The sequence below is a fragment of the Accumulibacter sp. genome (genome assembly GCF_029255125.1).
Lineage (GTDB): Bacteria > Pseudomonadota > Gammaproteobacteria > Burkholderiales > Rhodocyclaceae > Accumulibacter.
The window spans coordinates 1-42,708 of sequence record NZ_JAPUVR010000145.1; the positions used below are offsets into that span (position 1 = coordinate 1).

At 65.8% G+C, this 42,708-nt stretch carries 31 protein-coding genes, 1 tRNA gene and 1 rRNA gene; 21 read left to right on the plus strand and 12 right to left on the minus strand.

The annotated features are described in order from the left end of the window. Positions 1–241: 241 nt before the first annotated feature. Together lolD and Q1L59_RS16070 are read right to left on the minus strand one after the other, a co-directional pair. Entirely contained in the window at positions 242–925 is a 684-nt protein-coding gene (lolD, locus tag Q1L59_RS16065) for a lipoprotein-releasing ABC transporter ATP-binding protein LolD (protein ID WP_300334146.1), read from the minus strand. Next, on the minus strand, positions 918–2,165 hold the full coding sequence (locus Q1L59_RS16070) for a lipoprotein-releasing ABC transporter permease subunit (protein WP_300334148.1): 1,248 nt from the start codon (positions 2,163–2,165) through the stop codon (positions 918–920). The genes lolD and Q1L59_RS16070 overlap by 8 nt, the downstream gene beginning before the upstream one ends. A gap of 157 nt (positions 2,166–2,322) precedes the next feature. On the opposite strand from Q1L59_RS16070, the gene Q1L59_RS16075 reads away from it, so the two are divergent. From Q1L59_RS16075 to Q1L59_RS16095, 5 genes are all read left to right on the plus strand, one after another. Further along, positions 2,323–3,378 (plus strand): hypothetical protein, encoded by a 1,056-nt coding sequence (locus Q1L59_RS16075; RefSeq protein WP_300334150.1) that lies wholly within the window; start codon positions 2,323–2,325, stop codon positions 3,376–3,378. Continuing rightward, positions 3,375–5,087 carry a single-stranded-DNA-specific exonuclease RecJ gene (recJ, locus tag Q1L59_RS16080; protein WP_300334152.1) on the plus strand — a complete coding sequence of 571 codons (1,713 nt, stop codon included), beginning with the start codon at positions 3,375–3,377 and terminating at the stop codon, positions 5,085–5,087. The genes Q1L59_RS16075 and recJ overlap by 4 nt, the downstream gene beginning before the upstream one ends. Positions 5,088–5,129: 42 nt before the next feature. Then, entirely contained in the window at positions 5,130–6,074 is a 945-nt protein-coding gene (locus Q1L59_RS16085) for an AEC family transporter (protein WP_300334154.1), read from the plus strand. 65 nt (positions 6,075–6,139) lie between these two features. Next, positions 6,140–6,856: a pirin family protein gene (locus tag Q1L59_RS16090; RefSeq protein WP_300334157.1), complete on the plus strand. Its 717-nt coding sequence runs from the start codon at positions 6,140–6,142 to the stop codon at positions 6,854–6,856. A gap of 578 nt (positions 6,857–7,434) precedes the next feature. After that, positions 7,435–8,133, plus strand: a complete 699-nt coding sequence (locus tag Q1L59_RS16095) for a PEP-CTERM sorting domain-containing protein (RefSeq protein ID WP_300334159.1) — start codon at positions 7,435–7,437, stop codon at positions 8,131–8,133. 126 nt (positions 8,134–8,259) lie between these two features. Here Q1L59_RS16095 and Q1L59_RS16100 read toward each other — a convergent pair whose 3' ends face one another. The 3 genes from Q1L59_RS16100 to Q1L59_RS16110 all read right to left on the minus strand — a co-directional run bounded on the left by Q1L59_RS16100 (position 8,260) and on the right by Q1L59_RS16110 (position 16,115). Then, positions 8,260–10,623, minus strand: coding sequence for an isoprenylcysteine carboxylmethyltransferase family protein (locus Q1L59_RS16100; RefSeq protein ID WP_300334162.1), 2,364 nt, complete (start codon positions 10,621–10,623; stop codon positions 8,260–8,262). Beyond that, positions 10,610–13,372: a hypothetical protein gene (locus Q1L59_RS16105; RefSeq protein ID WP_300334165.1), complete on the minus strand. Its 2,763-nt coding sequence runs from the start codon at positions 13,370–13,372 to the stop codon at positions 10,610–10,612. Before Q1L59_RS16105 ends, Q1L59_RS16100 begins: the two co-directional genes overlap by 14 nt. A gap of 61 nt (positions 13,373–13,433) precedes the next feature. Next, the gene (locus tag Q1L59_RS16110) at positions 13,434–16,115 is read right to left on the minus strand and encodes an HAD-IC family P-type ATPase (protein WP_300334213.1); all 2,682 of its coding nucleotides are present in this window, start codon (positions 16,113–16,115) and stop codon (positions 13,434–13,436) included. A 327-nt stretch (positions 16,116–16,442) separates the two neighbouring features. On the opposite strand from Q1L59_RS16110, the gene Q1L59_RS16115 reads away from it, so the two are divergent. Beyond that, positions 16,443–17,390 (plus strand): hypothetical protein, encoded by a 948-nt coding sequence (locus tag Q1L59_RS16115; RefSeq protein WP_300334167.1) that lies wholly within the window; start codon positions 16,443–16,445, stop codon positions 17,388–17,390. A gap of 43 nt (positions 17,391–17,433) precedes the next feature. Here the strand turns inward: Q1L59_RS16115 and Q1L59_RS16120 are convergent, their stop codons facing one another. Continuing rightward, on the minus strand, positions 17,434–18,897 hold the full coding sequence (locus Q1L59_RS16120; protein WP_300334170.1) for a carbohydrate porin: 1,464 nt from the start codon (positions 18,895–18,897) through the stop codon (positions 17,434–17,436). Between the two features lie 253 nt (positions 18,898–19,150). Here Q1L59_RS16120 and gpmI point away from each other — a divergent pair, with 253 nt between their 5' ends. Then, complete coding sequence (gpmI, locus tag Q1L59_RS16125) at positions 19,151–20,791, plus strand: 2,3-bisphosphoglycerate-independent phosphoglycerate mutase (RefSeq protein WP_300334173.1); 1,641 nt, start codon at positions 19,151–19,153, stop codon at positions 20,789–20,791. A 60-nt stretch (positions 20,792–20,851) separates the two neighbouring features. Here gpmI and lysA read toward each other — a convergent pair whose 3' ends face one another. Next, positions 20,852–22,096 (minus strand): diaminopimelate decarboxylase, encoded by a 1,245-nt coding sequence (gene lysA, locus Q1L59_RS16130; RefSeq protein ID WP_300334176.1) that lies wholly within the window; start codon positions 22,094–22,096, stop codon positions 20,852–20,854. Next, positions 22,093–22,281: a lipoprotein gene (locus Q1L59_RS16135; protein ID WP_300334178.1), complete on the minus strand. Its 189-nt coding sequence runs from the start codon at positions 22,279–22,281 to the stop codon at positions 22,093–22,095. Before Q1L59_RS16135 ends, lysA begins: the two co-directional genes overlap by 4 nt. A 48-nt stretch (positions 22,282–22,329) precedes the next feature. Here Q1L59_RS16135 and cyaY point away from each other — a divergent pair, with 48 nt between their 5' ends. The 3 genes from cyaY to Q1L59_RS16150 all read left to right on the plus strand — a co-directional run bounded on the left by cyaY (position 22,330) and on the right by Q1L59_RS16150 (position 24,754). After that, the gene (gene cyaY, locus Q1L59_RS16140) at positions 22,330–22,620 is read left to right on the plus strand and encodes an iron donor protein CyaY (protein WP_300334180.1); all 291 of its coding nucleotides are present in this window, start codon (positions 22,330–22,332) and stop codon (positions 22,618–22,620) included. A 147-nt stretch (positions 22,621–22,767) separates the two neighbouring features. Further along, positions 22,768–24,195: an ATP-binding protein gene (locus tag Q1L59_RS16145; RefSeq protein WP_300334182.1), complete on the plus strand. Its 1,428-nt coding sequence runs from the start codon at positions 22,768–22,770 to the stop codon at positions 24,193–24,195. Next, on the plus strand, positions 24,188–24,754 hold the full coding sequence (locus Q1L59_RS16150; RefSeq protein WP_300334184.1) for a response regulator transcription factor: 567 nt from the start codon (positions 24,188–24,190) through the stop codon (positions 24,752–24,754). The genes Q1L59_RS16145 and Q1L59_RS16150 overlap by 8 nt, the downstream gene beginning before the upstream one ends. 45 nt (positions 24,755–24,799) lie before the next feature. Here the strand turns inward: Q1L59_RS16150 and Q1L59_RS16155 are convergent, their stop codons facing one another. Genes Q1L59_RS16155 through recC form a run of 4 tightly spaced genes read right to left on the minus strand, consistent with a single transcriptional unit; the run spans position 24,800 to position 34,077 of the window. Continuing rightward, entirely contained in the window at positions 24,800–24,967 is a 168-nt protein-coding gene (locus Q1L59_RS16155) for a hypothetical protein (RefSeq protein ID WP_300334185.1), read from the minus strand. Between the two features lie 37 nt (positions 24,968–25,004). Next, positions 25,005–26,885 carry an exodeoxyribonuclease V subunit alpha gene (gene recD, locus Q1L59_RS16160; protein WP_300334187.1) on the minus strand — a complete coding sequence of 627 codons (1,881 nt, stop codon included), beginning with the start codon at positions 26,883–26,885 and terminating at the stop codon, positions 25,005–25,007. Next, a complete protein-coding gene (gene recB, locus Q1L59_RS16165) occupies positions 26,882–30,616 on the minus strand; it encodes an exodeoxyribonuclease V subunit beta (RefSeq protein WP_300334189.1) in 3,735 nt (1,244 codons plus the stop codon). Before recB ends, recD begins: the two co-directional genes overlap by 4 nt. Continuing rightward, entirely contained in the window at positions 30,613–34,077 is a 3,465-nt protein-coding gene (gene recC / locus Q1L59_RS16170) for an exodeoxyribonuclease V subunit gamma (RefSeq protein ID WP_366145669.1), read from the minus strand. Before recC ends, recB begins: the two co-directional genes overlap by 4 nt. Positions 34,078–34,198: 121 nt before the next feature. Here recC and hfq point away from each other — a divergent pair, with 121 nt between their 5' ends. The 11 genes from hfq to Q1L59_RS16225 form a co-directional block, all read left to right on the plus strand. Continuing rightward, the gene (hfq, locus tag Q1L59_RS16175; protein ID WP_300334191.1) at positions 34,199–34,438 is read left to right on the plus strand and encodes an RNA chaperone Hfq; all 240 of its coding nucleotides are present in this window, start codon (positions 34,199–34,201) and stop codon (positions 34,436–34,438) included. A 119-nt stretch (positions 34,439–34,557) separates the two neighbouring features. Further along, the gene (gene hflX, locus Q1L59_RS16180; protein ID WP_300334194.1) at positions 34,558–35,733 is read left to right on the plus strand and encodes a GTPase HflX; all 1,176 of its coding nucleotides are present in this window, start codon (positions 34,558–34,560) and stop codon (positions 35,731–35,733) included. 20 nt (positions 35,734–35,753) lie between these two features. Next, positions 35,754–37,034: an FtsH protease activity modulator HflK gene (gene hflK, locus Q1L59_RS16185; RefSeq protein WP_300334196.1), complete on the plus strand. Its 1,281-nt coding sequence runs from the start codon at positions 35,754–35,756 to the stop codon at positions 37,032–37,034. After that, a complete protein-coding gene (gene hflC, locus Q1L59_RS16190; protein WP_300334198.1) occupies positions 37,034–37,924 on the plus strand; it encodes a protease modulator HflC in 891 nt (296 codons plus the stop codon). Before hflK ends, hflC begins: the two co-directional genes overlap by 1 nt. Next, the gene (locus Q1L59_RS16195; RefSeq protein WP_300334200.1) at positions 37,921–38,106 is read left to right on the plus strand and encodes a DUF2065 domain-containing protein; all 186 of its coding nucleotides are present in this window, start codon (positions 37,921–37,923) and stop codon (positions 38,104–38,106) included. Before hflC ends, Q1L59_RS16195 begins: the two co-directional genes overlap by 4 nt. Next, positions 38,103–39,260, plus strand: coding sequence for an ATP phosphoribosyltransferase regulatory subunit (locus tag Q1L59_RS16200; protein ID WP_300334203.1), 1,158 nt, complete (start codon positions 38,103–38,105; stop codon positions 39,258–39,260). The genes Q1L59_RS16195 and Q1L59_RS16200 overlap by 4 nt, the downstream gene beginning before the upstream one ends. A 5-nt stretch (positions 39,261–39,265) precedes the next feature. Then, positions 39,266–40,573, plus strand: coding sequence for an adenylosuccinate synthase (locus tag Q1L59_RS16205; RefSeq protein ID WP_300334206.1), 1,308 nt, complete (start codon positions 39,266–39,268; stop codon positions 40,571–40,573). 11 nt (positions 40,574–40,584) lie between these two features. After that, positions 40,585–41,613, plus strand: coding sequence for a hypothetical protein (locus tag Q1L59_RS16210; protein WP_300334208.1), 1,029 nt, complete (start codon positions 40,585–40,587; stop codon positions 41,611–41,613). 94 nt (positions 41,614–41,707) lie between these two features. Beyond that, entirely contained in the window at positions 41,708–42,196 is a 489-nt protein-coding gene (locus Q1L59_RS16215) for a hypothetical protein (RefSeq protein ID WP_300334211.1), read from the plus strand. Positions 42,197–42,363: 167 nt separating this feature from the next. Further along, positions 42,364–42,440: transfer RNA gene (locus tag Q1L59_RS16220), tRNA-Met, on the plus strand. A gap of 204 nt (positions 42,441–42,644) precedes the next feature. Beyond that, positions 42,645–42,708: ribosomal RNA gene (locus Q1L59_RS16225) — 16S ribosomal RNA — on the plus strand; the annotation flags it as partial.

Genomic DNA, 42,708 nt, shown 5'->3' on the forward strand with positions numbered 1-42,708 from the left:
GTACAGGCTGCCGAGCAGGAAGGCTACTGCGATCAGCGCGAGGACACCCATGATGGCGAACTTGCGTGTATAGCCCACGCGGTTGAGAAGCGCTATCGCCGGCGCGAAAAGGCTCTGCATCTCGATGTTCCTCGCAGTCATCAGGAGCTTTACCCGCTAACGGCAATGGCCGGCAAATCTTTAGCCGAATTAGCCGAAGTCGCGCCGGCTGACCCACCATTCGGTGCGCCGCTCGCGCTGCTCAGGCGGCGTCGCTCAGGCAGCCATCGCGCAGCGTCAGGATGCGCCCGGCGCGCGCCGCCAGGGCGGGATCGTGCGTGACGACGATGAAACTCGTGCGGCGCGAGCGGTTGAGTTCGAGCATCAAGGCGAAGACGCTTTCTGCCGTCTGCCGGTCGAGGTTGCCCGTCGGTTCGTCGGCGAGCACGCAGGCGGGTTCGCTGACCAGCGCGCGCGCGATCGCCGCGCGTTGGCGCTCGCCGCCCGAGAGTTCGCCCGGGGTGTGGCGCAGGCGGTGCGCCAGCCCGACTTCGTCGAGCACTTGCGCCGCGCGCGCTTCGGCTTCCTTCCTCGCCAGGCGGCGGATGAGCAACGGCATGGCGACGTTTTCGAGCGCGGTGAACTCGCCGAGCAGGTGGTGAAACTGGTAGACGAAGCCCAGGTGGCGGTTGCGCAGCGCGCCGCGCTGCGCGTCGTCGATCGTCGCCAGGTCGTGCCCCATCAGGTGCACGCTGCCGGCGCTTGGCGAGTCGAGTCCGCCGAGCAGGTGGAGCAGGGTGCTCTTGCCCGAACCCGAAGCGCCAACGACGGCGATGCGCTCGCCGGCGTGTACGGCGAGGTCGACACCGAGCAGGACCGGCACCTCGTCGCCGCCCTGGCGGAAGATCTTGCGCAGCCCCTGGCAGGCGAGGACGATTTCACTCATAGCGCAGCGCCGCTGCCGGATTGACCCGTGCCGCGCGCCAGCTCGGGTAGATCGTCGCGAACAGGGCGAGCACGAAAGCGACGCCGGTGATCGTCGTCACGTCGCGCCACTGCAGCTCGGACGGCAGGTTGGAGATGTAGTAGACCTCCTTGGCCAGGAACTGCGTGCCGAGCAGGCGCTCGATGAAGGGCACGACGACATCGACGTTGAGCGCCAGCGCGACGCCGCCGGCAATGCCCAGACCCAGGCCGATGAAGCCGATCAGCGCGCCCTGCACGATGAAGACGAGCATGATGCTGCTCGGCCGGGCGCCCAGGGTGCGCAGGATGGCGATGTCGGCCTGTTTGTCGGTGACCGCCATGACCAGGGTCGACACGATGTTGAACGCGGCGACGGCGACGATCAGCGAGAGGATGATGAACATCATGTTTTTCTCGATCTGCACGGCGCGGAAGAAGTTCGCGTGGCTGCGCGTCCAGTCGCTGATGAAGGCTTCGGTGTCCAGGCTGGCGGCGAGCGAACGGGCGACGCGCGGTGCCAGAAACAGGTCGTCCAGTTTCAGGCGTACGCCCGAAACCCGGTCGTCAAGGCGGTAGAGGCGTTGCGCGTCGGCCAAGTGGATCAGCGCCAGCCCGCTGTCGTACTCGTACATGCCGACTTCGAACAATGCGCTTACCGTGAACGTCTTCAGCCGCGGGACGACGCCGGCCGGTGTGACGACGCCTTGCGGCGCGATCAGCGTCACCCGGTCGCCGACCATGACGCCGAGCGCGCGCGCCAGTTCGCTGCCGAGGACGATGTTGAAACTGTCCGCGGTCAAGGTTTCCAGCCGGCCGTCCTTCATGTGCGGACGAAAGTCGGCGACGCGATCCTCCTGCTCGGGCAGCACGCCGCGCACCAGCGCGCCGCGCACTGCCTGGCTGAATGCCAGCATCCCCTGCGCCTGGACGTAGGGTGCGGCGGCGAGCACGTGTGCGTGGCGGGTCGACTGCTCGGCGACGCTCTGCCAGTTGGCCATTTCGCCGCTCGCGCCGCTGATCTGTATGTGCGAGACGACGGCCAGAATGCGCGCGCGCAACTCGGTCTGGAAGCCGTTCATCACCGAGAGGACGACGATCAGCGCGGCGACGCCGAGCGCGATGCCCAGCATCGAGATCAGCGAGATGAACGAAATGAAATGGTTGTGCTTCTTCGCCCGCGTGTAGCGCAGGCCGACGAGCAGTTCGTAGGGCAGATCCATCGGGCGAGGAATCGCGCGGGCGGGGCGGCGCGCAGCGTCGTTCGGGCAAAGGCGCTATGCTACACTCTTTCAGTCGCCGGCCAGTGCGTCATCGCCAGGCTGGTCGGAGCGACCGGCCGCGCCGGCCGTCAAGGATCGTCCGAGCCGCCGAATCCGCATGCACCTCACTCTTGTCGTTCCCGAACTCATCTGGCCCGAACCCGACGAGCAAGACACCTTTGCCGAACTCGCGTGCCCTGGGCTGTGCACGCTGCTCGCGCGCAGTCGGCGGCAGCAGTTGCCGCCGCAGTCGGTCGAAGCGACGCTCGCCGAGTTCTTCGGCTTGCCCGTGCAGCCGCCCTACGCCGCCTTGCGCCTGGCCGGCGAAAACGCCGCGCCGGCGCCTGCAGCGCGCGCCTGGCTGTGCGCCGATCCGGTCCACCTGCGTCTGCACCAGGAGCGGCTATTGCTCGCCGAGGGCGACGGTCTGGAACTCGCGCTCGACGAAGCCCAGGCGCTGCTTGACGAACTCAACCGCCATTTTGCCGAAGTCGGCCGCTTTCACCTGGCCTGTGCCGAGCGCTGGTACTTGCAGCTTACCGCCGACCATCAACCGGGCGGCGGCGATGCGCTGCCGCTGTCGGCGGTCGCCGGCCGGCGTGTTGCCCGGCAGCTTCCGGAAACCCCCGAACTGCGTTGGCTGCGCCGTCTGCTCAACGAAGCGCAGATGGTTCTGCATCGGCATCCGGTCAACGAGGCGCGCGAGGCCGCTGGTCGCTCGACGATCAACAGTCTCTGGCTGTGGGGTGCCGGTATGCTGCCGCCAAGGCTGGGCAGTGAGTTCACCGGGGTCTGGAGCGACGACGCTCTGGCGCGCGGTCTTGCCCTTTGCGCACAGGCGGCAGTGCACGCGCCACCCGGTGACGCCGCGAGCTTGCTGCGCGCGCTCGAGCAACGCGGCCGCCACCTGCTGGTGCTCGACGCGCTGCAGCGGCCGGTGCACTATCAGGATGCGGAAGCGTATCGAAGTCGTCTGCACGAACTCGACCGCGACTGGTTTGCCCCGTTGCAGCAGGCGCTGGCGGGCGGCCGGCTGGCGACCATCGAGCTCTGCGCGCCGACCGCCTACGGCCTGCTCACCTGGCGCAGCGGGCGCGCCGAGCAGTGGCGCCTGTGGCGGCGGCCGTGTGCGCTGCAGGCGACGGCGCTGGCTCTGGCGAAAGGCGCAGAATGACTCATCTGGTCGGGCGAACGGTTTCGCCGCGCGTGCAATGGGCGCTCGAGCAGCAAGGCGTGCACCCGCTGCTCGCCCGCATCTACGCCGGGCGCGGAATCACGACGCGCAGCGAGCTCGACTACCAGTTCACTTCGCTGCTGCCGCCGACGCGGCTGCGCGGCGCGGGCGAAGCCGCCGTGCTGCTCGCCGAAGCGATCGAGCGGCGTGCACGCATCCTGATCGTCGCCGATTACGATTGCGACGGCGCGACGGCTTGTGCGCTTGCCCTGCGCGCCCTGCGCGCTTTTGGTGCGCAGGTCGATTATCTGGTGCCGAATCGCTTTGCCTACGGTTACGGGTTGTCGCCCGAAGTCGTCGATCTGGCGGCGCAACGGCGGCCCGATCTGCTGCTTACCGTCGACAACGGAATTTCTGCCGTCGCCGGCGTCGAGCGCGCACGTGCGCTTGGCATCAGGACGCTGATTACCGACCATCACCTGCCGGGGGACGAACTGCCGGCGGCCGACTGCATCGTCAACCCGAATCTCGCAGACTGCGATTTTCCGAGCAAGAGCCTGGCCGGCGTCGGCGTCGTCTTCTACGTGATGCTTGCCCTGCGCGCCGAACTGCGCGCGCGCGGCTGCTTCTCGCCGGCGACTGGCCGCGCCGAGCCGCGCCTGGCCGATCTGCTCGATCTCGTCGCGCTGGGCACAGTGGCCGACGTCGTCCGCCTCGATCATAACAACCGGGTGCTGGTCAGCCAGGGTCTGCAGCGTATCCGGCAGGGGCGGGCAAGCGCCGGACTGCGTGCCATTCTGCACGTCGCCGGGCGTGCGCCGGAGCAGGTGTCGAGCGTAGACCTCGGCTTTCTCGTCGGTCCACGGCTCAACGCGGCCGGGCGCCTGGCCGACATGTCGCTCGGCATCGAATGCCTGATCACCGACGACGATGCGCGCGCGCTGAACATCGCGCAGCAGCTCGACGCGCTGAATCGCGAGCGGCGGGCGATCGAAGCGGGCATGCAGGAGCAGGCTTTGTCGCTGCTCGACGCGGCGGCGCTGGCGGATGCCGCAGCGCCGTCGGCCGCCGGCGTCGCGCTGTTCGACGCCGACTGGCATCAGGGCGTCATCGGCATCGTCGCGGCGCGCGTCAAGGAGAGAATTCATCGTCCGGTCTTTGCCTTCGCGCGCGGCGAGAACGGCGAGATCAAGGGTTCCGGCCGCTCGATTGGCGGCGTCCACCTGCGCGATGCGCTCGACCTGCTCGGCAAGCGCGCGCCCGGTTTGTTGCTGCGCTTTGGCGGGCACGCGATGGCCGCCGGTGTGACGCTGCGTGAAGCCGACTTTGCGCGTTTTCGCGATCTTTTCGCCGAGGTCGCCGACGAACTGCTGGCGCCGGCCGACCGGACACGAACGCTGCACACCGACGGTTGCCTGGAGCCGGCCTACTGGTCTTTGGCAACCGCCCGTCTGCTGGCAGCCGAAGTGTGGGGCCAGGGTTTCCCGCAACCGCTCTTCGCCGATGACTTCGCCGTGGACAGCCAGCGCATCCTGAAGGACAAGCATCTGAAGCTGCGCCTGCGGCGCGACGGGCAGACGATCGACGCCATCCAGTTCAACTTCACGCAGGCGCCGGGAGCCACCGTGCGCGCCGCCTATCGCTTGGCGATCAACGACTTCAACGGCGTGCAATCGACGCAGTTGATGATCGAGCATCTGGCCACCTGAGCCGCCGCGACGAGCACGCACGCGCCGAACACGATCCTGCCGATGAGCACCTTCCTGCACCACTTTTCGCTCGCCGCGCCGCTCTTCATCCTCGTTTTCGTCGGCTACACGCTGGTGCGCTGGGCGGGCTGGCCGAAGAGCGTCGCCGACGCGCTGTCGCGTTTCGTCTTTTCGATCGCGCTGCCGGCGATGCTGTTTCGCCTGATGAGCGACCTCTCGCGTCTGCCGCCGGTCGATACGCGTTTGCTGCTCGCCTTCTTTGGCGCCTGCCTGATCGTCTTCGCGCTCGGCCGCCTGATCGCCTGGCGCGTCTTCCGGCTGGACGGCGTGGGTCAATCGGTGTTTGCGCTCGGCGGCGTATTCTCGAACAACGTTCTGCTTGGCTTGCCGCTGGCGCGCACGGCGCTGGGCGATGCGGCAGTTCCCTCGGTTGCGCTGGTGCTCGTCTTCAACGCGCTGATTCTGTGGACGCTGGTTACCGTGTCGGTCGAGTGGTCGCGGCACGGCAGCCTCTCGCTCGAGGGCTTCGGCGCGACGACGAAGAGCGTGCTGAGCAATCCGATCGTCGCCGCCATCGTCTCCGGTTCGCTCTTCGGCCTGCTCGGCTTCGAGCTTCCCTTGCTCGTCGCTGCGCCGCTCGACATGAGCGGCCAGGCGGCAGCACCGCTGGCGCTGATCGCGCTCGGCATGAGTCTGGCCGAGTACGGACTGCGCGCAGGCTGGCGGGAGAGCTGTGCGATCGTCGCGTTGAAGCTGATCGTGCAGCCGCTGGTTGTCTGGGGTCTCGCCCTGGCGCTTGGCCTGCCGCCGCTGGAAACCCGCGTCGTCGTGCTGCTCGCCTCGCTGGCGGTCGGCGTCAACGTCTACCTGATGTCGAAACAGTTCGCGACGCAGGAAGCCGCAGTGGCGAGCAGTATGGTCCTGTCGACCGGTCTGGCGGCGATCACGACGCCGCTCTTCCTGGCGCTCACCGGTGCTCTATCGTAGCCTGCGTGGCGCGCTCAGAGGGGGGTGCGTGAATTTGGATGGTGTGATGAGAGACTGGAGGAAAAATGATTGAACGACGCCCATTGGCGAGTCTTGGTTACGCCGATCACGGTTGGCTTGAAGCCAGGCACCACTTCTCGTTTGCCGATTACCATGAGCCCGGTCGTGTGAATTGGGGCGCGCTGCGCGTCTGGAACGACGATACGATTCAAGCTGGAACCGGCTTTCCGCTGCACGCGCACGCGAATATGGAGATCATCACCTATGTGCGAGAAGGCGCCATAACCCATCAGGATAGTTTGGGCAATAGCGGCAGGACGGTTGCCGGAGATGTCCAGGTGATGAGTGCGGGTATGGGAATTCGGCATTCCGAATATAACCGCGAAGCCGGCGTGACCCGGATCTTCCAGATCTGGATCATGCCCAATCAGCGCGGGGCGCCTCCCGCGTGGGGATCGAAGCCCTTTCCAAAGGATGATCGCGCCGGGCGTTTCGTTCCCTTGGCCAGCGGTCTCGCCGGTGACCAGGGCGCTCTGCCGATACGCGCCGAGGCGCGCGTCTCGGGGGCGACGCTGCGCTGCGGCGATACGATCGAATACCAGTTTTCGGACGCCGGCCGCCTGGGCTACCTGGTTGCCGCAAGCGGTCGGGTGACCGTCAATGGCATCAGCCTGGAGGCCGGCGACGGGGCAGCGATTCGTCACGAGGCGGTGCTCAGGCTTACGGCCAGCGAAGCCGCGGAGCTTGTCCTGGTCGATGTCGCCGAACAAATGCCGATCTGAGTGCCGCTGGCGTTGCACCGCCTCGCTCGCCGGGTGACGAAGCATTCAAGCTGAACCCCCGAAACGACGGTCTTTACCTTCACCGACGCGCTGAGTCTGCGTGCGCCAGGAAATCCGCCATGCGCTGATCCAGAGGGCGCGGGCGCGCGCTGGCGGCATGCGCTGCAGCGTGCCTCGCTGGAACTGGACGCGCCTGCCTGCCTTGTCCTGCCGTCGCCAAGTGGGAAGGCGGCGCGCGGCATCGAGCACCGTTCTTTTCCCGCTGTACCAGCGTTTGGCAGGAAGCGCGGTCGGCTGGCGAGTGTCGACATTTCTTACAAGCCCTGGCTTGGCGCCGCGGCATGCCGGGTAGATTCGCCGTTAGGTCAGCGCCTCATCTTTTCAGGCACGAAATGTGCTGGGCCTGTCGCCGCAAGTGGACCAAGCTCGCGACTCCCGGTTGGGACGGCCAGCGCAAGAGCGGCGCCACGCGAAGAATGACTCGAGCACACGTCTCCTCTGACCACGGGCGCGGCTGTTCGCCGAACGCGGACAGTGCGCCTTGGCAAGCAGGAGCGACCATTTTCAAGGAACGCGTAATGACCAAAAAGCTTGTCAGCTCCCTGATCCTCGCCAGCGGTGCTTTGTTTGCCGGTGCCGCAAGTGCTTCCCTCGTGTTGAATACCGGCGTTGCGGCCGATGGAAGCGTCCTTTCTGCTGGAAGCATCGATCCCTTGTGGACGATTTCGACCGATGGCGTACAGTTCTCGGCGGCCCGGGTCGCCTATCCCGGCTCGTATCCCAACATGGCAGGTGGGCAGACGTGCTGCGGCATGGAGACGGTAGCCGGCGTGGCCGCCTGGATTACCACGCCATCGGTGGTTGCCACCAGCCCGACGACCGGCTGGGGGGTTAACAACATGGTCTACGCCAGGCGCTCATTCGACCTCTCGGGCTACGATCTGAGCACAGTGACGCTGAACGGTCGCTTGCGCGTTGCCGATTCGTCGCACGGGATCTACATCAATGGTTCGTTGGTTCCTGGCACCGGCTATGCGGGCTACACCTTCACGACCGACCACTTCTTCTCGCTGGCGGCGGGAAGCGGTCTTTTCCAGTCTGGCGCGAACCTGATCGAAATGCGCGGAGATTCGGTCAATGACGTGTGGGACGCCTTCTGGCTCGACGCGCAGGTCACTGGCCGCGCGAGTTCGGTTCCAGAACCGACGACGCTGGTGCTGCTGCTCGCCGGCTTGGCGCTGTGCGGCGTGCGCTCGGCAGGGCGCTGCGGGGAGTAGGATCGCGTTCCTGCAGCGGTCAGTGCATGTGGCCATCGATCGTAGCTGCCGATCGGAGCTCGTCGGTGCCGCCGGAGACGCTGACGCAGGGTCTGCGCAAGGCAAGCGCGCAGACCCGCTGTCAGGCTAGTAGAGGCAGGGAAGCAGTTTGCGCACGCGTTGCCGATACGCGTGGTATTCGGGGAATTTTTCTGCGAGCCAGATTTCCTCGCGGCGCGATTTGATGTCGAGAAAGATCAGGAGCAACAGAGCGTAGCCCAGCGTCAGCCAGCCGTTCAGCCATAGCGCCCAGCCAAAGGCGGCAAGGATCAGGCCGCTGTAGATCGGATGCCGGACGAGGCGGTAGATGCCGCTGACGACCAGTACGGCGTCTTTCCTCGGCTGCGGCAAGGGCGTCAGGTTCTTGCCGAGCTGGACGCAGGCGAGCAGCGCGATGGTGATGCCGATCGCCAGCAGGGCGCCGCCAAAGAGTTTCCCGAGCCAGGTGCAGGGCGCTGTCCAGGCGGCGCCGGGCCAGGAACTTGGCGCGAACACGACGAGCGCGAGCAGAATCATCTGCACGAAGACGTAGCCTTCGCCGCGGCGGCCAAACGCCGCCTCGCATGCCGTGCTCGCATTCTTCTTTCGCCGCCGGCAGCACCCGACGACGATGCCGATCAGCAGGCAGATGAGCAGGAAGACGATGAACCCGAAGAGCAGCCAGGGAAACCTCTCGGCGCCGACCTTCCTGATCAGGTCGTTGACCAGGTCGGCTTCGACGGCGCCAATTGCGCAGCTTGCCCCGCTACGCGGATTGCCGTAGAGGTCGCGTCCATCGACCAGATCGTGCGCGGCACAGATCGCCAGGCTGCCCGCATTGCGTGCGGGGCTGGACATCGTCGGGGCAAAACGGGCGTCGAGTGATGGATCGGCGACCGGGATCGTCGCGCCGCAGCCCGCATCCGGGTATTGCAGGTTGGCGCCTGCGAGCTTCAGCGTGGCCAGCGCATTCGCGCAGTTGCCCTGGTTGCCGGCGACGATCACGTTCGCCATGCTTGCTCCGACCGTGCCGCCCGGCGCCAGGTGCAAGCCCTCGCTTTGGTTGCCGATCAGCGTGCTGTTGGCAACTTCGACGTTCTGCGCGAAGAGCGCCGCACCGCCGGCGGTGCTCACGTTGCGCGCGAGCAGCGCGTTGCCCAGGCGCACGATTCCCGCGCCAGCATCGATCACGTGTTGCGTGGCGGTATTGTCGAGCACGAAGACGCGCGTCAGTTCGAGGCGCGTGGGCTGGCTGCCGGGCGCCGGCAAGTCCTTGCCGACATCTGCCGGCACTGCTTCCATGGGCGACGCGCTGGCGCTGACCAGGGCGATCGCGCCGCCCGATTCACCCGCCTTGTTGCGGCTCATCTGTACGGCGTCGCCCGCCACGTCGCCGAGCAGCAACAGCGCGCCGCCGTCCTTGGCCGCCTGGTTGTCGCGCAGCTTGACGTGCCCGAGGCGCAGGCGCAGGCGGGCGTTCAGCGGATTGCTGCCGGCCGGCGAGAGGTAGGCGAGGGCGCCGCCGGACAGCGCGTGATTGGCCTCGAAGTCCGACGACTGCAGCGTCAGCGTCGAGCGCGCGGCGAGTATTGCGCCGCCGAGCATGCCGCGGTTGTTCGTGAAGCTGCTGCGCGAAATGGTCGCGTTGGCAAAGGCGACTTCGACCGCGCCGGCGGCGCTGCGGGCGAGTTCGAGGTAGATGCGGTTGGCGTACAGCCAGCCACGCCCACCGGCGGCGAAGGGCAGCGCGTCGCCGTTGTCGGTGAAGCTCGATTGATCGATGACGAGTTCGCCGGCAGCCCAGAAAGCGGGTCGCTTGTTGCGCTCGAAGCTGCACTTGCGCACCTGCGCCGAGATCTGCCGCCCGCTGGTCACAGGATCGCTGCGCCAGAGCGCGTGGAACGGACGCGACAGGTTGTCGCGGAAAGCGACTTGCTCAAGTTCGAGTTCGCCGGCCATGACGACGCCGAAATCCGGCTGCCTGGCGTCGCCATTGCGAGCGAAGGTGCTGGCGCGCGCGACGAGCTTGCGCACGGCAAATGGCAGGCGGGTGTCGGTCACTGTCACCTTGTTCAGCTCGACGACCGCCAGGTCGTTGCGGTCATAAACGATACCGGTGAACATGTTGGGGTCGGCCGGGTTGGCCGGCGGATTGCTCAGCGTCAGGTTGCGCAGGGTCAGCCGGGCTGGCCCGGCAGGGACGAACATGACGCCGTTGCCGGTACCGCTCAGCGTCGCCCCTCCGCCGTCGATCGTCGTCGCGCCGCTCAGCACGCGCTCGCCGGTGAGCTTGATTTCGTTTGGCCCGCCGGCGCAGGCGATGCGGATGTCGCCGCCGGTAGCCAGCGCGCTGACCAGGTTGACTCCACCGGCGGCGTTGTCGGTGCCGCAGGCGGTGACGACGGTTTCCGCCTGTGCGGCGAGCGCTGCGCCGAGCAGCAGGAGGCCCTTCAGGAAGTCAAGGCAGCGCACGTTTTGGCTTCTCCTGGTCGCTGAAGTCGACGCTCATCGTTTCGCCGGTACGCGGGTTGCGGATCGTGTAGCTCGCTGTCCCGGTGCGGTTGATCACGTCGCCCTGCGCACGTGGCCAGGCGGGTAGCGCGCCGTGCGCCTGCGCGACGCCGCCCGCTTCGCTGACCCACGCGCCATGCGGTGCAAACTTGATGATGCCGTTGGTGCGCGAAGCATAGGTGAAAGTGCCCAGTCCGGACTTGCTCGCCATTTCGTCGAAGTTCGCGGCGTTGGCGGCGAGCACCTGATCATGCAGATCCTTGCTGGTCGCCGCCGGCGTGCGCGGCACTACTTCGATGAAGCCCCACTGGCTACCTGCCGCGCAGTCACTGCTGCCGGCGCACGCCTGCTCGTAGACGACGACGAAGAAGTCGTCGCCTGCGTCGCCGTTATCCCACGCCTTGCAGTTTGCTGAGTCGATCAGCGAAAACCGCCGACCGGCGGGAAGCGCGGCGGAGTCGTGGGTGACCATGCAGGCGCGCAGGAAGTCGGGAATCTGCAGGTTGATTCCGCAGGCGAACGAGCCGTGGACGCAGAAGTTGTCGTTGAACGACATCGGCTCGTCCTCCTGGTCGATCTTCCAGCGCACGACCTTGCCCTCGAAGCGGATGAAGTGGGCGAAACGATCCTGCCGGAGCGGCTGCTCGACGCGCGCCGGCGGCAGCTCGCGGCAGCTTCCGGTGGCTTCGCAGGCGGGCAGGCGCTTGCCCGAGCTGACCATCAGCGTGGTCGGCACGCCGGCGCCACGGTCGGTCCACTTGATGAAGGCGCTCGGGTAGATCGTCCCGGTCGGTGTGCGCAAGCCCTGCGCGTAGCCGCTCTCGCTGCCGCCAGCGGTGATCAGCCACGCCTTGCCGCTGCTGTAGCGCTCCCAGCCGGCGTGGCGCAGCGTCTGCGTCCACGCGCCCTTGACCAGTGCCAGGTCGAGCAGCAGGCGGTGCGGTGTGTAGGCCGAGGTCGCCTCCCAGATCATCTCGGCCAGGCTGTCCTCGCTGGCGTGGCCGTCAGGACCGTGCAAAGTCTGCCCGGCCCAGAGCTGCATTGCGGCGATCTGGTGATCGGCAAGGCCGGAAAGCTCGAACAGCGAGCGGACGGCCGCGCGCTTGCTGTGATCCTTTTCCAGCTTGCCGAGCGTGTAGTCGGTATTGGCGTGCGCCAGGCGGCGGAAGGGCACGATGCGCCTGCCCTGGTTGCTGCCCAGCGCCATCTTGGCGGCGGTGAGGTCGCCGACGACGGCAACGCCGGTGATGAGCTGCGCGTCGTCGGCAGAACACGCTGGCACGCCGGCCTGGCAGGAAAAGTCGTGCAGGTTGAGCAGTGCGGTGAAGCTGAGGCGGCCATAGGGTTTGGCGTTGAATTCCGCGAAGTCCTCGTCGGTGACGCGCTGCAGTCTTTGCATCAGCCAGGCGTGGATTTCCCGGTTGTACGCCTGATAGTCGGCGACCGCGTCGCTGTCGCCGATCGCTGCCGAGTCTTCGATGAGCATCTGGTTCTTCAGATATTTCGAGGAATTTTGCATGAACAGGTGGTTTTCCGTCTCCTCGACGCCGCCGAACAGCGCGCCCAGGGCGATCTGGGGAATTTCCGCGGCGACTGCCAGCGCGCTGAGCAGCGTGATGATGATCGCCGCGACGAGCGGGCCGACGATTGCGCCGAGCAGCGCGGCAAGCAGCGCGAGAGCGACGCCGGCGATGATCAGCGCCAGGAAGAGGAGCAGCAAGGCCAGGAAGTCGAGGAAGTCGTCGCCCGTATCCGAACCCTCGGCGTCGCCGTCCACGTCGCGGCCGAGGTCCGGGTCGTAGAAGCTGTTGTCGTCCAGGCGGTCGCGCGCGCTGCCGTACTGATTGTCCGGATTGCCGCAATGCCAGAGCGGATGCACCTCCTGCGCTTTGCCGCCGCTCAGGGTGAGCAGGCGGGTCTGCAGCTTGTCGATCGCGTCAGCGCTTTCCGCACTCGGCGGCGTCAGCGTTGCCGCCTGGCGCAGCAGGAAGGTGAGTCGGGTGAGCAGCGCAACCGCCATGTCCCAGTCGGCTTCCGGCGGCGAACCGAACAGGTGACACGGCAAGCCGCTCGAACCCGGGTTGCCCTGGCGCACGAAGCGCCGGTCGAGGATGACCGAGTTGATCTGGCGCGCGAGACAGGCGGGGCTGAGCGAGTAGCTCACCCGGTATTCGACGACTCGCTCGCCGCTGCCCCCGCGCGCGACGATGCGCGGCTCGACGCGCGTGACGACCGCCTCGCAAACGCCACCGAAGACTTGCGCGGCAAAAGCGTTCACTGTGCGTCGGATGGTCTCCGCGACTTCGCCCAGGCGCGCCGGGTCGGGCGGCAGCGGTTTGTTGAGGTCCTGGTCGAGCGCCTCGATCGCTGCCTTGAGCGCCGGCCCCTCGGGCAGCAGCTTTTCCCACTCGCTGATGGCGAAGACCTGCGTCGTCGCGCAGGGCTGCAGGTGCCGGTCGATCAGCCCGGCAAGGACCGCCGCCTTGGCGATCATGATCTCGTTTGGGCGTTCAGCGAGGCTCAGCTTGTGGCGGATGAAAGTCGCTTCGACGCCGCAGGCGAGTTCGCGGATGACGCGCTTCTGGCGATCCGGCAAGCTTGCCTGCGCCGTCGTACCGTCAATCGGGATCGGGCCGAGATCGCGCGAGCGGGCGTGCGCCAACGGTACGCAGGCCAGCAAGATCAGGAGAACGGCGACGATCCTCGGCATTTCATTCTCCCGGGCAGACGGTCAAGGCGCGGTCAGGGCGGACTGTAACAGGATCGGCCGCTCAGGCGCCAACTCGACGGCGCGTGCGCCAGCGCTTTTCGAGTCCGACGACGACGAAGGCGACGATGCCGACGGCGGCGATCTCGAGCCATTCGTTGACGCCAATCGGGGCGGTAGCGAAGAGCCGGTTCATCAGCGGAAGGTAGGTCAGGAGTCCTTGCAGGAGTGCCATGACGAGAACGCCGTACCAGATCGCCGGGTTGGAGAAGACGCCGATCCGCCAGGCCGAACGCGTCAGCGATCGGCAATTGAACAGATACATGGCTTCGACGACGACGAAGACGTTGACGGCGACCGTGCGGGCTTCGGCGAGCGAGTTTCCCTGCTCGAGTTCACGCAGGAAAAGTCCGAACGATCCGGCGAGGAGCAGCACGCTGACCAGAACGATGCGCCAGACCAGAGCCGGGTCGAGGATGGGCTGGCCGGGTGGGCGCGGCGGGCGGTGCATGACGCTGTGCTCGATCGGCTCGAACGCCAGCATCAGGCCGAGGAAGACTGCCGTCGTCATGTTGATCCAGAGGATTTGCAGCGGCGTGATCGGCAGCGTCGCGCCGGCGAGGACCGCGGCAACGATCACCAGACCCTCGCCGAAGTTGGTCGGCAAGGTCCAGGTGATGAACTTGACCAGATTGTCGAAAACGCCGCGTCCCTCCTCGATCGCCGCCTCGATGCTGGCAAAGTCATCGTCGGTGAGGACCATGTCGGCGGCGTCCTTGGCCACTTCGGTCCCCGCCTGGCCCATGGCGATGCCGATGTCGGCCTGTTTCAGGGCCGGGGCGTCGTTGACGCCGTCGCCGGTCATCGCGACGATCTCGCCGTTTGCCTGCAGCGCACGGACCAGACGCAGCTTCTGCTCGGGTTCGACGCGCGCGAAGACCGCGGTGCTCCTGACCACGGTGCGCAGAGCGTCGTCGTCGAGCGCCGCCAGTTCGCGCCCGGTCAGCGCGCTGTCGCCGGCCTGCGCGATGCCCAGATGGCGGGCAATCGACAACGCAGTGACCGCGTGGTCGCCGGTGATCATCTTGACTGCGATTCCCGCTGCATGACAAGCGCGAACCGCGCTGATCGCCTTCGCACGAGGCGGATCGATCATGCCGAACAGACCGACGAACTGCAGGCCGCCAGCCGCGCTGGCAGCGTCCAGTGTCGTCGCCTCGGCGCCAAACAGACGCGCGACGGCGAGCACACGCAAGCCTTGCGCCGCCATATTGCGCGCCGCGCCGTCGATTTCGGCACGGCGCAGCGCGACGACCGTGCCGTCCGCGTCGAGCATGCTCACTGAACGCGGCAACAACTGTTCGAGCGCGCCCTTGAAGTAGGCGATGCGCGTTCCTTCAATCTCGTGCAGCGTCGCCATATATTGGCGCGCCGAATCGAAAGGAATCTCGTCGAGGCGGGGAAACATCGTGGCCAAGGTCCGCTCGTCGAGCCCGGCCTTGCGCGCGGTGACCAGCAGGGCTCCTTCGGTCGGATCGCCGACGATCTCCCAGTGGCGGTTGCTGCGCCGCAGCGCCGCATCGTTGCAGAGGACGCCGGCGAGCAGGCATTCGCGCAAGGCACCGCTGATTTCCTGTCCGTCGCCCAGCTTGCCGTTCGGCGCGTAGCCGTTGCCGCTGACCATCGTCTGCACGCCGCCGGCATGAATCTCGCGTACCGTCATCTGATTCTCGGTCAGCGTGCCGGTCTTGTCCGAGCAGATCACCGTCGTGCTGCCCAGCGTTTCGACTGCCGGCAGCTTGCGGATGATTGCCCGCCGGCGAGCCATGCGCGAGACGCCGATCGCCAGGGTGATGGTCATCGCCGCCGGCAGACCTTCCGGAATGGCGCCAACCGCCAGCGCGACGGCAGCCATGAACATTTCGAACGCCGCTTCGCCGCGCAGCAGGCCGACGGCAAAGGTGAGCAGGGCGAGCAGGCTGATCGCGATCAACAGCCAGTTGCTGAAACCGGCCATCTTGCGCGTCAGCGGCGTCGTCAAGTCGGGCGCTTCGGCGATCAGGCGCGAGATGCGTCCGGTTTCGGTGCGGTCGCCGGTGGCCACGACGAGTCCTGCACCCTGGCCGCTGATCATGACGGTTCCCGCGTAAGCCATGTTGCAGCGATCGGCGAGCAGCGTGTCTTCGGGCAAAGCAGCGCCATGCTTGCTGACCGCGGCCGATTCGCCGGTCAGCGCCGACTCGATCGCCTGCAGGTCCTTGCTGCGGAACAGGCGCAGGTCGGCGGGAACCTTGTCGCCGGCGGCCAGAAGAACGATGTCACCGGGAACGAGCTCGGTCGACGGCAGGCGTTGCTTGCCGCCCGCGCGCAGCACGGTGACCTCGCTGGTCACCGCCAGGCTGAGCGCGGCCAGCGCATTCTCCGCCCGACCTTCCTGAATGAAACCGATGATGGCATTGATCAGGGTGACGCCGAAGATCACGCCGGCGTCGACCCATTCGCCGAGCAGTGCGGTGACCACGGCGGCGAGGAGCAGAACGACGACCAGTGGCTGGACGAACTGCAGGGAAAAACGGCGCAGCGGCCCCTTTCGAGCACGTGGGGAGATCCGGTTTTCGCCGTGGACCGCGCGTCGCCCGATGACTTCGGCTTCGCCCAAGCCGTCGGCGCAACTCGCCTCCAGGCGCAGGGCCACTTCCTCGGCAGCAAGAAAGTGCCAGGCAACCCGGGGCGGTTCGTCGCGCATCGCACGACCCGGACGAGCGGCGCGCCGTGCGTTCAACGCCGGTCACCTCCCTGCGCCTGCGTGGGCAAGGCGCGGATTGCGCGAGGGGTTGCGCGAGCATGCGTCATTTCGATCATCGTGGGGCACGCTGTCCGACAACAGATTCGGCTATCGTAGTCCAGCCCGGGCTGAGCCGCAAACCGCTTGGCGTGGAAAACCTGTCGGCAAACTTTACAGCGGGTGTGCTGCAGGTTCGCTTTTCTTGGCGCAGGGGCTTGCTTTAATGATATGGTGTGCCTATGGTGCGAGACTTGCTTTAGCTAGTGGCGATAACTTGGAATGATCTGCATGATGACGACGCGACGGGCACGTCTGTTATGGCTGGTGTTCATCCAGACGCTGGTCGTCGCGGGTAGTTCACTGGCGACACCGATTACCGGCGACGGTTGGAATGTCACGGACCACGTCGTGTTTGATCTTGGCGACGACGACGAGCCGGTTCTCGTCGGTAGCGAGGTGGATGCCACCGGGTTCGCTGCCGAGCTTCCCGAGCTTGGCTTGGCTTTTGGCGGGCGGGCGCTGGCCTTGCCCAATCCCTTCCCCGCGGGTGGAGGTGCGCCGGCGGATCGCTGGTCTGGGTCGCCGACCGACGCCGTGTCCGCACGCTCAGGCAAATTCGAGACGGAGCGGCGGTCGTTTCCCTCGGCGGCGATGGCCGGGCGCGAACGCGTGCTTCCATCCGGCGACGCGCCGGGCCAGGTGTTGGCGGTCGAGGCCGAGGAGCCAGTCGTGCAGACGGCGCGCGAGGTCGAGCGCTGGATGGTCGAAGCGGTCGCCGATGCGCTCGACATGCGACGAACCGAGCGCGCTGGCCAGGTCAGCTTTTCGTTGGCCGGCATCGAAGAGCTGCACTTGACCAGGAACGACGACGGGGTGGCCCTTGGTCACGATGGCAATACGCTGCTCGCGACTGAGCGGAGCAATGACTTGGCCCGGCAGAGATCATCGATGGCGGCGAGCACGGCCTCGTCGGCTTCGGTCCAGGCGAGCGGCGGAATTGGCCTGATCGGCCAGTTGATCGGCATGGTACGGGACGCGATCGAGTATCCCTTGTTCTGGGTCGTCTTCGCTTTGCTGCTGGCCGGCAAGATTGCCTGGCTGGTTGCTCGCCGCTTCAGCGCAAGCGAGCGGCGCCAGCAGCGGCGGTCGGCTTCCAGCCGGCGTCATGAGCGCCGTCATACGCCTGGGCGCAGCGTCCGCCTACCGGCCGAAGCAGGGCGGCCGATCGCCCAGTAACTGGCCGCCCGTCGCGCAACCGCCCGGCCACGTCCGCGCTGACTCAGAAAGCGAGCTGTAGACGGACGCCCGCGATGCTGGCGTGCGGCAGGTTCAGACCCGGGTTCAGAATACGCTGGAACAATGGCTGCAGGACGACGCCCGGGGCGGCCTGCGCCCGGTAGGCAATCTCCAGCACGCTTTCCGATTCTGCCGAGAGCGACGCGCCAAGGGCGCTGGCCAGGGCGCTTCTGCCTTGCGCTCCGACGTGTGCGCGGGTAAGGGCGATGCCAAAAGTGTCGTTGTCCCGGCCGGCGAAAGGTCCCCGCAGGCTGAGGCCGAAGCTGAGCGAGTAGTCGAGGTTGTTCGTCCGGCCGTCGGCAATGCCGTAGCGGAAAAACACGGCGACATCGCGGTTTTCTCCGGGTACACGATAAAGCGTCTGCTCGGCAAGGAGGTAGGCGCCCCAATGGCGCGCGGTAAGCGCTTCGCCCGCTTCGCTGACGGCAGCGATCTGCGCGAAGCGTGGGTTGAATCGCCACGCGCCGACAGCCAGCTTGCTGATCGGCGCAAAGTCGTCGTTCTTTTCGGCCGGGACGGCCGGCTGATCAGCGAGCAGGCCGGCCTTGGTCGGGCTGAAGCCCAGTTCGGCGATGAGCAGGCTGCCCGAGCCTTGCTGCCAGGTGATGTGCGGCCCGACCTGCCCGATACGCTCGCTCGGTACTGCTTGCGCCAACGCCACCATCGCGTACCAGGTGGGGTCGGGCTCGAAGCGAAGACGCGCACCATAGGAACTCGTCGGGTAGATTGGCGGTCCAGAGCGCGTGCCGAAATCGCCCGCTTCGGCCGCTATGCCGAACGACGGATGGAGAAAGATTCCCGAAGCGTCAGTGACGTAGAACTCGGTGTCTACCGGGTATAGGCCAAGCCGCAAGGAAGCACGATCGTCAAGGAAGGATTGTTGCCACCAGGCGCGGAAGACGCCAGTCCGGTTCAGCGGGGCTTCGATGTTGTCGCTGCCCATCAGGCTGCCGGCGTAACGTCCATTGAACGGGCCACCGCTGTTGTCGATCACCTGCAAATAAGCCGCGCCACCCGGCCAGCCGACGAGTTTCTCGGCGTCGAGTCGCAGCACCAGGTCGACGTGGCCGAGATAGGCGCTGCCCCGCCGCAGACCGCCGCTGGTGTTGCGCAGCCAGTCGCCGGTGTAGGACAGGTCGATCTTGATGCCGGCTTCCGCCAGGCGTTGCCGGCGACCCTGCCAGTCGCCGGTCAAGGTAGTCTCGCGCCATTCGGTCGGCGTGTCGGCCATCTCCAGATGGCGCAGGCGATCGGTGGGCTCGTCGCCGGCTCCCGCCGGTTCGTCGCTCGGCGCGGTGCTTGCTTCGTCGCTCGCGGTGCCCGCCGATGCCGTCCGACCGTCCGCCGCCGCGGCAAGCCCGGATAGAGGTAGCGACAGCAGCGTGTAGACCAGGCAGGCGATTGACCCGAGCTTGCCGATGGTCTGGTTGATCCTGATTGCGTTCATTGATTTCCTCGTCTCGACTGGTCGTCCCTTTTTATCCGATTCCCCTCTGGCGCACAAGCACTCGGCGTTGCCGCAGGGCCGTGCCTGGCGTGAGCGCCGGCGCGGCCGCCTGCCAGCCAGCACGGGCGGGTCGAGTCGACCGAAGGGCTGGGCAGCCTTGTCTGCCGCTTCCGGGTATACTGCGCCCAAGCCTAGTGGTTTCCGCACTCAGCGGCCTTTGTTCTCTCCTCCTCACTTCGCCGGGAAGCCTATCATGCTGCAGAAGTTCGCCTCTTTCCCTGGGATTCAGGGCCCCCTCGTGACGATCGTCATGGACGGTTACGGGATCGCCAAGTCCGATGTCGGCAGCGCCATCGCTGCCGCCCGCAAGCCGACGCTCGATCGCCTTTTCGCCACCTATTCAAACATTACGCTGCGCGCGCATGGTACTGCCGTGGGCATGCCGTCCGACGAGGACATGGGCAACTCGGAGGTGGGTCATAACGCGATCGGGGCCGGGCAGGTGTATAGCCAGGGCGCCGCGCTGGTCGCCGACGCGATTGCCACCGGTTCGATCTGGCAGGGGGCCGCCTGGCGCGAGGTTGTCGCCGGCGCCAAGGCGGCGCGCAGCACGATCCATTTCATAGGTCTGTTCTCCGACGGCAACGTCCATAGCCATCTCGACCATCTGCGCGCGCTCGTCGAGCGCGCCCGGGAAGAGGGGGTGCGGACGGTGCGGGTGCACATTCTGCTCGACGGGCGCGATGTTCCGGAGACCAGTGCGCTCGACTACGTCCTGCCTTTCGAAGCTTTTCTGGCGCAGATCAGCAGCGCCGATTTCTCGGCCCGCATCGCTTCCGGTGGCGGCCGCATGAACATCACGATGGATCGCTACGAGGCCAACTGGACGATGGTCGACAGAGGCTGGCAGACGCACGTCCTCGGCCGCGGTGAACAGTACGCCAGCGCCTCGGCGGCAATCGAGGCGCTGCGCGCCAGGTTTCCCGGGACGATCGATCAGGATCTGCCACCCTTCGTGATTGGCGAGAACGGCCAGCCGGTCGGTACGATCGAAGACGGCGACTCGGTGGTTTTCTTCAACTTCCGCGGCGACCGCTCGATCGAAATCACGCGCGCTTTCGAAGAAGCGGGTTTCGACAAGTTCGACCGCGTTCGCGTGCCGCAGGTGACCTACGCCGGCATGCTGCAGTACGACGGCGATCTCAAATTGCCGAAGCGTTTCCTGGTCGATCCGCCGGCGATCATGGATACGATGGGCGAATGGTTTGCGAAAGCCGGCATCACGCAGTTCGCCTGCTCGGAAACGCAGAAGTTTGGTCACGTGACTTACTTCTGGAACGGCAATCGGTCGAACAAGTTTGCCGGCGAGACCTACCACGAAGTGCCGAGCGACGTCGTTCCGTTCGAACAGCGGCCGTGGATGAAGGCGGCCGAAATCGCCGACGCGATGATCGACGCGCTACGCAGCGGCGAATACCGGACGCTGCGGTGCAATTTTGCCAATGGCGACATGGTTGGCCATACGGGCAGCTTTCGTGCGGCAACGATGGCGATCGAAGCGGTCGACCTGCAACTGGCGCGCATCCTGCCGGTGATCGATGCGCTCGGTGGCGTGGCGCTGATCACCGCCGACCATGGCAACGCCGACGAGATGTACGAGATCGACAAGAAGACCAGGCAGCCAGCGAAGAACCCCGACGGCTCGTTCAAGGCGAAGACCTCGCATACGCTCAATCCGGTGCCGCTGATCCTCTACGATAACGTCAGCGGCGGCAAGCTGGCCCTGCAGCAGACGGCGACCGCCGGTCTGTCGAACCTTGCGGCGACGATGGCCAATCTGCTGGGTTTCGAGAAACACGCCAAGTGGGACGACAGCCTGCTGCTCGTCCGCTAGCGTCCAAGAACCGCCCCTCGTCCGCCAGACCGGGGGCGCGCCGCGTCGAAGCCGGTTGCCTCAGGGTAGGCGTTGTTCGCCCGCGTAGAGTTCGCTGATCGTCTCGCGGCGGCGAACGAGGTGCGCCTGCGCTCCGTCGAGCATGACCTCGGCCGCGCGTGGGCGGCTGTTGTAGTTGGAACTCATCGCCATGCCGTAGGCGCCGGCCGACATGACCGCCAGCAGGTCGCCGGGGGCGAGGGCAAGCGCCCGTTGACGACCGAGGAAATCGCCGGATTCGCACACCGGTCCGACGATTTCCCAAGTCGTCGTTGCGCCGGCGCGCGGCGTCACCGGAATGATGTCGTGCCAGGAGCCGTAGAGCGCCGGCCGGGCGAGATCGTTCATCGCCGCGTCGACGATGGCGAAGTTCTTCGCTGGACCCGGCTTCAGGTACTCGACGCGGGTCAGCAGCAGGCCGGCGTTGCCCACCAGGCGGCGCCCGGGTTCGAGCAGAATGCGCAGTTTTCGTCCGGCCAGGCGGGCGAGCAGCGGTTGCAGGTAGTCGGCAATCGCGGGTTCGCTTTCGTCGCGATAGCGAATGCCGAGCCCGCCGCCCAGATCGACATGTTGCAGCGCAATGCCGTCGGTTGCCAGTTGGTCGACGAGCAGCAGGATTTTGTCGAGCGCTTCGGCAAACGGTGCGGGATCGAGCAACTGCGAGCCGATATGGCAGTCGATGCCGTGCACGGAAACGTTCGCCAGGCGGTCGGCCTGACGATAAAGCTGGCGCGCCTCGGCGTAGGCAACGCCAAACTTGTTCTCCTTCAAGCCGGTCGAGATATACGGATGGGTGCGTGCGTCGACGTCCGGGTTGACGCGCAGGCTGACCGGCGCCGTCTTGCCCAGGCGCCCGGCGACGGCGTCGAGGCGCTCGAGTTCAGCGGCCGATTCGACGTTGAAACAGAGGATGCCGGCGGTCAGCGCCGCGGCCATTTCGGCTGAAGTCTTGCCGACGCCGGAGAAGACGATCCGGTCAGGTCGGGCACCGACGGCCAGGACGCGCTGCAACTCGCCGCCCGAGACGATGTCGAAACCGGCGGCGCGGCGCGCCAGCACATCGAGCACGGCGAGATTGGAGTTGGCCTTGACCGCGTAGCAGACGAGCGCGTCGACGCCCTGCAGTGCGGCATGGAATTCGGCCAGGGCGGACTCCAGCGCGGCACGCGAGTAGACCCAGCACGGCGTGCCGAACTCGGCCGCCACGTCGGCCAGCGACACCGCTTCGCCGTGCAAGCCGCCGTCACGGTAGGCGAAGGCGCTCATCGGGCCGAACCGGGTAGCGTGTTAGTATCCGGCGTGCTGGCTGCCGCACCGGTGCGCGGCGCTTCGCCACTGGCCGCTGGCCTGGTCGTTGGCGGCATTTTCAGCGGGCCCTTGTTGCCGCAGCCGGCGACGGCCAGGATGGCGAGCAAGGTCGCTGCGAGAAGTCTGGCGGAGGGTGGGTACACGGTTCTGTACATGGTCGGGATAGGGTGAGCGAGGGATGGTAGCACAGGATGGATGACAGGGAATTCGCCGCACGCGCCGATGCCGCGTTGCAACAGATCGAGGATGATCTCGCCGCCAGCCAACCGGATGTCGATTTCGCACGGGTGGGCGACGGGGTGCTCGAAATCGTGCTCGACGACGGTGGCAAGCTTATCGTCAATCGCCACGCCGCAGCGCAGGAGATTTGGGTGGCAGCGCGCAGTGGTGGTTTTCACTTTCGCTGGGACGGCAGCGCGTGGCTGGATACGCGTAGCGCGCGCGAACTGCTGAGCACCGTATCGGCGCTGCTCGCCGGGTAGTGTGAAGCCCGCAGTGCGCGTCTGAGCACGAGCGGGCGGGCGCCAGGTATGCGACCGATCGCCGCAGGCGCGGCCAAGGGAGCACGTGCGGCGTAGAATCACGCTTCTTTTTAGCCGCCGAATGGGCGGTTCAGGAGCACGCGTCGAGTGAGCCGGGAGCAGCTTTTTGCCTTAATGCCGGGCAGCGTCAACCCGCTGGCGAGACTGCTCGCGCTGCGCCGCGTCGAAATCGTCGCGCAGTGCGCGGTGCTCATGATTGCCGTCGGCTGGCTCAGGATACCCTTGGCCGTCGTCCCGATGACCGCGAGCATTGCCTTGCTCGCGTTGGCGAATCTGCTTACCCGTTGGCGGCTGGAGAAAGGCGGCGCGGTACGCCATGGCGAGGTGCTGGCGCAGCTCGTGCTTGATGTCGCGGTTCTCGCGCTGCTCCTCTACTTTGCCGGCGGTTCGGCGAATCCCTTTGTTTCGCTCTTCCTGCTCCCGCCGATGCTGGCGGCGGTGATGCTGCCGGCCGCCTACGCCTGGGCGATGGCCGGTCTGACCCTGTTTGCCTACACCTTCCTGATGTTCTGGAAGCTGCCTTTGCCCGCGCCGCAGGGCGACCTGGCGCAACTCGACGCGCTGTTTGCGCGGGCTGCCGGCGGCGTCGGCGAGCACCTCGGACACAGCAGCGGTTTCGCCCTGCACGTTCTCGGCATGTGGCTGAATTTCGTCATCAGCCTTGCCGTCGTGGCTTTCTTTCTAACCCGCATGGCGGCAGCGCTTGAAGCGCGCGAGCGCGAGCTGGCGGCGGCGCGTGAGGATGCGCTGCGCAACGAGCAGGTGCTGGCGCTCGGCACGCTCGCCGCTGGTGCGGCGCATCAGCTCGGGACGCCGCTGGCGACGATGGCGGTGATCATTCGCGAACTCGAACTGGCGCATGCCGATGGCGAACTGCGCGCCGATCTGTTGCTCCTGCGCGAGCAGGTGTACCGCTGCAAGCAGACGATTTCGCAGATCCTCGCCTCGACCGGGCACGAGCGTGCAGAAAGTCGACAGCCGCTGCGTCTGGATGCGTTCGTCCGCCGCCTGCTCGACGAATGGCAGGTGATCCGGCCACAGGTACGCTGGCGACTCGATCTGTTGGGAGAACAGCCAGCGCCGTGGGTCGCTGGCGAGCGAACGCTCGAACAGGCGATTCTCAATCTGCTCGACAATGCGGCGGATGCGAGCAGCGCATCGGTCACCGGCGCCGCTGGCAGCCGTGCCGATGGCGAGCGGCCGAGCGAACCGGCGGTCGTCGTCGCCGTCACCTGGGATGCAGCGTGCTGCCGCATCGACATCCTCGATCGCGGCCCGGGGCTGCCGGAAGACATGGCCAAGCGCTTTGGCCGGGCTTTTGCCAGCAGCAAGACGCTCGCCGAGGACAGACCGGGCGGTCTTGGTCTGGGGCTTTTCCTGGCCAATGCGACGATCGAGCGCTTCGGCGGCAAGGTCGAGTTGTTCAACCGCGGCGATTCGCTGGGTGGCGCGTGTACCCGGATCAGCCTGCCGCTGCAGCGCCTGACGGCCGGTGCACATGTCGGACATGCCTGAGCGAGCGGGCAGGATGGTCGACGACGAGCGGCCGACGCTGCTCCTGGTCGACGACGACGAAGTCTTCCGGCGCGTCCTGGCGCGTGCGCTGGAAAGACGCGGCTATGCCGTCTCACCCGCGGCGGATGTCGCTTCGGCGCTTTCTCTGGCGCAGGCGCAGGCGCCCGAGTACGCCGTGGTCGATCTGAAAATGCCGGGAGATTCGGGGCTCTGCCTGATCGAGAAGCTGATCGAGCTCGATCCCAGCACGCGCATTGTGATGCTGACCGGCTACGCCAGCATCGCGACCGCGATCGAGGCGATCAAGCTGGGCGCGGTGCATTATCTCGCCAAGCCGTGCGACGCCGACGAGCTTGTCGCCGCGCTCAACAAGGGCAGCGAAGGCGATTCGACGATCCCGGTTGCCGGCTCGCCGCTATCTGTCGATCGTCTCGAGTGGGAACACATCCAGCGCGTCCTGAAGGAGCACCAGGGGAATGTGTCGGCGACTGCCCGGGCGCTGAAAATGCATCGCCGCACCTTGCAGCGCAAGCTGGGCAAACGCCCGGTGAGGGAATAGGCAGGCGGCCGCGCTCGCGCTGGGCATGGCCAGCGCCCGCCCGGCTCACTCGTTGGCTTCGTCTTCCTCGCTGGCGAGCGTCTGCTGCAGGCTTTCGTAATCCTTGCGGTTCTGCCGCAGGAAAAAGACGAATCCCCAGAGCAGAGCGAGGCCGATGAGCATGAAAAGCGCCGCCGCACCCCAGTCGATACCGCTGGCAACTGCGGATTCCATCGTCTTCTCCTGATCGATTCCGATCCTTGATTGAGGTCTAGCGCTGGTTGGGTGCCGGCCGTTCGTCGCTCAGCTCATGCAAGCGGGCGACGAGGCCGGAGTGGCGCTCGCTACGGTTGGCGCAGGCTGCGCTCAGCACTTCACGACTGCCGACGATGGTGAGCTGTTGCGCCGCTCGCGTAATCCCAGTGTAGACCAGTTCGCGCGTCAGTACACGGCTCGATTGCTCGGGCAGGAGCAGGAGCACCGAGGCGAATTCGGAACCCTGCGACTTGTGGATCGTCAGCGCAAAGGCGTCCTCGTGCGCGGGCAGGCGGAGCGGTGGCAGCGGTCGCCAGCCGCCGGATGGCTCGGGGAACCAGGCCATCAGTTCGCCGCCAGCGTCGGGCAGACAGATGCCGATGTCGCCATTGAACAACTTGAGCAGGTGGTCATTGCGCTGGATCATCACCGCCCGCCCCGGGTACCAGGGTGCGTGCGCGGCGCGGTGCGCGACCGCATCCGGCAAGCGGGCGCGCAGATGGCGACTGACGAATTGATTGATCGCCGCGACGCCGCGCGCTGTTTCGCGTAGCGCACAGAGGACGCGGAAGCGCTCGAAGGCAGCAAAGACCTCGGCTAGCTCCTGGGCGCCGCTCAGGTAGGTGCTGAGCGCGGCAAAGTAGGGCTGGTAGGCGGTCAGAATGACTTCGCCGAGCGGCCGCCGGGCGTCGTCGCCGGACAGCCAATCGATCGTACGCTCCTCGCCCGCCGCGAGCCACGCGCAGAGCGCAGCACCGGCGCCCTGTCTGACCAGTGCAGCAAGCTGGCCGATGCCCGAGCTGGCGGCGAAGCGATGGCTCTCAGTCAGCCAGACGACGCAGTCACGCAAGCCGCTGCGCTCGGCCGCTGGCGCGGGTTGGATCTGCTCGCGTGGCGTTGCGCTGAGCCTTGCGAGGTCGTCGATACACTCGGCGCTGAGCGTCGGGTCGGCCGAGATCTCGGCGAAGACCGAGCCGGCTTCGACCGCCGCCAGTTGATCCTTGTCGCCGAGCAGGATCAGGCGCGCCGGCACAGGCAGCGCGGCGCACAGTCGATAGGCCAGCGCAAGGTCGAGCATCGATGCCTCGTCGACGACCAGCAGGTCGATCGGCAGCGGGTTGTCGGCGTGGTAGCGGAAGACGCCTGCCTGGCGGCTGGCGCCGAGCAGGCGGTGCAGCGTATGCGCCTCGTCGGGGAGCAGCGCCTGGATCTGGGCGGGCAGATCGACGGCGCGCCGGCGCAAAGCGTCGAGCAGGCGGGCCGCCGCCTTGCCGGTGGGCGCGGCGAGGGCGACGCGTAGACGCGGGTTCTCGGCGAGCAGGCAGGCGAGCAGCGCGACGGCAGTCGTCGTCTTGCCGGTTCCCGGCCCACCGCTGATGATCGTCAGGCGCGCGCGCGCGGCGAGCGCGACGGCGAGCTTCTGCCAGTTCGCCGGGTCGCCGGCCAGCGCGCTGCGGCGGGCGAAACAGTGCTCCAACTGGGTGCGGAAAGCGCTGCCGGGGCGCTCCATGGCGTGTCGGGCACGTCGGTCGAGGGCGGCTGCCAGTTCCCGTTCATAGTGGAAATAGCGCTGCAGGTAGATGCGCCCGCCATCGTCGATGACCAGCGGCAAGCATTGCGCCGTGCCGGCGACCGCGACCATCCGGCTCGCCTGCAGCAACGCGCGCAACTCTTCCGCCGTCCTGTCCGGGAAGGCGGTGAGGAGGTCGGCGACCTGCGCGCAGACGTGCCCGGCCTGCGTTGCCAGACTCACCAGGCGGCCGGCCGCAGCGAGCGGCGCGAGCGACGAGTCCGGCGCGCAGGCGCTGCGGGCCCAGGCAACGAGGTGGCGGGCGAAGCCCTCGGCCAGTTCGCTGCCACTCGCGCTGTCCGGGTTGCGCGCGGTGCTTGCGTTCATCGTGCCCTTCCCGATCCGTCGCCGAGCAGTAGCGCATCGAGCGATTCGATGCACGCCAGCGTTGGGCGATGACTGTAAACTCCACAGGTGCCGGCGCTGTCCCCGGTGTTGTCGGCGGTTTGCCATTGCGGGCGAACGCCGCGGACGAAAAGGTAATGCACGCTGCCGAAGTGACGCTGGTAGTCGTAGTCAGCGATTCGTTGACGCAGGTAGCGCTGCACGGCGACGGTGTAGAGGAGGTATTGCAAGTGGTAGCCGTGTTCGGCCATGGCCAGCGCCAGCCTGTCCTGTGCGTAGTCCGAAGCTTCGTAGCCCAGGTGGTTCGACTTCCAGTCTACGATGTGAAAGCGGCCGTCGTACTGAAAAATCAGATCGATGTAGCCCCTCAGGTAGCCGGCGAGCGGAATGAAGTCCAGCCGCGGCACTGGGTAGGCGCGTGTTTGCAGCCAGTGGTTGAGCGTTTGTGCGGCGAGCGGAGCGGCGGGCAGGGTGAAGCCCATCTCGGCGAGACGGTGCGCACGTCCGATTCGGGAGAGGATGATTCCGTTGGCGAGCGGCGTCGTCAGCACGTCGGCCAGCAGGCGCTGCAGCATGCGCGGCAGATGGTCGGGCGACTGCTCGGCGGGCAGGTCGGCGAGCACTTGCGGGTGGGCAGCGAGCGTCTGCGCAATGGCGTCCGGCCACTGCCGCGCATCGGCAAAATCGACCCGCTCGAAGAGTTGATGCAGGCAGTCGCCGGCAGCCGCGCCGCGCGGAAAGCGAAGAATGTCGTCGCTCGCCAGCTCGCGCGGGATGCTGGGCGGTGCGCCTCGCCATTCGGCGGCGGTGGGCTCGCCGGTCGTGCGGCCATCGTGGTCGATCGCGGCAGCTTCATGGTCGCGCGCGTGTTGCAGGCTGGTAAAGCTGTCGATCCGCCAGCCGCCGGTGATCGGGCCGGGTGCGGCAGCGACGCCGAGCGCCTCGGCGCCGCTGGTCGATGGCGCCAGCGCAACGGCGTCGAGGGGCAGCGGGGCGAGGGCAAGCGGCGCTCCATCAGCGGCCAGTGCGCGCCAGGCCTGGTTGATCTGTTCGGCGGTCAGTCGATGCTCGAGCCACTGCGCGTATTCCATGCCTGCACCGGCGACCAGCCAGTTGAGCACGCTGCGGTTGCCTGCGGTGAGCGACGGGCGACCGAAGGCGAGCGTCGAATAGCAGCCGGCGACGAGATAACAGCGATGGACCGCACGCGTCAGAGCGACGTAGATCTGGCGCATCGACTCCGCGTCGCGCGCCGCCCGGCGGCGCTGCCGGATGCTCTCGGCTTCGGCAGGCGCGAGCTCCGGCCGGAAATCGATCACTGGCCGGTCTTCGTCGTCGTGGTACTCGCAGCCTTCCAGCCGGTCCGCTGCGTTGCTCTGTCCGGACCACAGGAAAGGGCAGAAAACAACGCTGTATTCAAGCCCTTTCGCCTTGTGCACGGTGACGATCTGGACCAGATCCTGGTCCGATTCAAGACGCAACTGAGCGACCTCGTCCGCGCCGTCGCTGCGTCGCCGGCCGGCGAACCAGCGCAATAGGGCATCCGGGGCACCCTGCTCGAGCTCGGCCTGGTGCAGCAGTTCGCTCAAGTGCAGAACGTTGGTCAGACGCCTTTCGCCGTCGCTGAGTGCGAGGACGCGGCGGGCGACGCCTTCGTCTTCCAGCCAGCGGCGCAGCAAGACGCCGACGCCGCGGCGCAACCAGAGTTCGCGGTAGTCGGTGAAGCGGACCATGCGCTGCAGCAAGCCGGCCTGGTCGCTGCCGAGCGCGGCAATCGCGGCTGCGTCATGGCCGAGCAGACAGGTGGCGAGCGCCGCCATCAGCAGCGACGGTCGACTGGGCTCGAGGACGGCGTGCAGGACGCGTTCGAGATCTTCGGCGTCGCTGGTGTGGAAAATATTCTGCTGCGACAATTCGACGCTACCGATTCCCAGGCGGCGGAGGGCTTCGCGCAACTGGCGGCCTTGCGCATGGCTGCGCACGATGAGCGCGATGTCACCGGCGCTGAGCGGTCGTTGATCGAGCGTGATGCGCCCGGCGCGCGCCTCGTTGAGCAGACGGGCGACTTCGTAGGCGGTCGCCGCCAGGACACGGTGGACGGCGTCGGCGCGCATCGGTGGCTGACCGCCCTCGTCGGCGAGCAGCCAGATGCGCAATGGCGCCGGCGTCGGATCACTCAGGTCGAGCAGCAGCGGGCGCGGCTTTTCCCCCGCGCTGACCGGCGGGTAGCTCAGTCCGGGCAGGATGAAACAGCGCGGGTTGGCGGCAAACAGGGCGTTGTACGCGGCGAGCAGCGCAGGGGTCGAACGCTGGTTACTGCGCAGCGTGAATGGCGTTCCGGCGTGTCGCCGGGCGGCCAGGTAGGTCGGCAGGTCGGCGTTGCGAAAGCTGTAGATCGCCTGCTTCGGGTCGCCGACAAGAAAGAGCGAGCCGGACGGCTGTGTTTCGCCAGCGCCGTATATGCTGCGGAAGATCGAGTACTGCTGCGGGTCGGTGTCCTGAAACTCGTCGATCAGGGCAACTGGATAGCGCGTGCGCAGCGACTCGCGCAGCCACGCATTCTCGCCCGCGCCCAATGCGCCATCGACATGCTGCAGCAGGTCGTCGAAGGAGAGCAAACGTTGGCGCAGCTTCTCCTGGCGCAGCGAGCTGCCGGCTTCATCGAACATGCGCCGCAGCAGGCCGAGGCGGGCAAGTTCCAGCGTCTGCGTCAGCGCGCCGTACGCGGCCAGCAATTCGCGTGCGGCAACGAAAAAGGGATGTGCGGGCGGCGACTGGTTCTTCTTGGTGCGCGTGCCGATGACATCGGCGTCGAACAGCGACAACCTGGCAGCCTCGTCGGCTGGGGCAGCGAGCGCGTCGCCGTTCGCTAGCCACGCCTGCCAGGCGCGCGCCGCACTGGCCACTGTCTCGGCCTTGTACGAGTTGGCATTGAGCGCGCCGATTCCCTCGAGCAAGGCAGCTTCTGCGCTGACGCCGCCGCTCGTCCAGCTTCGTCGCGCCTGCGCGAAGGCGGCCTGCAGTGCGCCATCGTCCGGCCTCGCGGCGCCAGGTCCAACCGGCCAGATGACGCGCGAGCGGGGCTTGGCCGTCTGCCGCGCGAGCAGGCTGGCCCAGACCTCGGGCGAATCCTGGCGACGGGCGAGGAAGCGAGCGAGGATGGGCGAGGTTTGCTGGCCGGCGACATGCCGGCGCCAGAAATCCTGCACTGCCTGCAGATGGAGCGCCCGGTCGTCGTGCAGCAGTTCGAGGCTGAACGGCAGGCGGGCGGCAAACGGCGTCTCGGCGAGCACGCGCTGGCAAAAGCCGTGAATGGTGAACACCGCTGCTTCGTCGAAGCTGTGCAGCGCGTTGCTCAGGCATAACGCCAGGCTTGCCCGATCAGCACCGGTGGTCGTTGCGGCTCTGGCAAGCAGGCGTTCGGCAAAGGGATCGGCGGTCGTCGCGCCCGGGCGGACGAGATGAATCATTTCTGCCAGACGGTTGCGTATCCGCTCGCGCAATTCGGCGGCCGCCGCGTTGGTGAAGGTCACCACCAGAATTCGGCTGAGCGCGAGCTGACGCTCGAGCAGCAGGCGCAGGTAAAGGCTGCAGATGGCCCAGGTCTTGCCCGTACCGGCCGAGGCCTCGATCAGGCGGATGCCGTCGAGCGGGCAGCTCAGGACATCGAGTTCGACAGCCGCTGGGCTGTCCGGTGGGTGTGGAGCGATCACTGCGCTTCCTCTTCGAGGTGCTCGCGCAGCACACCAAAGATGCGGCTGGCGTGCTCGATGAAATCAGCGTCGAGCGGGTCGGCCAGGCCCCTGAGCGCCAGGCGGTAGGCCGCATCGTCCTGCTCGCCCCAGGGCGCAGCGGCGGTGGTGAACCAGCGCTGGCGTGCCGCCGCGTCGCCGTTCTTCGCGCTGACGTAGGCCCAGGCGCTTTTCGGGAAGAAATGCAGGGGTTCGACCAGCCCGCGCCGGTAGAGCGCCAGCAAATCGCGCAGGTGCGCACGAGCGCGGTCGGGCAGGCAGGGGCGCAGGTGAAACGAGCCGTCGCGTGCGTGCCAGTAGGTGCTCGCGCTGACCGCGTCGGGTGCTGCCGCGCAGAGGAAGAGATGATTGATCCAGGCGGCGAGATAATCGCTCGCGCGTCGATCGTCGTAGCGGTAACGCACCAGCCCGGCTGGCCGCAGGTCGCCGAACGCGCCGGAAAGCTGCCAGTCTTCGTCGCTGATGCGGAAGTTGAGAAGTGTCTGCATTGGCGGGAGCGGTGCCGCTGTCAGGCGCGCGCGCAGTTGCTCAGCGAAGCTGCTCAGCCGGGCGACCTCCTCATCCAGCATCCGTTCGCCGAGTGGTCCGGCCGGGAACTCGTTGCCGGCCAGCGCCAGGCGCAGCAGTTCGTCGGCCGGGCTGCCGGCGAGCGCCGCCGGCAGAATGCGTCCGGCCAGCGCCTGGCGCGCGGCGTAGTCGGACAAAAAGGGTTCCTCGTCGGGCAGTTCATCCTCGGCCGCAGCCAGCGCGATGTTCAGCCGCTGTACGAGCAGCGTTCGGCAGGGGTTGTGGAAGAAACGGAGCAACTGGTCGAGGCTGACCTGACGCCATTCCGCTGGCGGCGGATCGAGCGCGCGAGTGAAGAAAGGTGCGCCGGCTTGGTCGGCGCTGGCTTCCGGCGACTCGTCGTCGCTGGCGGGTGGCACGCCGCTGGTGGTAGCGCGCGCAGTGCGTGTCTGGGCGAGGGCTTGGCAGTAGTCGGCGTTGAAGCTGCGTCGGCGCGGGTCGGCGTCGATCCGGAAGTAAGCCGGCGAGAAGGCCTGCAGTGGGTGCTCGACGGTCAGCCGCCGTCTGGCCGCGTGCCGACTGTCGGCATCGTCCGGGTTGTCGGCGCAGGCAAGGGCGACGTAATCGCGCAGCTCGGCAAGCAGTACCGACGGTGGCAGCACGCTGTTGTCGCGCACGCTACGGCCGCTGTAGCTCAGGTAGAGACGCTCGCCGGCGGCGAGAACGAGGTCGAGGAACAGATTGCGCTCGTCGATGCGCGCCTGTCGGTCGCCGCGCGCCGGTCGCAGGGCGATCAGGTCGAACTCGAGCGGCCGAGTGTTGCTCGGGAAAACACCGTCGTCCAGACCGAGCAGGCAGACGATGCGGTAGGGCAGCGCACGCAAGCTGGCAAGGGAGCTGAAGCTGAGCACGCCGCTGGGTACGCCGCCTCGGCCGTGATCGTCAAAGAGCTGTTGCAGGGCCTGGTGAATGACTCGCAGCGGCACTGGCGTGTGCGTGTCACCGCGCGACATGTTGCCGTGCAAAGTGGCGATCGCCGCCTGCACTGCGCGCAGATCCTCGATCTGTTCGTCGTCAGGCAGCGCGAAGCGCATCAGCGCCCGGCTGAGCGATTGCTGCCAGCCGTCGGCATCCATGGCGCGTGCCCATTCGTCGCGCTGGGCGGCGAGCGCGTCGAGAAAACGCCACCAGCGGCCGAGCGTGAGCGCGTCGCTACCTTCCGGATTGCCCGCAGCGATACGTCCGCCGACGACGATGCGGCTGGCTTGCGGTTGATCACCCAGAGCATAGGCGAGAAACAGGCGGTGCATACCGTCGGCAAAGCTGTGCTGGTCGCCATCCGGCAACTGAAGCTGGCAGCGTTCACGGCCGTCCAGACCCCAGCGCATGCGCGTCTCGCGCATCCAGCCGCGGATCAGCTCGAGGTCGTCGCTGGTCAGCGCGAAGCGCGCAGCGACTGCTGGCTGAAGGAGCAGCGCGAAGACCGAACTGGCGGTGAAGCGGCTGGCACAGAGGGCAAGCAGGTCGTCGAGCACGCGCGCCAGCGGATTGCTGCGCCTTGCCGGCAGGCCGGTGATGGCATACGGGATCCGGCGATTGATCGGCACCGTTCCGAAGACCGCGTCGATCAGCGGCGCTGCTGCCGACAGATCGGGAACGGCGACCAGGATCTGATCGAGCGCTGGTGGGTCAGGCGCAGCGAAAAGCGCCAGCAACTGGTCGTGCAGCACCTCCAGTTGGCGCGTCAGCGAGTGGCAGACGTGTATCTCCAGGCTGCGATCGTCGGCGGCCAGGGCGATGCTGCCGGGTTCCAACTCGCGCAGCTCGAGGATCGCGTTCTGCAACTGCGCCAGCAGGCAATTGCTCGCCGCGGGCAGAAAAACGCTATCTTCCTCGACGATCGCCGCCGCGTCGCCGAGCAGCAGATCGACATGCGCCTGCGTCTGCCCGCCCCAGGCGGCGAGCAAGGCGTTGCCGCTTTCGTGATAGGCCAGCCGGCCCTGCTGCGCGAGGTAGCCCAGACGTTTGCGGTCGACAATCTCGAACCAGTATTCGCGGCAAGGATTGAGCACGAAGAGCTTGAGGTCGACCCAGCGCGCGAGCCGCTGCAGGATGTCGAGATAGAGTGGCGGCAGCGTATGCAGGCAGAAAAGGCTGGCGCTCGTCGGCAGGCCGGCGAGGCCAGTGGCAGCCGCTCCGCGCCGCTCGATCTCGCGAAAGAATGTGGCCGCCGGGTGTTCAGGCGACGTTCCCAGTTCGCCCGCCAAGCGGCGCCAGAGCGCCGCCTGCCACGCTTCGTCGTCGGCCGAGGCGTGCGCTGTTGCCGGCAAGCCGGCGCGCTGCCCGGCCGACCAGGCAGCCAGCCATGCTGGGCGATAGGTGACGTAGGCCTCGATCAGTTGCGCCACGCGCTGGGCAAGCTCGAAGCGCATCAGCGGGTCGGCATCGTGCAGGTAGGCCGCCAGGCGCGCGTGCCGGGCGACGAATGCCGTATCGCCGAACACCTCGTAGATTCGCCAGGCAAGCGCTGGCGGCGTGAAAGGGGATTCGCCGTCGATTTCGATCAGCCGCGAGATCTGCAGCCACACCCACTCGCCGAGGTAGGAGAATTTGAGGTTCGCACCGATTCCCAGGTGGTCGGCGCAAGCCAGTTCAACTCGGCGCCGCAGCGCGCTGCTCGGAATGATGACCTGCTGTGCCTCGAGCGGCGCGCAGCGTTCGCTCGCCAGGCGATCGAGCAGGCTGGCGAGGAGAATCTCGAAGCGGTTGGAAAGCATCAGGCGCAGCATCGGGGGTGGGTCTGGATGGTCGGCGAGGATTATCACATTCGGGCCAAGCCGTCGCTCGGCCGCCGGCAGCGCGAGGGCAAGTGGGAAAAGCGACCGGTCGACGCCGGGCAGGGTGTAGCATGCCACGTTTCGCTGTGGTCAAAGGAGGCGAAATCAATTATGCTGGCTGGCCTGGATCCCAGGAAAACCTATAATCTGAAATCTGCAACCAACAACCTATAACATAACCGTGGATGGAGTTTGACGGATGACCAACAAAGGGCAACTCTTACAAGACCCGTTTCTCAACACACTGCGGCGGGAGCGCGTTCCGGTGTCGATCTACCTGGTGAATGGGATCAAGCTCCAGGGCCAGGTCGAATCCTTCGATCAGTATGTGGTCCTGCTCAAGAATACTGTCACCCAGATGGTGTACAAGCACGCCATCTCGACTGTTGTACCCGCGCGCCCGATCACGATTGCGCAGGATTCCGACAACGACGCGTGAGGGGTTTCGGCGTTTCCTGTCTCCTGTTGCGACCATGCCGCTGAGCGACGTGAAGGTCGCTGTCCGTCCGAAGTGCGCACCGCGCTGCGCCAATGCGCGGTGCGCAGGCGCGCGCCAGGATGTCTGAACGCATGCCCAGCGGGGAGCGGGCGGTCATTGTTCAACTTGACTTCACCGGCGAGGAACAGAGCGAGCAGCTTGCGGAAGTGCGTCTGCTGGCGCGCTCCGCGGGCGCTGCGGTTTGTACGGTCGTTCTCGGGCGGCGCGACAGCCCGGATGCGGCAACCTTTGCCGGCAAGGGCAAAGTGCAGGAAATCGCTGCCGAGATTGCCGCGCACGAAGCCGATCTGGTCATCTTCAACCACGAGCTGAGCGCTGGCCAGGAGCGTAATCTGGAGCGTGCTCTGGGGTGTCGGGTGGTCGATCGGACCAGTCTCATTCTTGACATCTTCGCGCAGCGTGCGCAGAGCGCGGAAGGCAAGCTGCAGGTTGAACTGGCCCAGCTTGAACATCTGGCAACCCGGCTGGTGCGTGGGTGGACTCACCTGGAGCGGCAGAAAGGCGGTATCGGTTTGCGCGGTCCGGGTGAGACACAGCTCGAGACCGATCGCCGTCTGCTCGGTATTCGGGTCGGCGTTCTGAAGGAGCGGCTGGCCCGGCTCGAAAGGCAGCGCGGTGTGCAACGCAAGGCGCGCGGTCGCGGCAAGCTGCTCAACGTCTCGCTGGTCGGCTATACCAATGCGGGTAAGTCGACCTTGTTCAACGCCCTGACGCACGCCAAAGTGTTTGCCGCCGATCAGTTGTTCGCCACGCTCGATACAACGACGCGCAAGCTCTGGCTGCAGGAGGCCGGGCACATCGTGTTGTCGGATACCGTCGGCTTCATTCGCGACCTGCCGCACTCGCTCGTCGCAGCCTTTCACGCCACATTGGAAGCGACCGCGGAAGCCGATCTGCTGCTGCACGTCGTCGATTCCGCAAGCTCGGCGCGCGACGAGCAGATGGCCGACGTCAACCAGGTGCTGGCCGAGATCGGCGCCGACCGTGTTCCCCAAATGATCGTCTTCAACAAGCTGGATCTGACCGGGCTGCCGCCGGCGGTCGAACGCGACGAGTATGGTAAAATCCGCCGGATTCGCGTCAGCGCACGTTGCGGCGAGGGTCTGCCTTTGCTGCGCGCGGCTTTGGCCGAAGTGGCCTTGGCCAAGAAAGGATGTAGCCCCGGCGACGCGCTGCAAGGCAGCCCGGCGCCGCCGGGTATCGATGTGCTTTCCGATCGGGATTGGTCCGCATGATTTCAAGCCTTGGAGTGTTGATGTCGCTTAACGATCCGCAGTGGGGCAATCGGGGTGGCGATGGCGGGGGCGGCAGACGGCCGAATCAAGGGCCACCCGACCTGGAGCAGCTTTGGCGGGATCTCAATCGTCGCCTGTCCGGCATCTTCGACCGGAAGAAGCCAGGCGGTCCACGTGGCGACGAGCCCGGCGATGGCGGCGGCGGACCGCCGCCGGTACCATTCAATTTCAGGTTTCTCGGCGGGGGGATCGGTGTCTTGCTGGCGCTCGTCCTGGTCGTCTGGCTGGCCAGCGGTTTCTACATCGTCGATGAGTCGCAGCGGGGTCTGGTGCTCCAGTTCGGTCGTTACAAGGCGAGCGTCGAATCCGGCTTGCGTTGGCGCCTGCCGTATCCAATACAGTCACACGAGCTGGTCAATGTTTCCGGTGTGCGGACGATCGAGATCGGCTACCGTGGCAGCGAGAAGAACAAAGTCCTGAAAGAGGCGCTGATGCTGACGGATGATGAAAACATCATCAACATCCAGTTCGCCGTGCAGTACATCCTGAAGGACCCGGTCGATTACATCTTCAACAACCGCAATCCAGACGAAGCGGTGATGCAGGTGGCGGAAACCGCGATCCGCGAGATCGTGGGCAAGAACCGGATGGATTTCGTTCTCTACGAAGGGCGCGAGCAGATTGCCGTCAGCGCGGCGAAGCTGATGCAGGACGTGCTCGACCGCTACAAGACCGGCATCCTGATCTCGAAGGTGACGATGCAGAACGCGCAGCCGCCGGAACAGGTGCAGGCGGCGTTCGATGATGCGGTGAAGGCATCGCAGGACCGCGAGAGGCAGAAGAACGAAGGTCAGGCTTACGCCAACGACGTGATTCCGAAGGCGCGGGGCACGGCCGCCCGGCTGATGGAAGAAGCAGAAGGCTATCGGCAACGGGTGATTGCTACCGCCGAGGGCGACGCCAGCCGCTTCCGTCAGGTGAACACCGAGTACGTCAAGGCGCCCGAGGTGACGCGCAGCCGCATGTATCTCGAAACCATGCAACAGGTGTATTCGAATACGACCAAGGTGATGGTCGATAGCAAAGGGCAGGGCAATCTGCTCTACTTGCCGCTCGACAAGTTGCTGCAAGCAGCCGGTGCCGGAGCTGCTGCGGCAGCGGCACCGGCCAGTGCCAGCGAGGCGCCGCCACCTCCGCGGGCGGCGCCTGCGGTGGCGAACGAAGTACCGCCGCAGGTCGCGGAAAAGTCCGAGACCCGCTCGCGGGAAAACCTCAGGCAGCGTGATCGGGAGGCGCGTTGATGAGATCGGGAATCAATCTGCTGGCTGCGTTGCTGGTCGCCTTCGTCGTCGTCCTCGGGGCGACAATCTTCACGGTCGACCAACGGCAGTATGCCATCGTCTTTCAACTCGGTGAGGTGCGCAACGTCATCGACGAGCCTGGGCTGTATTTCAAGTGGCCGCTGATTCAGAACGTGCGCTATTTCGACAAGCGCATCCTGACGCTCGACAGCGCCGAGCCCGAGCGCTTCATCACATCCGAGAAGAAGAACGTGTTGGTCGATTCGTTTACCAAGTGGCGGATCGTCGACCCGAAGCTCTATTACATCTCCGTGGCCGGCGACGAATCGCGCGCCAAGACGCGCCTTTCGCAGACGGTGAACGCGGGTTTGCGCGAGGAATTCGGCAAGCGGACGGTGCATGACGTCGTCTCGGGCGAGCGCGACAAGATCATGGAGCAGATGCGCGAGAAGGCTGATCTGGATGCGCGCAAGATCGGCGTGCAGATCGTTGATGTGCGCGTCAAGCGGGTTGAACTTCCGGTCGACGTCAGCGAATCTGTCTATCGTCGGATGGACGCTGAACGCAAGCGAGTGGCCAACGAGTTGCGATCGCAAGGTTCGGCCGAGGCGGAAAAGATACGTGCAGACGCCGACAAGCAGCGCGAGGTGATCGTCGCCGAGGCTTATCGCGAAGCCCAGAAAATGAAAGGCGATGGCGACGCCAAGGCGGCTGCCATTTACGCAAGCGCCTTCCAGAGCAATCCGGAGTTTTATGCCTTCTATCGTAGCCTGGAGGCCTATCGGGGCAGCTTCAAGGGCAAGAGCGATGTGATCGTCGTCGAACCCAACTCGGAGTTCTTCAAGTACATGAAGAGTATCGGTCGGGGTGGCGATAAAGCCGCCAAATGAGCGAAACGCTGCTCCTTGCGTTTGCCCTGATGCTCGTTCTCGAAGGTGTTGTGCCATTCGTCGCCCCGAGTACTTGGCGCGAGACTTTCCGCCGCCTGATCCGCTTTTCGGATGGACAGATCAGGTTTTTTGGTCTGACTTCGATGTTGATCGGGCTGGTCTTGCTGGTCGTTCTGAAATGAACTGGCTGTTGCCCGAGCACATTGCCGATGTTCTACCCGCTGAAGCGGCGCAAATCGAGCGTCTCCGGCGCATGCTGCTTGACCAGTTCCAGGTCCATGGTTACGAACTGGTCATGCCGCCCTTGCTCGAGCACCTTGATTCGCTGCTGACCGGTTCCGGACAGGATCTGAAGCTGCGCACGTTCAAGCTCGTCGACCAGCTTTCGGGACGGACGCTCGGCGTGCGCGCCGACATCACACCACAGGTCGCGCGGATCGATGCGCACCTGCTCAATCGCTCAGGGGTCACCCGTTTGTGTTATTGCGGCAGCGTGCTGCACACGCTGCCGGCGGCGCTCACCGCCAGCCGCGAGCCGATCCAGATCGGTGCGGAACTCTATGGTTATGCCGGTCTGGCGGCCGACCGCGAGGTCATCCGCCTGATGGCCGATGCCCTGGGCGGTACGGGAATCGCCGCAGCGCGCATCGACCTCGGGCATGTCGGCGTCTTTCGCTCGCTGGTCGTGGCGGCAGGCCTGGACAGCGAGATGGAGACGAACCTGTTGCAGTTGCTGCAGGGAAAGGATGCCGCCGGCTTGCGCGAATGTTGCCGCGAACTTGTCGAGCCTTACCGGTCGGCGCTGATCGCGCTGCCCGATCTCTACGGTGGTGCGGAGACGCTGGACGCTGCAGCGCGCTGGTTGCCGGCGCTGCCGGCCGTCGTCGCGGCTCTGCACGACCTGCGAGCGCTCGACGAATCGCTACCCGAGGTGCCGCTGTCGTTCGATCTGGCGGATTTGCGCGGCTATCGCTACCACAATGGCGTCGTCTTTGCGGCGTATCATGCGGGGATCTCGAGTGCGCTCGCGCTGGGTGGCCGCTACGATGGGGTGGGCAGGATTTTCGGTCGGGAGCGACCGGCCACCGGGTTCTCGCTTGATCTGCGCGAGATCGCCAGGCTGGTAGAACGTAGTCCCGCAGGATCAGCCATCATGGCGCCGTGTGCAACCGGCGACCAGGGGCTGACGGAGACGATCGCGGTGCTGCGCAAACAGGGCGAGACGGTCATCGAACTTCTCCCCGGCGAGACGCTCAGCGCAGCGACGCCGAGCGATCGCCATCTGGTAAAGTACGACGGGAAGTGGCGCATCGAGCATGTCAACAGGAACGGATGAGGCGCATGGCTAAGAACGTTGTGGTCGTCGGTACCCAGTGGGGCGATGAAGGCAAAGGAAAGATCGTTGATTGGCTGACCGATCACGCGAAAGGCGTGGTCCGCTTTCAGGGCGGGCACAATGCGGGCCACACGCTGGTCGTCGGCTCGACGACCTACAAGCTCAACCTGGTTCCTTCAGGAATCGTCCGCGCGGGGGTCGATTGCTTCATCGGCAACGGCGTCGTTCTCGACATTCACCACCTGATCAGCGAAATACGGGCACTCGAAGCAGGTGGCATCGATGTGCGAGGGCGGCTGAAGATCAGTCCCGGGTGTCCAATCATTCTCGGCTGCCATTCGGCGATCGATCATGCGCGCGAAGCCGCCAAGTGCGCCGACGTGCGCATTGGTACGACTGGCAAAGGCATCGGTCCGGCCTACGAAGACAAGGTCGCCCGCCGCGCGCTGCGGGTTTATGACCTGTTCTATCCCGGCCGTTTTGCCGAGAAGCTGAAGGAAAATCTCGCTTACCACAACTTCGTCCTGACCCATTACCTGAACGCGCAAGCGGTCGACTACGAGGCCATCCTGGCCGAGGCGATGGCCGACGCCGAGCAGATCAAACCGCTTGTCGGCGACGTTTCGGCAGCCTTGCACGCGCTCAACAAGGCGGGTCACAACCTGCTGTTCGAAGGCGCCCAGGGAGCGTTGCTCGACATCGACCACGGTACGTATCCGTTCGTCACATCGTCCAACTGCGTTGCCGGACAGGCGGCTGCCGGATCCGGAGTCGGCCCGGGAATGCTGCATTACGTGCTGGGAATTACCAAGGCGTACTCGACACGGGTCGGCGGTGGACCCTTTCCAAGCGAACTGGATATCGAAAGGGAAGGCACGCCCGGCTATCAGATGTCGCAGAAGGGCCGCGAGTTCGGTACGGTTACCGGACGGAAGCGTCGTTGCGGCTGGTTGGACACGGCTGCCTTGAAGCGATCGATCCAGATCAACGGCGTCACCGGACTTTGTGTCACGAAGCTGGACGTGCTCGACGGCTTGTCTGAAATTCGCATCTGTACCGGCTATCGGCTGGACGGGAACAACATCGACCTGTTGCCGATGGGGGCGGATGAGGTCGCTGGCTGTGAGCCGATCGTCGAGAGCATGCCTGGGTGGTTGGTCTCGACGGCGGGAGCGAACACGCTGGAAGCGCTGCCGGCGGCAGCGCGGGCTTACCTCACACGCGTCGAAGAGCTGTGTGAGGTGCCGATCGACGTCGTATCGACCGGACCCGAAAGGCGCGAGACGATCGTTCGTCGTCATCCACTCGAATAGGACTGGCCGGCATGGGGATCCTGGATTGGTTCAAGAATCGAGCTGCCCAGTTCGATGCGGACGGTGTCTCGGAAGACACCGTGCAGCGGGCGGCGGAAAAGGCGATTGCCCTGACCAATCCCCGCTTGCGGGTGCTGCCGGACTGCCACAGCCGACTGATCCCGGCGGTGCGGCGTACGGTGATCTTCTTGACCGAGGTGTTGCGCGGACTGCCCCCGGCGCGACCCATTTCCGCCGCTGCATGGTCGAGCGATGCCGCCTTGCGTGCGTTCTTTGTCGCGCCTTCCGATATTCCAGCAATGCTTGGCCGCTCGCAAAACCTGCGTACCGTCTTCGCCAAGTTTCCCGAGCTCGACGCAGCGTACCTGGTCCTTGGAATGGCCTTGAACGAGCAACGCAGCCTGGGGATCGCACTGCAGGGCACAATTGTGCAGCGTGATGTCGTGCAGACCAGCATCAGTTTTTCTGATCATAGGGCGCATCTATGTAGTCGCGACGAGTCTCGACTGCACCGACTGGTCGGTGCACAAGCCTACGAATTTCTTCTCGCCGAAGCCTTGTCGGAGATCGGCGAGGACCGCGTCGAGCGGCAGGAACTCCAGGCCAATCGGGCGCTGATCGGGGCACGGCTGCGTTTGCTGCGACAGCAGGGACCCGGTCTCGGGTCGATGTTTGACGCGGGCCTACCCGGCAACAGCGAGCAGGCGACGCTGGAAGCGAAGTTGGTTGAGAACGAGCAGCAGTTGGCTGCTATCGGTGGGGGCGAGTCTGCCTTGGAAGCAGAACTCGATTGCCTGATCCAAGTGCTCGACAATCCGCAGCGCTACCTGCGTGTCGAGCAGCGCGAGCTGCGACTCAACACGATGAACGTCGTCGTCGGTGCTGACGACAGCGGTCCAGTGGCGGATGTCAGGTTTTCGCTTGCCGAATTGGCAGGCTCGAGTCCACGGAGAAGGGCGTTTGTCCTGTTTCATGTGGCGCGTTCCGAACTGCCTACGGTGCAGGGTATCGACTTTGATCTTGCAGCGCGCTGTTTGTGATCACCAGGCGGCGGCGGAACGCGACGCCGCGACATAAACCGTGGCTGCCGATGCGGATGGCGTGCAGCAGCCCGTTTCCTACGGAGAAAGCAGATTGAATCGAGAACAGTTGCGTGACCGGCTGCTGGCACCGGTCTATCAGTGGACGCGTCTCGGGCGGCAGAGCAGCAAGCTGATGGTAGCGGCGAGCGATGTCGTCAGCTTGCGCTATCGCCGGCTGCTGCGGAGCAACCCAGTGGCCGCAGCCTACTGGGCCGAGGTGGCCCAGATGAACTTGGAAAAAGTGTCCGTACCCATCGAGTGCGCCGCTGCGATGGCCAGCACGCTACCCGTTCAGACGGCCAGGTTCGCCGCGCAAACCGGGGAAGCACTGCTGGGGTGCATGCGCGCCGCATCGGCACTTGTCGGAAGCCGTAGTCACGAGGAAATAATCGAGCAGACGCAAGGCCTTGCCGACGCCGTGGGCGACTTGGTCACCAGCTTCTGGCAGTTTGCCGCGTATCCAGCCGAAGTCGCCAGCGCTGGCGTCGCGCCTTTGCTTCGTCAGGTGGACGAGAACCTAGATCGTCTGAACAAGCGATAAGGCAAGGACGGCTTCAGGCTACCGCGATCGGCGAAGGTCAGCGAACTTGTTGACCGGGGCCTTCAGGCTTGCTAAAATTCTTCTCCTTCGCTGCACGAGAACTTCCAAGCGGTTAAGAAGGTGGTGGTAGCGAAGCTGATGAAGCCTTAGCACGCGCTCATCAATAACGCGGGGTGGAGCAGTCTGGCAGCTCGTCGGGCTCATAACCCGAAGGTCACAGGTTCAAATCCTGTCCCCGCAACCAGTTCTTTAAAAATTGGACAACCGATAGGTGTGAGTTCTTGATCTGGTGCGGTCTTCGCGAGGGGGCCGCAAAGAGATGAGAACTCGCAAGATGAAAGCTGTTGGATTCGTGTAGGGTGAAAAGTTTCTGCGCTGTTTTTTGCGTTGGGGCGATTGATCTGAAGCGGAGCTGACAGGACGTCAAGCGAGAGTTTTAACAGGAATTGAACTGAAGAGTTTGATCCTGGCTCAGATTAAACGCTGGCGGCATGCCTTACACATGCAAGTCG

Excerpts from the sequence above, each read along its gene's own strand:
- lolD (WP_300334146.1), bottom strand. The coding sequence starts at position 925 with ATGAGTGAAATCGTCCTCGCCTGCCAGGGGCTGCGCAAGATCTTCCGC.
- Q1L59_RS16070 (WP_300334148.1), bottom strand. The coding sequence starts at position 2,165 with ATGGATCTGCCCTACGAACTGCTCGTCGGCCTGCGCTACACGCGGGCG.
- Q1L59_RS16075 (WP_300334150.1), top strand. The coding sequence starts at position 2,323 with ATGCACCTCACTCTTGTCGTTCCCGAACTCATCTGGCCCGAACCCGAC.
- recJ (WP_300334152.1), top strand. The coding sequence starts at position 3,375 with ATGACTCATCTGGTCGGGCGAACGGTTTCGCCGCGCGTGCAATGGGCG.
- Q1L59_RS16085 (WP_300334154.1), top strand. The coding sequence starts at position 5,130 with ATGAGCACCTTCCTGCACCACTTTTCGCTCGCCGCGCCGCTCTTCATC.
- Q1L59_RS16090 (WP_300334157.1), top strand. The coding sequence starts at position 6,140 with ATGATTGAACGACGCCCATTGGCGAGTCTTGGTTACGCCGATCACGGT.
- Q1L59_RS16095 (WP_300334159.1), top strand. The coding sequence starts at position 7,435 with ATGACCAAAAAGCTTGTCAGCTCCCTGATCCTCGCCAGCGGTGCTTTG.
- Q1L59_RS16105 (WP_300334165.1), bottom strand. The coding sequence starts at position 13,372 with ATGCCGAGGATCGTCGCCGTTCTCCTGATCTTGCTGGCCTGCGTACCG.
- Q1L59_RS16110 (WP_300334213.1), bottom strand. The coding sequence starts at position 16,115 with ATGCGCGACGAACCGCCCCGGGTTGCCTGGCACTTTCTTGCTGCCGAG.
- Q1L59_RS16115 (WP_300334167.1), top strand. The coding sequence starts at position 16,443 with ATGATGACGACGCGACGGGCACGTCTGTTATGGCTGGTGTTCATCCAG.
- Q1L59_RS16120 (WP_300334170.1), bottom strand. The coding sequence starts at position 18,897 with ATGAACGCAATCAGGATCAACCAGACCATCGGCAAGCTCGGGTCAATC.
- gpmI (WP_300334173.1), top strand. The coding sequence starts at position 19,151 with ATGCTGCAGAAGTTCGCCTCTTTCCCTGGGATTCAGGGCCCCCTCGTG.
- lysA (WP_300334176.1), bottom strand. The coding sequence starts at position 22,096 with ATGAGCGCCTTCGCCTACCGTGACGGCGGCTTGCACGGCGAAGCGGTG.
- cyaY (WP_300334180.1), top strand. The coding sequence starts at position 22,330 with ATGGATGACAGGGAATTCGCCGCACGCGCCGATGCCGCGTTGCAACAG.
- Q1L59_RS16150 (WP_300334184.1), top strand. The coding sequence starts at position 24,188 with ATGCCTGAGCGAGCGGGCAGGATGGTCGACGACGAGCGGCCGACGCTG.
- Q1L59_RS16155 (WP_300334185.1), bottom strand. The coding sequence starts at position 24,967 with ATGGAATCCGCAGTTGCCAGCGGTATCGACTGGGGTGCGGCGGCGCTT.
- recD (WP_300334187.1), bottom strand. The coding sequence starts at position 26,885 with ATGAACGCAAGCACCGCGCGCAACCCGGACAGCGCGAGTGGCAGCGAA.
- hfq (WP_300334191.1), top strand. The coding sequence starts at position 34,199 with ATGACCAACAAAGGGCAACTCTTACAAGACCCGTTTCTCAACACACTG.
- hflX (WP_300334194.1), top strand. The coding sequence starts at position 34,558 with ATGTCTGAACGCATGCCCAGCGGGGAGCGGGCGGTCATTGTTCAACTT.
- hflK (WP_300334196.1), top strand. The coding sequence starts at position 35,754 with ATGTCGCTTAACGATCCGCAGTGGGGCAATCGGGGTGGCGATGGCGGG.
- hflC (WP_300334198.1), top strand. The coding sequence starts at position 37,034 with ATGAGATCGGGAATCAATCTGCTGGCTGCGTTGCTGGTCGCCTTCGTC.
- Q1L59_RS16195 (WP_300334200.1), top strand. The coding sequence starts at position 37,921 with ATGAGCGAAACGCTGCTCCTTGCGTTTGCCCTGATGCTCGTTCTCGAA.
- Q1L59_RS16200 (WP_300334203.1), top strand. The coding sequence starts at position 38,103 with ATGAACTGGCTGTTGCCCGAGCACATTGCCGATGTTCTACCCGCTGAA.
- Q1L59_RS16205 (WP_300334206.1), top strand. The coding sequence starts at position 39,266 with ATGGCTAAGAACGTTGTGGTCGTCGGTACCCAGTGGGGCGATGAAGGC.
- Q1L59_RS16210 (WP_300334208.1), top strand. The coding sequence starts at position 40,585 with ATGGGGATCCTGGATTGGTTCAAGAATCGAGCTGCCCAGTTCGATGCG.